Genomic DNA, 57671 nt, shown 5'->3' with positions numbered 1-57671 from the left:
GAGGACGTGACCGACTCCGGGGCGAAGATCACCGGGGTGCCCTCGCTCACCGACGAGGCCGTGATCCTCCCGAAGCTGTTCCGCCGCACGCTGGACTACCTCCGTCTCGACATGCCTCTGACGTGTTATCCGGCGTTCCTCGCCGGCGTGCAGGACCGCTATTCCGTCCTGTCGACCGGGGAGCGGAGGGCCGGCCTGCACCACATCGTGGAGGTCAGGGACGGCAACACGCTGCGGATGACGCAGCTGCCGGAGGACCTGGTCTTCGAAGACGCCTGACGTGACGACGCGAGACGTCTGACGTGACGACACCTGGAGCGTGATCTCTCCTCGACACCCGCTCGCACCCGCACCCGCACCCGCACCCACACCCGCTGTCCGACCCGCCGGCAGACGACTCGGTGCCGAACCCCGAGCCCGTGTGCCGGGCCGGGCCGGACACTCCCCCGGCGTGACCGCCGGCCCCTCCAGCAGGGAGTCTTCCCATGGCCACCTTCATCTCCGGAGTCGGACCGCTGTTCGGCCCGAACTTCGTCATCGTGACGGTCAACGACGACACCGGGAGGCCGTTCCAGGTCCAGGTGTACCCCGACGCGCACAATCCGGAGCTGCGCGAGGCCGGACTGCCGACGCAGTACTACTTCCAGCCGGCGCAGGTGTTCCTCGCCAGGAAGCACGACTCCCCCCAGGACTTCGACTTCCAGATGACCCTGTTCAAAGGGCTGCTCTCGGAGGAGGCGAACGTCACGCCGGCCGAACTGGCGGGGAGTGAACTGGGCGGCGGATTCTGCTCGTTCTCGACGACGTTCGCGATTCCGCCGAGCGTGATCACGGGCGCGTTGCAGAAACTGAAGCAGCGGGAGCACGAGACCCCCGACCGCCTGGGGCCCTTCTTCAACTTCCGCGACGACGACCCGGAGCCGAGCCTCGGCATCGTCCCGATCACCGACAGCACCGTCGTCTGCTCCGTGCAGGACCCGGCGGTCACGGGCGGCAAGATCCTCATGACCGCGCAGCACAGCGGCAAGGGCAGCATCGAGGCACAGGGCATCTGCTCGTTCCTGGTCAGCTGCAACCTGCCCGCGGCCGGTCAGATCGCGAGCGCGCTGAAGCAAGGGGCGTCGCCGCCGTTCCTCGTCACCAACACGCTGCAGGAGAGCTTCTACGTCAACGGCGTCACGATCGTGGTGGACGTCGACATCGACAAGGTGTACGACTCCTTCTCCGCGGCGGTCTCCACCGGCGGGCTCTTCCGGATCAATTCCCTGGCCGCGGAGTTCGCGTACCAGAGGTGCCTGACCACGGGTGGCATCACCACCAAGATGACGCTGAACAACGGCGTGCCGCTCGATCCGTCCACGAAGAAGTGGGTGGACGATCACGTCGACCTGATGCGGAAGACGGCGATGGACCTGGTCAAGCGGGAGATCTTCGACTTCGACCCGGCCAAGAGCGACTCCAAGGCGTCCACCGACCGCGGATGGTTCAGCGAGCTGTTCGGCGGCTCGTCCGTGGCGCTGAAGTCCACCCACGCCCACAACGGCGTCCACGTCGACCAGCGGCTGGAACTCAACCAGACCGTGGCCGTCGGCCACACCGTCAGCGGCAACCTGAACGACCTGCTCCCCGCTGTGCGCGCCGACCTGAACAAGTACCTGTTCATCGTCGACATCGGCGAGTTCTTCAAGAAGGTGCAGGTCGCCGGTTTCTGCAAGGTCAACTTCACCGAGAAGCTGCCCGACGGCACCGAGCTGAAGGACCCGCTCCAGGCCGTCCAGCTGGAGGCCGGATACCCGGACTTCTCACGGCCCACCGAGGACGGTCACGTCAACCTGTCCATGCGGACCAGCGGGCAGCACTACGTGCCCGGGGAGACGCAGCCCAGCGGACCGGTCCGCCCCGCGGTGTGGGACGAGACGTCGGCGAAGGACTACGTCAACATCTCCTTCCTGCGCCTGGACACGCCGGTCGAGGGCTGGCCGTCGGACCAGGTGCGGCTGCGACGGAAGTGGATCTTCGACGGACAGGACCCCCGGGTCAACCTGTCCAGGGACATCGCGCCGGACGACCCGGCGGTCGCGGTGATGGAGGAGCTGACGGACGACCACGCGCCGGTGCTCACCGCGAGCGCCGTCGGATACGTCTTCGTGCGCTTCATGGTGTCGGCCGCCGCCCGGTTCCCGGCGAACGTCATCCTCCAGATCACCCCCTCGATCGGCCAGGACACCTTCCCGCCCCTGGTGATCACCAAGGAGAACGTGAGGAACGCGCTGTGGGAGGTGTACTCCGACAAGTACGTGCAGGCGACCGAGATCACCTACACGATGAACGTCGAGGTGACCGGCCCCGAGTTCTTCGACGAGTCGGTCTTCTACTCGACCCCGCAGCCGGTGAGGGTCGCCGTGCCGGCCGGGCGGATCAAGTACATCCCCCAGCTGTTCACCCCGCTGCCCACGCCGCCGGCGGACAAGCTCGACACCATCAAGCGGTACATCAAGGCTTTCGAGACCGCGGTGTGACCGCGGCTGGTACGGCCCCGGCCCCGGACGGCCGCCAAGGAGCGTGCGTGATGCCAGAAACCCTCCTCCCCGCAGGGCCGATCTTCGGCCCGGACCCGCTCGTGATCGACGTCGACGGAGGCGGGAGCGACGGAGCGCGCCTCCGGGTGCCCATCCGGCCCGACGCGCGCAACGTCGAGCTCGCGGCCGGCGGCCGGCCCGCCCGCTACTACTTCCAGCCTCCCCGAGTGACCGTCGCGCCTCGGCTCGGGGGTGACGACCTCGACTTCTCGGCCACGGTCATGGTCCAGGCCCCCGTCGGCCCCCACCCGGTCTACCTCGGCGGCTCGTGCACCTTCTCGTGCACCGCGGCTCTCCCGGGCGGTGCCGAGGCCCGCGTCGTCGAGGCGCTCACCCGCCGGGACCATGCCGAGCCACCGGCGCGGATCGCGCCCCTGTTCGTCCACGGGCCGGACGGCCCCGCCCCCGAACTGCTCATGGTGCCCGTCACCGGCAGCGCGGTGTCGTGCGTGATCGAGGAACCACCGGGCGGCGCGGCCCCGTTGGTGATGAGCGTGCAGGGCGGCCCTGGCGGCGGCATCGACGTCCAGGGGCGCAGCTCGTTCCTGGTGTCGTTCAGCCCCGAGGCGGCCGAGTCGGTCGTGACGAGCCTGCGGGACGCGGCCGCACCGCCGTTCGTCATCCGCGACGTGCTCACCGGGCAGTTCGACACCGGTGCGGTGAGCGTCAGGGCGACCGTCGACGTCGCCCTCGACGCACTGCACGCGGTCCTCGCGGGCGTGGCGCCGCCCGGCGAGCCGTGGCCCGGGGGCGACGCGGCCGCGACCGCCTACCGCGCCGCGATCGCCGCCGGGGCGGTCCGCGTCTCCCTGACCGGGACCGACACGGGGGCGCTCCTGGACCCGGCCGGCTCCGGCGACTCGCCGGGGGCGGCCGGTGCGCCCCACGTCTCCGGGCTCTCCGACCCCGCGGTCGTCGCCTGGCTCGCCGACACCGACGAGATCAGGAAAGCCGTGTTCTTCCTGGTCAAGGACCTTCTCTTCGAGAGCGGGGCGGGTACGGCACCGCCCGGAACTCCGCCGCCCGCCCTGGACTCCACTCCGTCGAGCGGCCCGGGGAAGGCCCCCTCGGCCCCGCCGTGGTGGACCGAGGTCTTCGGCGACGCGCTCATGTCGCTCAGGACCGCGCCGGTACCGGCCGGCATCAGGCTCCAGCAGACCCTCGTTCTGCACGGCCCGGTCACCGCAGAGCAGACGGTCGAAGGCGGTCTCGCGGAGGTGGCCGCGGCGGCCCGCACGCGGCTGGACACGTATCTGGCGGTCATCGCGATCTGAGGGCCCGGGGGTGGGCGAGTCCACACGGGAAGTTGAAGTGGCCGGTTCGGAAGTGGAGGTGGCCGGGCCGGGAAGGCGAGGCGGCCGGGTCAGACGCGTGCGGTCTGCGCCAGTGCGGTCAGGACGCGGCTGGTCTTGCTCAGAGGGTGGGGCGAGGGGGCCACCTCCCGGTTCACCAGGGCCTCTTCGAGCGCGCGCAGCCGCCGCTCGGCCCGTGCCGTGAACGCGTCCGGCTCCTCGTCGTCCTTGGACCTGACGCGGGTCGACGCCTCCAGGAACTCCGTGCCCGCGACCGACCAGACCTCCAGATCGACCTCCAGGTCGTCGAGCGGCACGTCGTCGGCCTTCGTCGCGACGATCGGGCCGAGCGGGACGAGGGAGCCGACGCGGACGTCGGGTGCGCAGGCGTGGAGGTACTGGTCCTGCACGGCGTCGATCGGGTCGGCGGGGTCGCCTCCCGCCGCGACGGCGGGGAGGAGGGTGCCGGGCGGGTGGGTGCGGGTCAGGGAGGCGGCCAGGACGCGCGCGTTCCTCGACCAGTCCTCCTCGATCTTGTACGCGAGGGGGCCCACGGCGAACGCGGCCGCGAATCGGCCGACGAGCTGCTCCTGGGCGCAGGGCCGTAGTGTGACGACGAGATCGTCGGGTCCGTCCCCGGACCGGAAGCGTACGATCACGCCGCCGTCCAGCAGCGGCACGCGTCCCCCGGTGACGCCGTCGCGGTCCTCGGCGAACCAGATCCGGCGCGTGGCCGACGGTCCGTGGGATCCGCCGAGGGCGGTCAGCGCCCGTGGCACGTCGTCCTCGACGGTGACCTTGATCTCGATCGGCAGCAGGTTCATGACGGCGCTCCCGCACAGACCTCAAAAGCAGGACATTCCTCTCATTGCAGGATATCCAGAACGTTGTTGGGATGCAGTCCCGCTCCGGCCGGGCCGTCGGCGACCGCTTCGACGCGGGTGGTGTTTGCCCCGTGGCGAGGTGGTGAGGCGAGGAGGACGACCACGTCCCACTCGTCGACTGGGGAGCCATGGAAAACGTAGTTCGACTCACGATCGTCCTCGGCGGTTCGGTGCTGCTGGCCCTTGCCGTCGGTCGTGCGGCGGACGTCCTCGCGCGCTACGCGGACGGGCGCCGCCCCGACACCCCACTGTGGGGGCTGCTGCGGCGTTGCCGTACCCCGCTCCACGTCGTGCTGCTGACCGCCGTGTTCCGGTGGTCGTACCGCGCGACAAAGTGGCCACCGCTGCTGGAGCACAGCCGAGTGGTGGACCACGCCCTGCTGTTGTGTCTGATCGGCGGGGGCGCGTGGCTGGCCGTACGGGTCACCTCGGCCGTCGTCGAGTCCTCGTACGCGCGGTACGCGGGGAGGTCGCGCGACGCGGCCCGGCTGCGCCGCGTCCGGACGCAGGTGACGCTCTTCAGCCGGGTGGTGTCGGCGACCGTGGGCGTGCTGGCGGTCGCGTTCGCCCTGGTCACGTTCCCCGCGTTCCGGGGGCTCGGCACGTCGCTGCTCGCCTCGGCCGGGATCATCGGCATCGTGGCCGGCGTGGCGGCGCAGTCGACGCTCGGCAACCTCTTCGCCGGCTTCCAGATCGCCTTCGGCGACATGGTGCGCATCGGTGACACGGTGGTCGTCGACGGGGAGTGGGGCACGGTGGAGGAGGTGACCCTCACCTTCCTCACAGTACGGACCTGGGACGAGCGCCGGGTCACGCTGCCCGTCTCGTACTTCACGTCCCGGCCCTTCGAGAACTGGTCGCGCGGCGGCAACGAGCTGACGGGCACGGTCTTCCTGCACTGCGACCACTCGGCTCCGGTGTCCCTGATGCGAACGCACCTGCGGAAGTTCCTCGACACCTGCTCCGGCTGGGACGGGCGGGCGTGGGACCTCGCCGTCACCGACACCTCGCCCACCGGCATCACCCTGCGCGCGCTGGTCACCGCGAAGGACGCCGACGACCTGTGGACCACCCGCTGCGCGGTGCGGGAGGAACTCGTCGACTGGCTCACGCGGGAGCACCCCGCCGCGCTCCCCCGGATCGTCACCGCGCAGGCGGCGGACGTGTCCGAGGTCGAGTGACGGCCCCGCCGGCCCCGGGCCTCCCCGAGCCGCTCCGCTACCGTGCTGCCGTCAGGACGACGACGGAGGGGGAGACGATGCGGAGCAGGGGGACGTGGGCCGCGGTGCTGGCGGTCGTGGCGGTGGCGACCGCCGCGGGGTGCGGTCAGGAGGAGCGTCCCGCGAAGGCGGCGCCCGAGGTGCGGCGGGACGAGGCGCCCATCACGTCCAGGCTGCCGCAGCTGGGCGACGTGGAGAGCGTCGAGTGGACGTACGAGCCGCTGGGCGTGGCGGACGAGCGGGTGCCCGGCCCCACCGACCGTGAGCTGCGCGGGTTCGCGCGGCTCACGGACTCCGACGTGCGGCGCCTGGTGGAGGAGTACCGCTGGGTCGACGCCTCCGGGAACCCGTCGCCGACGCCCTCGGGAAGCGCGGCGGGGACGCGGTGGCGGAGCAGCCGGGGGTTCGACGAGGCGGCTGGGAAGAAGGCGGAGGCCGTGGAGTTCCGGCTGGACAGCGCCGGCCGGGTGATGACCTTCCGGCTGCTCAACCCCAGCTGACTCCGGTCCGCCGGCCGCCGGAGGGAAGCGGCGGAGAGTTTTCTCGCGGAGGTGTCGAGAACGCGTGGCCGGCTCCGTCCCCGGTGTGAGAGCGACCAGAATGGGGCGCTCCGGCACGGAGGAGAAGACGATGGCCAAGTACCTGCTGCTGAAGCACTACCGGGGCGCGCCCGCGGCGGTCAACGACGTGCCGAGGGACCGGTGGACGCCGGAGGAGATCTCGGCGCACGTGCGGTACATGCGGGACTTCGCGGCACGGCTGGAGGAGACCGGCGAGTTCGTCGACGCTCAGGCGCTGGCGGCCGAGGGGACGTTCGTCCGGTACGACGGGGAGGGCAGGCCGCCGGTCACCGACGGGCCGTTCGCCGAGACGAAGGACCTCATCGCCGGGTGGATGGTGATCGACGTCGACAGCCACGAGCGGGCGGTCGAGCTGGCCGGGGAGCTCTCCGCAGCCCCCGGGGCCGGCGGGAGGCCGATCCACGAGTGGCTGGAGCTGCGCCCGTTCCTGACCGAGCCGCCGACCGTCACGGAGTGAACCGCCCCATGGACGAGGCGCTGCTCCGGAGTCTCACGCCGGGCGTCCTGACGATCCTGGTCCGCCGCGGAGCCGACTTCGCGGCGGACCAGGACGCCGTGCAGGACGCGCTGGTGGAGGCGGTCCGGGTCTGGCCCGGGGACCCTCCGCGGGACCCGAGGGGCTGGCTGGTCACGGTCGCCTGGCGCAAGTTCCTCGACGCGACCCGGGCGGACACGGCCCGCCGTCGGCGTGAGGAGCGGGTGGACGCGGAGCCGGAGCCCGGGACGGCGGCGTCGGTGGACGACACGCTCCGGCTCTTCTTCCTGTGCGCCCACCCCTCGCTGTCGCCGTCGTCGGCCGTCGCGCTCACGCTCCGCGCCGTCGGCGGACTCACCACCCGGCAGATCGCACGGGCCTACCTGGTGCCCGAGGCGACGATGGCGCAGCGCATCAGCCGGGCCAAGCGGACGGTCTCCGGCACTCGGCTGGACCGGCCGGGCGACGTCTCCACCGTGCTGCGGGTGCTGTACCTGGTGTTCAACGAGGGGTACTCCGGCGATGTGGACCTCGCCGCCGAGGCGATCAGGCTCACCCGGCAGCTGGCTGCCGCGATCGACCATCCGGAGGTGGCGGGGCTGCTCGCCCTGATGCTGCTGCACCACGCGCGGCGCGCCGCGCGGACCGCGCCGGACGGCGGTCTGGTGCCGCTCGCGCAGCAGGACCGCGCCCGGTGGGACACGGCCGCGATCGCCGAGGGCGTCGAGGTCCTTCAGGCGGCCCTCGCGCGCGACCGGCTGGGCGAGTTCCAGGCCCAGGCCGCCGTGGCGGCGCTGCACGCCGACGCGCGCACCGCCGAGGAGACGGACTGGGTGCAGATCGTCGAGTGGTACGACGAACTCGTCCGCCTGACCGACAGCCCGGTCGTCCGGCTGAACCGCGCGGTCGCGGTCGGGGAGGCCGACGGCCCGCGCGCCGGTCTGGCGGCGCTCGCCGCGCTGGACGACTCCCTCCCGCGTCACACGGCCGTGGCGGCCTACCTGCACGAGCGGGACGGCGATCGGGAGACGGCCGCCCGGTTGTACGCGGAGGCGGCGCTCAAGGCGCCGAACCTCGCCGAACGCGACCACCTGACCCGGCAGGCCGCCCGGCTCCACTCCCTCCGGGACCGCTGACGGCTCCGCCGCTCGGCGCTTTCGGACCCCTGCGGGGTCCGTCCTTGGCATGCTGGGGTTGAAGTTGCCCCTGCGGCAGCTTCTACCGTCCTGACCAGGGCCGGAAAGACCGGCCCGGTGACGACATCGTGGGGGTGGCGGCGTTGGACTGGCCGATCTCGGAGGTCGCCCGGATGTCGGGGGTGACCGCCCGGACCCTTCGGCACTACGACGAGATCGGGCTGCTGTCTCCGGCCCGGGTCGGCGGGGGCGGGCTCCGCTACTACGAGGGGCGCCAGCTCCTGCGCCTCCAGCAGATCCTCGTCCTGCGCGAGCTGGGTGTGGGTCTGCCCGAGATCGGCCGGATCCTGGCTTCCCAGGTCGACGAGACGGAGGCCCTGCGGGGCCATCACGCACGGCTGATCGCCGAGCGCGACCGGCTCGACGCCCTGGCCGGCTCCGTCGCCCGCACGATCGCCGCACGGGAACGTTCCGGAAAGGACGGCACGGAGATGATCGAGATCAACCGCCCGGAGAACCTCTTCAAGGGCGTACGGCCCTCGCTGTACGCGGAGGCCCTGCGCGACTTCCCCGAGCACGCCGAGGTGGTCACCCTCAGGGTCGCCTCCATGACCCGGCAGGACGTGGAGGCGGGGCAGCGCGAGCGGACGGCCTGGATGGTCCGGCTCGCCGAGCTCATGGCGGAGGGCCTGCCGGCCGACGCGGGGCCGGTCCAGGTGCAGGTCGACGCCCAGTACCGGGCCCTGTCGGAGCTGCGCGCCGTCTCGGCCGCGGAGTACGCCGCCTTCGGCCGTTCCTGTGTGGACAACGCGCAGTGGCGGGCGGCGTACGAGTCGATCGCGCCGGGCCTCGCGGAGTACCAGCGGGACGCCGTGGAGACGTACGCGGCGGCTCTGCCGCGCTGAGCCGCGGGCCCGCGCATCGGGAGCGGCGCGGGCGGCCCCGGGAGGGGTGCCGGGCCGCCGCCTGCGGGAGGATCCGCGGCGGCGGTCCGGCGCGGTCGCCGGGGGCACGTGCCGGTCGGCGGGGCGTCAGGTCCCGGCCGGCGGGGCGACGGGGAGGCCGGCCGCGTGGGCGGCCTCGGCGAGCAGGTCGCGGAGCATGCGCGGGGTGAGCCGTCCCGTGAAGACGTTGCGCTGGCTGACGTGGTAGCTGCCGAACAAGGCCGCTGGAGGGCCCGCGCCGTCCGTCGGGGTGAGGGTCGTACGGACGCCGTGGCCGAAGACGGGACGCGGCCGGGGCACGGTCCAGCCGGCTTGCTCCAGCGCCGGAAGCGCGGCGTGCCAGCCGAAGGCGCCGAGGACGACGACGGCGCGGGTGGTCGGGCGCAGCAGGCTCAGTTCGCGGGCCGGCCACGGGCGGCAGGTGTCCCGTTCCGCGGTCGTGGGGCGGTTGGCGGGCGGCGCGCAGTGGACCGGTGAGGTGACGCGGACGCCGTAGAGCTCCAGACCGTCGTCCCGGTGCGTGGCCGTGGCCTGGGAGGCGAGGCCCAGCTCGTGCAGCGTGGCGAAGAGGAGGTCGCCGGAGCGGTCGCCGGTGAACATGCGGCCGGTCCGGTTCGCGCCGTGCGCGGCGGGAGCCAGGCCCGTGATCGTCAGGGCTGCGTCGGCGGGCCCGAAACCGGGGACGGGCCGGGCCCAGTAGTCCCAGCCGCGGAAGGCCGGACGCCCGGCCCGGGCGGTCTCCTCGCGCCATGCGACGAGACGGGGGCAGGCCCGGCACGACACCAGGCGCGCGTCGAGGTCGTGGAGGGTGCGGGCCCCCGCGGCGGCCCGCACCGGGTAGTCCTCGGCAGCGGGCACGGTCCACCTGCTTTCTGTCGGGCCCTCGGCCGGGCTCCGGTCCTCCGCCCGATCCTGTCACCGCCGGGCCGGGCTCGCCGCCGTCGTCCCTGTCCCGTCCCGGGGTGTCGGCAGGGACGTGCGGCGGGGCGGTACGGATGCGCCGTCGCCGGGAACCGCGGCGGGGCCGAGTGCGGCGAGGAGGCGGCGCAGGGCGGTGCGGGCCTGCGGGGCGTCGAGCTGGGCTTCGAGCTGTGCCAGGGCGTGGCACGCCCGGTGGCGGGCGCGGCCGTGGTGGCCGGCGCGGTGGTCGGCGAAGGCGTGGGCGTAGTGGGCCAGGGCCGTGGCCCAGGCGTCACTCTGCCCGGTGCGCTGGGCGAGCGCCTGGCGGGCGGTCGTGGCGGCGACGGCAGGCGAGCGGTGGGCCTGGACCACGGAGAGGGCGGCGAGGCTGACGGTGGGAGGCGGTCCTCCGGGCGTGCCGGTGGGCACGGTGTCCGCGGCGAGGCGGTAGTGGGCGGCCGCGGCCTCCAGGTCCCGTCGCTGCCAGGCCAGGGTGCCGTGGACGTGGGCGATGCGGCCGACGAGGGCGTCGTCGCCGTCGAGGACGGCGACCGGCCATGCCAGATCCAGGAGGTCGCGTGCCTCCGGGGGGTCGGCGGCGGCGCCGAGCCAGGCCGCGAGCCACCGGCCGTGGGCCAGGACACCGCTGTCGGCGGGGAGGAGGGGCAGCAGGGCGCGCAGATGGGCCCTGCCTTCCGCGGCGTGGTCATGGACCGCCCACCAGAACCAGAGGTGGAGCATCGTCTCCACCGCGCTCTCGGCGAGGTCGGCCCGACCCGCCGCGTGTCGTAGGAGGGTGGTCAGGTCGTCGTGTTCGTCCTGGACGGTCTGCACGGCCTGGCGTTGGAGGCCGGTGTTCCAGAGGGTCTCGGCGACGGCCGCGACGCCTCGGAAGTGGACGGCGTGGCGGTCGCGGGTGACCTGGAGTTCGCCGGCCGCGCCGAGCCGCTCGCTTCCGAAGTCGCGGGCCGCGCGGGTCATGCGGTAGCGGGGCCGGTGCGGTCCGCCCGGGTCGCCGAGCGCCTGGAGGACGCCGACGGCGCTCAACAGCGCGAGGGCCGGGGCGACTTCGTGCGGCGCGAGGCCGGTGCCGGCACACACGAACGCCGCGGCCGACTCGGTGAACGGGCCTTCGAAGACACTGAGGCGGCGCCAGGTCCGTCGCGGTGCCGGCGGGCAGAGGGCGTGGACGGCCCCGACGGCGCTGCGCAGGGAGCGGTGCCGCCGCAGCGGCGGGGCGGGGTCGGCCAGCCGGCACTGGTCGGCGGCGACCTGGTCGGCCAGTTCCTCCATCGTCCACTCCTCAAGCCGGCCCGCGGCGAGTTCCAGGGCCAGCGGCACCCCTTCGAGCAGCCGGCACACGCGGGTGACGACCGCCGGGTCGGGGTCCTCGCCGCGCCATCCCCGCTCGCGCGCCCGGGCGAGGAGGAAGGCCGCGGCGGGAGAGGGGCCCGGTGCCGTCCCGGTCGTCTCCACGGGCAGGGGCCCGAGGCGCAGGACCTTCTCGTCCCCGAGTCCGAGGGGTCTGCGGGCGGTCACCAGGATGCGCAGCCGCGGCCGTGCCATCAGGAGGGCCTGGACGAGCCCGACGCACTCGTCGTGCACGGGGTCGACGTCGTCCAGGAGGAGCAGGAGGTCACCGGGCGGGAGGGCCTCGACGACGGCCGCGAGGTCCGTGCCGGCCCGGTCCGGCCCCGGGCCGGCGGCGCCCAGGGAGCGGAGGAGCCTCGCCGTCAGCGCGCGGCGCCCGACGGGGACTCCGTCGTGCCAGCGCACCCGTACGGTCGTCGGCCAGGGTGCTTGCCCGAGGACGGCGGCGGCCGCCTGGGCGAGCCGGCTCTTGCCGGTGCCCACCGCTCCCGTCAGGGTGACCAGGCGGTGCCCGGCGACGGCGTCCCGGAGCGCCGCGAGGTCGCGGTCGCGTCCGGCCGGGACGGGGCCGCCGGGGTGTCCCGCCGCGTGCCCGGCGTCGTACCGCTCGCCGTGGGTCCACTTCTCCGGCACTGCCCACTCTCCAGGTCTTCGCTCGTGCCCGGGGTCGCCGCCGCCCCGCCGGGGTCGACGGATCGGTGCGGAAACGCGCAGGTCCCGCTTGCAGAACCGTCACTGCACCGGGCGTCACGGCTACCCCAACGCGCCGCCCCGCGCCGGGGTGGCGCACCGCGCGACGGAACCACTCGCCACGACGAACGGCCGAACACCCGCCCGACCGGCACCGAGCCGACGGCGGGCGCCTCCGGGCCCGCCCGCGAGCCTTCCTCGGGCCGCCGCTCACGTCACGCTCCCTCGCTTCCCGTCCCCGGGGCCCGATGTCCGATGTCCGATGCATGCCGTAGGGTGCGCGCAGTTCACCGCCCAGGGAGATCGACGTGTCCGTCCGTGCCCGGCTCCGTGCCACCGTTCCCGCTCCGCTGTCCGCGTCCGGGACCGCTCCCCCGGAGATCACGGGACGGCCGGGGCACCGGATGGTCGTGCAAAGGAGCGACGAGGAGGTCGTCGCGCAGGCGCTCGACGACGACTTCCGCGTCCGTCCCGCGTCCCCGGTCCGCTTCCCGGCGCCGTGGCCCCGCCGCCGCGGCACCTTCGCGGTCGCGCCCGACGCGGGGCTCGCGGTGTTCGCCGGCGTCCACGCCGTGCGTGCGGTGGAGCCGTCGGGGGCGACCCGCTGGGAGGTGCGGCACAGCTGCTGGTCCGGCCCGTGCGAGGAGACGCACGGGGCGTACGAGGAGTACGCCGACCAGCCCGGCCACCGCCACCCCGACAGCGGCTCGGCGGGTTTCTCCGCCGACGGCACGCTCGTCTGGACCCATGTGCGCGGGCCCCTGGCCGGCGGCGCGCCGATGCCGGAGGCCGTCGACGAGTGGCTGCTGCTCGACGCCGTCGACGGGCGGGTCCTCGCGCGCGCCGACGCCCGGGCCGCGGCGGCCGGCAGCTTCCACCTCGCCCACCCGACCGACCCCGGCCAGATGGGACTCGGCATCGGAGAGGGGCAGGACGGGGCGCCGCTGCGCTGGGGCCGGTGGGACGGACGGGCGCTGGAGGTCGTGTACCTGGAGGACGACCTCTGCCCGATGGGCGTGAGCCCCTGCGGCGACCGGCTCATGACCGTCTCCCACGACCAGGACTCCCTCGCCGTGCGGGACACGCGGGGAGGGCTGCCGGAGGTCGTTGGGTGGGAGGCCGCGTCGGCCGTCCCCCGGCACCCCGGGGCGCCGGCGCCGTCCGGCGACGAGGACGAGGACGACGAGGCGCCCGTCTACTGGGACTGGGCCGGCGGCTTCGTCGACGAGACGCACCTGATCGCCTCGACCGTGGAGAGCGACGAGGACTGGGGCCGGCACCGTCACTGGTTCGTCGACACCACCAGGCCGGACGCCGTGCTGCCGGTCGACTACCCCGTGCCGGCCGTCGGGGAGCCCATGGCGCTCGGGGACGGCTGCTGGTCGACCCTGTCCGAGTCCCGGGACGCCGTACGGGTGTGGGACGCGCCGGCGCCACGGAGCTGAGCGGCGCACCCGCCGCCTCGCCCGTCCCGTTCCGGGCCTCCCGCCCCGGACCCGGACGGCCCGTTTCCGGAGGCCGTCGCACACGTCCCGGCCTAGGCTGGGGGTCAGCCTCAGGGCCGTAGGGGACGTCCGGCCCGGTCGGCGGGACACCCCCCAGGGCAGCACGCGGGACAGGTGGGACGGTGAAAGGACCTGGGATCGACTATCGGGCGGCCTTCCAGGCCACCCCGAGCGCGGTGGCCCTGCTGACGCCGGACCTCGTCTACGTGGACGTGAACGAGGAGTACCTGTCCATCTCCGGCCGCACCCGGGAGCAGGTCATCGGCCACTACCTCTTCGACGTGTTCCCCGACAATCCGGGGGACTCGACGGCGAACGGGATGCGCCACCTCAGGTCGTCGCTGGAGCGCGTCGTCTCCACCGGGGTGCGCGACAGCATGGCGCTGCAGCGCTACGACGTCGAGAGCCAGGAGCGGCCGGGCGAGTGGCGGGAGCGGTACTGGAGTCCGGTGAACTCACCCGTGCTGGCGTCCGACGGGTCCGTGGCGCTGCTGGTGCACCGGGTCGAGGAGGTCACCGAGCTCATCCGGGCCAGGGGCGACGACGGGGACGGCGGCCGGGCGCAGGTCCTCGAATCGGAGCTGTACAGCCGTGCCCGGGAGCTGCAGGAGGTCAACGAGCGGCTGCGGCGCGCGCACGCCCGGGAGCGGGAGGTGGCCCTCCACCTCCAGGAGGCGATGCTGCCCACGCCACGGCCGCTGGGACGGCACCACGCGGCGGTGCGCTACCGGCCCGCGACCGGCGCGCTGAACGTCTGTGGCGACTGGTACGACCTGGTGGACCTGCCCGGGCGGACGGCGGTCGCCGTCGGCGACGTCGTCGGGCACGGGCTGCGGGCCGCGGGGGTGATGGGGCAGCTGCGCAGCGCCCTGTCGGCCGCGTCGCGGGCGGCCGGCGGTCCCGCGCAGGCGCTGGACGTGCTGGACCTGTACGCCCGCGACACCTCGGGCGCGGAGTCCACGACGGCCGTGTCCGTCTTCATCGACTGGAGCGGCCGCACGCTCACGTACAGCAGTGCCGGGCATCCCCCGCCGGTCCTGTGCCATCCCGACGGCACGGTGGTCCTGCTCGACGGGGCGACCGACCCGCCGCTCGGCGCCCGGCCCGAGCACGCGGCACGGCCCCAGGCCCGTACCGGCTTCTCGGACGGCTCGGTGCTCGTGCTCTACTCCGACGGTCTCGTCGAGCGCCGTCACGAGGACATCGACACCGGTCTCGCCCGGCTCACCGGCGCCCTCGCGCGGCACCACACCGCCTCCCCCGACGCGCTGGCCGACCTCCTCCTCGGCAGTCTGCTGCCGCCGGCCGGCAGCACGGACGACACCGCGCTCGTCGTCCTCCGACTCCGGCCCCCGCCGGGTGCGGGCGGGGCGTCCGGTCCGTGACGCGCCCGGGTCCGGGGCGGTGTCCTCGCCCGGTCCGGGCATGCCGACGGCGCCCGCACGGGGTGCGGGCGCCGTCGGAAAAAGGTGTGACCCGAGCTCAGCCGCGGACGATGTTCTCGGCCTGCGGGCCCTTCTGGCCCTGCGTGATGTCGAAGGTGACGGCCTCGCCCTCCGTCAGCTCGCGGTAGCCGTTGCCCGAGATGTTGGAGTAGTGGGCGAAGACGTCCGGGCCGCCGCCGTCCTGGGCGATGAAACCGAACCCCTTCTCGGAGTTGAACCACTTCACAGTGCCGCTGGCCATGCTCGTTCCTCTGGTCAATTCAGCAGCGGCCCGGTGTCGGGCCCCCGGGGCGCTCCTTCACGGGCGCCCACACGCGTCTTCCCCCATCTCACCCGTCCCTACACCCATCAATCCGATCTTCTTACAAAGATTGTCGCCGTCATGCGTCCCCCCGGGGCGGGGCCTTCGCCCGACCGGGTGCGCGCGCCGCGGTTCCGGCGGCGCGGAAGCCTGGACTTTCGCGGCACTTGTTGGATCTTCGTGGCGGCTTCTTGAGCGCGGGCCACGGCGTCGGCAGGGTGGTCGCCATGACGTTCGCGACCCCTCTGATGGACCGCCGGAACTGGACCGTGGCCCCTGCCGCCCTCGCCGTCGACGCCGATGTGCTGACGGTGGAGGCGCACGCGGGCACCGACGTCTTCACCGACCCGATGACCGGCGACGTCCGGGACGACGCGGCGCGCGCCCTCCTCACCCCGCCACCCGGCGACTGGCAGTTCTCGGCCCGCCTCCGGGTCGGGTTCCGGGCGCCGTGGGACGCGGGCGGCCTCCTGGTCCGTTCCGCGCCGGACGTGTGGGCGAAGCTCACCTTCGAGCAGGCGCCGGAAGGCCGGCCCGCGGTGTACTCGGTCGTGACCCGGGGCCTCTCGGACGACGCGGTGGGGCAGCCGCTCGATCCGGCGGCGGCCTGGCTGCGGATCAGCCGCGTCGGCGACGGCTTCGCCTTCCACTCCTCCTCGGACGGCCGTTCCTGGCGCCTGGTCCGCCAGTTCGGCCTGGGGCCCGCTCCCGACCTGCGGGTGGGCCTCACGGTCCAGTCCCCGGTCGGTGACGGCTGCGTCGTCACGTTCGACCACGTGACGCTGACGCCGACGCGTCCGTCCGACCTCTTCGACGGCAGCTGACCCACGGGCCGGGCGACGGGCGGTACGCCTCGGGGCACACCCGCCTACACGGGTCCCGCGCGGTGGGCGCGGGACCGGGTGACGCCGTCAGTCCGTGCCGGCGAAGAGGAGCTCGGCGGCGACGGTGGTCCCGTCGGTGCGGAGGGTGGGCGCCACCTCCTCGGCGCGGGCCCTGACGCCGGAGGCCAGCGGTGCGCACACCCGTGCCTCCGCGCCGAGTTCCCGCAGTCGCGCAGCGAGGGCCGCCATCGGTTCGGCGCTCCCCCGCGACCCGTACGTCGTCAGCACCACACGCAGGTCGTTGCTCCCCGTCTCCGTCCTGGTGATGTCGGGGGCGAGTCTGCTGCACGCGCCGGGGCGGGTGCGACGGGGCCCCGCCCCCCGGGTGCGGGGAGCGGGGCCTCGTGGTGTGGGACGGACTCGGTTCCGCGGGTGTCAGGGAGCGGAGGGTCCGCGCCGGCGCCGCATCCACCAGGTCAGCGCGCCGCCGACGGCCGCGAGGGCGGCGGCGACGGTGACGAGGAGACCGACGGGGGTGTCGGAACCGGTGTCGGCGAGCCCGCCGTCCGGGTCGTGGGCCGGTGGGGTGGTGGGGACGGTACCCGGGGTGGACGGGGACGGTCCCGGAGTGGTCGGGGTGTCGGTCGGCTGCGGCGTGGTGGGGCGGGGCGTCGGTGTGGGCGTCGGGTCGTCGTCGCCGCCCGAGGTGTCGCCGGACGCGTCGCCGCCCGCGTAGGAGATGTCGGTGTCGCGGTAGGAGGTGTCGTCCGACTGCAGGGACGTCCGGGTGGTGGTGTCCAGCGTGCGGTTCTCGACCTGGAAGCGGGTGCGGGAGATGTTCTGCTTCGGCGCCTTGGTGAAGTCCACGCCGCCGATCATGTAGACGGCCACCTCATTGCCGTACTTGAGCTCGTACCTGAAGTCGCCCTCCTTGAAGGACTTCACCATCTCGTCGAAGACGGTCTTCTTGTCCCAGTCGGCGTTGGGCGCGCGCAGCGGCCAGCGGGAGACGTCGTTGCTGTCGATGAGGGGGCGGAAGTCGGACGCCTTGCGGGCGTCCTGCTGCCGGATCCACTCGGCGGCGACGCGGGAGGTGTAGACGCGGCGCAGGTCGGCGTATTTCGGCGACTCGTTGACGAGCTTCTTCACGATCGGGGTCAGCAGGGTGTCGATGCTTGCCTGCCCCTGCTTGATCTCGGCCTCGGTGAGGTCGCAGCCCTCGCCGCCGGGGCCGGGGGTGTCGTAGTCCTGGGGGACGGACTTCACGTCGAGCGGGGCGTCGAGGATGTAGAGGCCGCCGTCCTGCTCGCGGACCTGGGCGGGCTCGGGCTCGATCCAGTACCGGCCGGAGTGCAGGCACGGGAAGCCGTTCCTGCGCGGGAGGGAGTCCCAGAAGCGGTCGCCGACATCCGTCCGGGGATCCATGGCGCGGCCGTAGTCACGCTTCATCTCCATGTCGGCCTGGAGCAGGACGCGGCCGGCGTCGGTCTTGGCGAACTCCTTGTCCATGATGGTCTCCGGCTGGTCCGGGTTGAGGTTGACCCACATCCGGTCGGGGGTCAGCGCCAGCCAGGTGAACAGCGCGTCGGAGGCCATGGTCATCTTCGCCTCGCCGCCGAAGCCCGGGGTCTCGTCCGGGTCGGGCATGAGGTCGGCCTTCATCGAGTAGGCCATCCCCTTGCCCTTCTCCAGGCCCCCGACGAAGCGCAGTTCGAGGGTGGTGAAGTCGATCCCGCCCGGGCCGCCCCGGGGAAGCGTGCCGCGGGTGTCGAAGCGGCGCGCCTCGGCCTGGATGCGCCGGGCCTCGTCGAGGGTGCGGCCGGAGCCCTTGATCCGGTCGTTGGCCGGGCCGCGGGTGCCGCAGGAACTCGCGGCAGCCGCCTGGGCGGTCGCTCCGGCGCAGCCGGGGGCGAACCACTTGTCGTACTGCGAGTAGCCGCGGATGGGCTTGGTCTGCGGGATGGCGTTGTACTGGCGCTGGAAGCCGCGCACCTGGTTGGGCTTGCCGCGCGACTGCTCCAGTTCGCGGTTGAAGCGGTCGATCTTCGCGCGCTCCGTGGGGGTGAAGGTCTTGCCGCCGTTGAAGCGGAAGGTGTGGTCCTTCTTGACCTCGGCGATCATCCGGTCGACCCGGAGCTGGTCGTTGCGGAGCTTGGAGTTCGACTTGAACTCGTTGAACTCCTTGGTCTTCTGGTTGTAGGCGTCGTATCGCCGTTCGGCGATCTTCCTGCCGTTCTCGTCGAAGACCTCGACCTTGACCTCGCACAGCCAGTCGGGGCCGACGAGCCGGAAGTCCTGGACGAGGCGCCGCTCGAACGCCGAGCCCTTGTGGTTGTTGGTCTCGTTGCGGATGTACCGCTTGTCGAACCAGTGCCTGAAGGAGAGACCCTCCTTGTTGGCGAGGTAGCGGGCGTAGATCTCCATCGCCTTGTCGGAGGGTTTGCCCGAAGCGGCGGCGATCTTCGCCCACTTGTCGTAGTTCTTCTTCGGGTCCGGGTCCTGGGAGCGGGCCCGGGTCTTCTGCGCCTCGGTGGGCGCGCCGAGGCCGTCGTACGCCTGGCCCGGCAGGGCGAAGTTGTAGTTCTTCGGGTCTCCTGCCCACGTGGCGAAGTTGCCGGTGGGGTCGTCGGGGAAACCGGAGTTGCGCGGCGTGGTGGTGTACGGGCGGCCGAGGTGCTTGGTGTCGCACCGCTGCCCGCCGATCTTGACACTGGTGGGCGCGGCGCTCGCGGAGTCGAGGCCGGAGCCGGGCAGGCCGGTCAGGGTCATCGCCCCGGCGAGGCCGCAGGCCGCCGCCAGGCGGCCGATCAGCCGCCATCCGCGCGAGGCGGGTATGGATCCGTTCAAGGTGCTGGTCTTCCCTCGTCGGCATGGGGGCGCAGAGGGGGTGTGGGGCGGCGCTTGAGGCCCCCGTGACGTAAGCGCCGCGTAAGCCTCCATCGTTGCGCGGCGCAGCGCGCGAACCCCGGCATTTGTTCGGGTGGGTCCGTGAACTTCCGTGAATCTTTTGTGGGTTGGGGGTCGGGACGGAGGACACTCCGCAGGTTCGGGGCGGCCGCCGACGGCTTCAGCCGTCGATGAACCAGAGCTCTTCCATCGTCAGTGTGTACGCCTCGGTGTGGCGCACCCGGAACACCGAGGTCTGCAGGTGGGGCCACGCCCACGGGTCGGCCTGCCCGAGTCCGAGGGCGACGAGGGCCTTCCACTCGACGTCCTCCGGTTCCTCGTCCAGGTCGAGGCCGAGGTCCTCCAGGACGCCGTCGGGGATGCCGAGCGCCTCGACGAGGGCGTGCGGGTCGCCGGTGAGCTTCCACGGGTCCATGGTGGGCCAGCCGGACGCGTGGAACAGCGGGCCGCCGGGGAGCCGGATGACGTCCTCGGTGTGGGCCTCCCCGCAGTCCACCTCGGCCCGGCCGACGATCCGGGCGTGCGGGTGGCGCCGCCGCAGCTCCTCCGTGAGCGCCAGGAGCGGTTCGTCGTTGCCGTTGTCCACGAAGGCGGGGTCGGAGACGGCGGTGACGTTCCCCCAGCAGCCGACCCGGATCAGCTCCAGGTCGGACCGCGTCTCCAGGTACGGCGACTCCGCCGCCGGCCGGCCCGGCAGCTCGCCCAGGACGGCGTCCACGGTAGGGAACTCCTCGGCGAAGCGGCGCGCCCGGACGGGGTCGTGCGGAGGGAGTTCGGTGGCGGTCACGTCGAAGGGCGGCTCCAGGACGGTGATCGTGAAGGTGCCGCTCCCCCGGACGGGGCGGTCCGGGGGCGACGTCCAGAACTCGGTGTGGGTCATGCCGCCACCGTAGCGACCCGCCTCGCTCCACCGGCCGTACGCCCCTTGCGTGTCACGGGAGTTGGCCTGGCGCTCTCCGTCGCACCGGCGGCGGTGTGCCGGAGGTCGGTGGCCCCGGGGCCACGCGCCGGGGGCGGAAGAAAACACGTGGACCCCGTGGGCAGCGGCACGGGAGAATCCGTTTGCTCACCTTTCGGTAAGACAACACTGGGTTGGGTATGGGATCACCTGAATCGCACGAAGGATTACCGAGCAAGGGTTCGGTCCTCCTCGCACTTCGCTCCTACACACGGGAACTGGTCCGCCTCCGGTGGCTGACGCTGCCGGCGATGCTGCTGCCGGCGCTGGGCAACATCGGGATCCACTACATCGCGCCGCTGGTCGTCGCCAAGCTCGTCGGCCGGATCGCCGGGGACGGCGGCGACGCCGACGCCCTCGGTGCGATGCTGCCCTACATCCTGCTGTTCGCCGGCGTGCTGCTCGCCGCGGAGGCGCTGTGGCGGCTCGGGCTGCACTGCCTGAACCGGGTCGACGCGCGCGGCATCGAGCACCTCTACGTGACGGGCATGGACGAGCTGTTCGCCAAGGACGCGGCCTTCTTCCACGACAACTTCGCCGGCTCGCTGACCAAGCGGGTGCTGAGCTACGCCTCCCGCTTCGAGGAGTTCGTCGACACGCTGACGTTCTCGGTGATGGGAAGCTTCCTGCCGCTGCTGTTCGCCTCGGTGGTGCTGTGGCAGTACGACCCCCTGCTCGTCGTCGGCCTCCTGACGATGATCGCGGTCACCGGACTCGTCGCGGCGCCGCTGATCCGCCGCCGTCAGGCCCTCGTCGCGCAGCGCGAACAGGCCATCGCCCGGGTGTCGGGGCACGTCGCCGACAGCCTGATGAACATGGACACGGTCCGGGCGTTCGCCGCCGAGGACCGGGAGGCCGCCGAGCACCGCTCCCGCGTGGCGGAGTCCCGGCGGCTCACCCTGCGCTCCTGGGACTACGGCAATCTCCGGATCGACACGCTGGTCGCGCCGATGTCGGTGCTCACCAACGTCCTCGGCCTGGTGCTCGCACTGGGGCTCGGCGGGGCGGACCACGGGGTGGAGGCGGTCATCGTGGCCTTCACCTACTACGCGAACGCCACCCGCATCATGTTCGAGTTCAACCAGATCTACCGCCGTCTGGAGAGCTCGATGACCGAGGCGGCGCAGTTCACCGAGCTGCTCGTCGACCCGCCGACGGTCCGCGACGCCGACCGCCCGGAGCCGCTCGTGGGGCGTCCGTCCGACGTCCGCTTCGACGGCGTGACCTTCGCCCACGGCGGTGCCAAGCCGCTGTTCGAGGGGCTCGACCTGGACGTGCCGAGCGGGGCGCGGATCGGGCTGGTCGGGCGGTCCGGCGGCGGCAAGACGACGCTGACACGGCTGCTGCTGCGGATGACGGACATCGAAGGCGGCCGGATCCTCGTCGGCGGACAGGACATCAGCAGGATGCGCCAGGCCGACCTCCGCGGCCTGATCGCCTACGTGCCCCAGGACCCGGTGATGTTCCACCGCACGCTGCGGGACAACATCGCGTTCGCCCGGCCGGACGCCACCGAGGCCGAGATCCGGCGGGCCGCGGAGGCCGCGCACGTCACGGAGTTCGCCGACGGGCTGCCGGACGGGTTCGCCACGATGGTCGGCGAGCGGGGGGTGAAGCTGTCCGGAGGCCAGCGGCAGCGGGTCGCCCTCGCCCGGGCCATCCTGCGGGACGCGCCGATCCTGCTCCTGGACGAGGCGACCAGCGCGCTGGACTCGGAGAGCGAGATCCTCGTCCAGGACGCGCTCTGGCGGCTGATGGAGGGACGGACGGCGCTGGTGGTGGCGCACCGGCTCAGCACCGTCGCGACGATGGACCGCCTCGTCGTCCTCGACCGGGGCCGGATCGTCGAGCAGGGCTCGCACCAGGAACTGCTGGACGCCAAGGGCGCGTACGCCAGGCTCTGGCAGCACCAGTCCGGCGGCTTCCTCGACGACGCGGAGGGCGACGTCCGCCCCTCGGAGGACGCCACCACGGCGGCGGACCTGCGCTGACGGGGCGCTTCTTCCCGGCCCCGCCCGCCGGGCCGGGGAGAAGCGCCCCGTCCGCCCGGGCCCCGCGTCGGACCGCGTCGGACCGCGTTCCGGCGTGGGGCACATCCGTGCGAGAGGTGGTGTGACGCGCCTGGTGAGAGCCGTGCACCCGCGAGGATGAGCCGCGGCGGCTCCCGGCTCGGCGTGCGGACTCCGGGGGCCGGCGCGTCGGAGAGTGGGCGCCGACGTCCGTCCTCTTCGAGCAGGGAGCCTGATGGGCACGCGCCCCCTTCTTCGTTGCCGCACGACCCTCGCCGTCGCGGTCCTCGCCGCCGTGACCGCGACCGCGCCCGGGGCTCTGCCCGCGCGCGGATCGTCGGCGTCCGCCGCCACGTCGGCCTTCGACACCACACCCGCCCGCGAGGCGCTGGAGCGCCTGCTGCCCTCCAGCGCGGAGCAGTTCACTCTGATCCCGGTCGAGGAGCCGCCCGAGGGGGCCTCCTTCTCCGTCTCCGGGGAGCCCGGCGCCGTCGAGGTGCGGGGCACGTCCCCGGCGACGCTGCTCGCCGGGGTGGGCTGGTACCTGGAGCGGGTCGCCGGTGTCGACATCGGGTGGCCCGGCGAGAGCGTGGCACGGCTGCCCGCCACGCTGCCGGGGGTGTCCGGCACCCTCACCCGGTCCGCGACCGTGCGCCACCGCTACGCCCTCAACGACACGGACGAGGGGTACTCCGGCGCCTACCGCGACTTCGACGCCTACCGGCACGACATCGACGTGATGGCGCTGCACGGCGTGAACGAGGTCTTCGTGCCGACCGGCGCGGAGTACCCGTACCACCAGGCGCTCCAGCAGTTCGGATACGACGCCGCGGAGCTGCGCCGCTGGATCCCCGCACCCGCCCACCAGGCGTGGTGGCTGCTGCAGAACCTGTCGGCGTTCCCGGAGCCGGTGTCCGAGCAGCTGATCGAGGCGCGCGCGGCCCTGGGGAGCCGGATCGCACGGCATCTGCGTGCGCTCGGCATGACGCCGGTGCTGCCGGGCTTCTTCGGCACGGTGCCGCCGGGGTTCGCGGCCCGCAACCCGGGCGCGGTGACGGTGCCGCAGGGCAAGTGGGTCGGGTTCGACCGGCCCGACTGGCTCGATCCGACCGGCCCGGTGTTCGCCCGGCTGGCGGCGGCGTACTACCGGGCCCAACGGCAGCGGTTCGGCGCGACCACCATGGTCAAGATGGACCTGCTGCACGAGGGCGGCAGCGCGGGGTCCGTCGACGTCGCCGCGGCCGCCGGCGCCGTCCAGCGGGCGCTGGACGCGGCGCACCCCGGGGCGGTGTGGGTGATGCTCGGCTGGCAGGACAACCCGGGCCCCACGCTGCTGAGCGGGGTGGACCGCAGCCGGGTGCTGATCGTCGACGGGCTCTCCGACCGGTACGACGGCCTCGACCGGGAGACGCAGTGGGGCGGCACGCCGTACGCCTTCGGGTCGATCGCGAACTTCGGCGGACACACCACGATCGGCGCCAACACGGGGGTGTGGACGAGCCGCTTCCACACGTGGCTGGCGAAGCCCGACAGCGCACTGGCCGGCATCGCCTGGCTGCCGGAGGCCACCGGCGGGAACCCCGCCGCGTTCGACCTGTTCTCCGAACTCGCCTGGCAGCCCGGCCCGGTCGACCGGCGTGAGTGGTTCGCCGCCTACGCCGCCCGGCGCTACGGCGGTGCCGACCCGCATGCGGCCGCCGCCTGGGAGCAGCTGCGGACCGGCCCGTACAGCGGGCTCTCCGGCACGTGGAGCGAGCCGCAGGACAGCCTCTTCACCGCGCGTCCGAGCCTGACGACCGCGCGGGCGGCGCGGTGGAGCCCGACGGCCATGCGCTACGACCCGGAGACCGTGGAGCGGGCGCTGTCCGAGCTGCTGCGCGTGGCGCCCGCGCTGCGGACCACCGACGCGTACCGCTTCGACGTGGTGGACGTGGCACGGCAGGCGCTCACCAACCGCGCCCGGGTCCTGCTGCCGCGGATCAGGAGCGCGTACGAGGCCGGGGAGCTGGAGACGTTCCGGTCGCTGGTGCGGGAGTGGGGCGCGGACGAGGACCTGCTCGGGCGGCTGGTCGGCTCCGACCGGCGCTTCCTGCTCGGCCCCTGGCTGGCCGGCGCGAGGTCGTGGGGCGGCGACCCCGCCGAGCGTGACCGGCTGGAGTACGACGCCCGCTCGATCCTCACCACCTGGGGCGGTCGGGTGCCGAGCGAGAACGGCGGGCTGCACGACTACGCCAACCGCGAGTGGGACGGACTGGTCCGGGACTTCTACGCGCCCCGCTGGGACGCCTACTTCGCAGGTCTCGACCGTGCCCTGGTGACGGGCACGGCGCCGGAGCCCGTCGACTGGTTCGCGAGGGAGGACGCCTGGGCCAGGAGCCACGGGACGTATCCGACGGAACCCACCGGCGACCCGGTGGCGCTGGCGGGCGAGGTGCACGCGGCGCTGCTCACGGCCACGTCCGCGCGGGCCGAGGGGGGCGCGCGGGTCATGTGCGCCGGGAGCCGTCCCGCCCGCGGGTCGGGGCCGTGCCCGGGCCGCTGAGGGGTCCGGACGCCCGGGGCGTGGTGGTGCGCGGCGGACCTGGAACGTGAGGGGCCGGCCGGCGGCGGACGGTGCGTCGTCCGCCCCGGGGTGGACCATGCACCGGGTCGGCGGCAGCGACGCGGGCCTGGTGACGGCCCGCGTGCCGGCGGGCGTCCTCGACGAGGTCGTCGGCGTGCGGGGGCCGGGGCGCAGGCCCCCCGGGTTCACTCGACCGTGCCCCACCAGGTCCCGCCCCGGGTGGCGTCCGCCGCGGGGTGGTCGGGGGCGCCGTCGGCGAGCGCGAGCCGGGTGACGACGCGGTAGCGGTCGCCGCGGTAGAGGGAGCGGACGTACTCGACGGGCCGGCCGGCGGTGTCGGAGGTGACGCGGTCGAAGAGCAGGGCGGGCGAGAGGACGGGCACGTCGAGGAGGGCGGCCTCCTCCTCGCTCAGCACGGTCGGTTCGATGGACTGGACGGCGTGGGCCGTGCGGACGCCGCACCGCTCGCGGAGGTGGGCGTAGAAGCCGCCCTCCATGTCGGCCGCGGTGAGGCCGGGGACGAGATCGGCGGGGACGTGCAGCTGCTCCAGGGCGATGGGCGCCCCGTCGACGTGCCGGAGGCGGGTCACGTGGACCAGCTCGGCCGCCGGGGAGAGGGCGAGTTTGCGGCCGATGCGGGCGCCGGCGCGGACGGTGCGGAGGTCGAGCACGGTGCTGGTCCAAGTGCCGGGGCTGCGGGGGACGCTCGCCGCGGGGTCGTCGGCGACCAGCTCCTGGGTGATCTTGGCGGGGGCGACGAACATGCCGCGGCCGTGCTCCCGCACCAGCAGGCCGGTGGCGACGAGTTCGTCGACCGCCGCCCGGAGCGTGGGGCGCGAGACGCCGAGCGAGGCGCAGAGGGTGCGCTCGGAGGGGATGGCGTCGCCGGGGCGCCGGCCGTCGATCACGGCGAGCAGATGCGCGCGCACCCGTTCCCGCTTCAGTTCCATCGTGCCCTCCCCGGTGCGCCGTCCGCCCGCGGGTCAGTATGCATCCCCTTCGGTCGACGAGGTCACGAGGCCGTCGCGGGTGAAGTCGAGACGGGAGACGATGCGGTAGCGGTCGCCGCGGTAGACCGAGTGGACGTACTCCACGGGGCGGCCGGCGGTGTCGAGGGTGAGGCGTTCGATCAGGAGCGCGGGCGAGAGGACCGGGACGTCGAGGAGGGCGGCCTCGGCCTCGCTGACGACGGTGGGTTCGATCGACTGGGTGGCCTCCTGGACGTGGACCCGGTGGTGCTCGCGCAGGTGGTCGTAGAGGTCGCCCGCCTCCAGTTCCTCCGGGCTGAGTGCCGCGCCCACCAGGTCGGCGGGGATGTGCAGGTGCTCGATGGCCATGGGCGCGCCGTCGACGAGGCGCAGGCGGGCGACGTAGAGCAGCTCCGCGGCGGGTGAGAGGCGCAGCCTGCGGCCGATGCGGGCGCCGGCGCGGATGGTGGCGGACTCCAGGACGGTGCTGGACCAGTCGCCGGAGGCGCGGGGGACGGCGAAGGCCGAGTCGTCCGGGGCGAGCCGCTGGGTGATCTTGGCGGGGGCGACGAACATGCCGCGGCCGTGTTCCCGCACCAGCAGGCCGGTGGCGACGAGTTCGTCGACCGCCGCCCGGAGCGTGGGGCGCGAGACGCCGAGCGAGGCACAGAGGGTGCGCTCGGAGGGGATGGCGTCGCCCGGTCCGAGCCCCTCGACGAGGCCCAGCAGGTGTTCCCGTACCCGCTCCCGTTTCAGCACTCCGCCGGCGGAGCCGTCCTTCATGCCACTCTCCCTGACTGGTCAACTGGTAAGAGCGATAGTAACCGGACCAGTTGGCCAGTGACCCGATGAACAGCACATGTTTTTCTGGGGATTGACGGCTCCCTCGGTCCATGCCACCTTCTGGTCACACACCTGACCACTTGACCAATTGGTCAACTACCTTTCGAGGTGCCCGTGAAGAGAAGACCCCTCGCCGGCTCCGTCGCCCTCGCGGCGGCCGTCGCCCTCACCGCCACCGCCTGTGGCGGCACGGACGATCCGTCGGCCTCCGGCGGACCGGAGAAGGTCACCGTCTGGATCATGAAGGACAGCGTCACCGACGCCTTCCTCACCCGCTTCCGCACCGGCTTCGAGGCCGAGCACAAGGACATCGACCTCGACATCCAGATCCAGGAGTGGGACGGCATCGGCGAGAAGGTCACGGCCGCCCTCGCCAGCAAGGACGCCCCGGACGTCATCGAGGTCGGCAACACCCAGGTCGCGCAGTACGCCGCGAGCGGCGGCGTCCGCGACCTCACCGACCGCACGGCCGAGCTGAACGGCGCGGACTGGCTGCCCGGTCTCGCCGAACCCGGCAAGGTCGACGGCAAGCAGTACGGCATCCCGTGGTACGCGGCCAACCGCGTCGTCATCTACCACAAGGACCTCTTCGCCCGGGCCGGCGTCACGGCGCCCCCGAAGACGCAGGACGAGTGGCTGGCCGTCACCGCGAAGCTCAACAAGGGTGCCACACAGGGCATCTACCTGCCCGGCCAGAACTGGTACACCCTCTCCGGCTTCGTCTGGGAGGCGGGCGGCGACCTCGCCGTCCAGGACGGTTCGGCCTGGAAGGGCGCGCTCGACACCCCGCAGGCACTGTCGGGCATGGACTTCTACCGCCGGCTCCAGGCGCTCGGCAAGGGCCCCAAGGACTCCGACGAGGCCAAGCCCCCGCAGGCCGAGGTCCTCGCCAAGGGCGACGTCGCCCAGATCATCGCCGTGCCCGGGGGAGCGAAGATCGTCGAGGAGATCAACCCCGCCCTCAAGGGCAAGCTCGGCTTCTTCCCCGTGCCCGGGCGGACCGCCGAGCGGCCCGGCGCGGTCTTCACCGGCGGCTCCGACCTCATCGTCCCCGAGGCGTCCACCCACCCCGCCGCCGCCTACCAGGTCGTCAAGGCGCTGGCCGGGGAGAAGTGGCAGACCGACATGGCGAAGACCATGAGCTACGTCCCCAACCGCACCTCCCTCGCGCGCGTCATCCAGGACGACGAGGGCACCGCCGCCATGGCCGCCGGCGCCGCACGCGGCCGGGCGACGCCGAACTCCCCCCAGTGGGCGGCCGTCGAGGCCACCAACCCGATCAAGCAGTACATGACCGCCGTGCTCACCGGCACCGACCCCGCCCGGGCCGCGGCGACCGCCTCCGCGAGCATCACCCGGACCCTCGGCTCGTGAGGCAGGCCCCACGGCTCGCGAGGAGGCTCCCCCGGCCCGCGGAAGCCCCCGACCGGCCCGCGGAACGGGGGACCGGGCCGGCGGGAGGGAGCCCCTCGACCGGGGCGTCCCGCCCCCGGCGCCCGAGACGCCCCGCCGGGTCGCTCCGCCCCTATCTCCTGGTCGCCCCCACCGTCCTCGGCGGCGCGCTCCTCCTCGGCTACCCCCTCGTCCGGAACCTGCTGATCTCCTTCCAGCAGTTCGGCATGGGCGAACTCATCCGCGGCGGCGCCGGTTTCGTGGGGCTGCGGAACTACCGGACGGTGCTGGCCGACCCCGAGTTCTGGGAGGTCGTCCGCCGCACCTTCTGGTGGACCCTGGTCAACGTCACACTGATCATGGTGATCGGTACGCTGGTCGCCCTGATGATGCAGCGCCTCGGCCGGCGGATGCGGATCCTGGTGACGAGCGGGCTCGTCCTCGCGTGGGCGAGCCCCGTGATCGCCACCACGACCGTCTTCCAGTGGCTCTTCGCCTCCCGGCTCGGCGTGGTCAACTGGGTGCTGGTCCACCTGGGGTTCACCTCCTTCGAGGGCTACTCCTGGCTCGCCGACGGCCCCGCCGCGTTCACGGTCCTGGTCCTGCTGGTCGTCTGGCAGTCGGTGCCGTTCGCCGCGATCACCCTCCACTCGGCGCTGCTGACCGTCCCCGCGGAGCTGTACGAGTCCGCCCGGCTCGACGGCGCCGACGGCCGCCGGATCTTTCGGTCGATCACCCTGCCGCTGCTGCGTCCGGTCTTCGGCCTCGTCCTCTGCCTCGAAGTCATCTGGGTCTTCCGCTGCTTCGCGCAGATCTGGGCCGTCACCAAGGGCGGCCCGGGAGAGGCGACGACCACCCTGCCCGTCTACGCCTACCGGGTCGCGCAGTCCCTCCACCGCTACGACCTCGGGGCGGCCGTCTCCACCCTCACCGTCCTCATCCTCATGGCCGTGCTCATCGCCTACTTCCGCCAGCTGCTCCGACAGGAGGCCGACCGGTGACACCGCGCGCCCTGCGCCGGCTCCCGCTGAACACCGCGGCGGCCCTCGTCTTCGCCGTCGCCGTCTTCCCGGTGTACTGGATGGTCCTGACGGCGTTCCGGCCGACCCGCGACATCCAGTCCGAGACCCCGCGCTTCCTGCCCACCTCCGTGACCCTCGACCACTTCCGGCACGCCGTCGCGGCCGACGGCTTCTGGACGTTCTGGACCAACAGCCTGCTCGTGACCGCCGGCTGCGTCCTCCTCGCCCTCGTCGTCGCCCTCGCCGCCGCCTTCGCCGTGGCCCGGCTGCGCTGGCGCGGCCGCCGCGGCTTCCTCCTCATGGTGTTCCTCGCCCAGATGGCGCCCTGGGAGGCGCTGCTGATCCCGATGTACGTCATCGCCCGGGACGCCGACCTGCTCGACCGGCTGGCGACGCTCAGCCTGATCTACTTCATGATCACCCTGCCCTTCACGATCGTCACGCTCCGCTCGTTCCTCGCGGGCGTGCCGGCGGAGCTGGAGGAGGCCGCGCAGGTCGACGGCTGCACCCGGGCCGGGGCCTTCCGGCGCGTCACCCTGCCGCTGCTCGCCCCGGGCCTCCTCGCCACCTCGCTCTTCGGCTTCATCACCGCCTGGAACGAGTTCGCCTTCGCCAACATGCTGATCATCAAGAACCAGGACGACCGCACGCTGCCGGTCTGGCTCTCCTCGTTCTCCAACGTCTTCGGCACCGACTGGGGCGCCACCATGGCCGCCTCCACGCTCTTCGCCCTGCCCGTCCTCGTCCTCTTCCTGGTCCTGCAGGGCCGGGTCGCCGCCGGAATGACCGGCGGAGCCGTGAAGGGATAACGCACCGCGATGCCGCTGCCCCGCCTCGTCCCCGAGCCCACCCACCTCTCCGTCCTCCCCGGCCGGTTCACCTTCGACGCCACGACCACCCTCAAGGTCTCCCCCGGCGCGGACGCCGCCGCCGACCTGCTGCGCACCCTGCTCGGGCCGGCCACCGGCCTGCCCCTGCCCGCCCGCTCCGACGGCTCCGTCGTCCTCGCCCTCGACCGCGCCCTCACCGGCCTCGGCGACGAGGGGTACGGGCTGACCGTGGGCACCGAGGGAATCCTGCTGCGGGCCGCCCGCCCGCAGGGCCTCCTCGCCGGGATCCAGACCCTCCGCCAGCTCCTGCCCGTCGAGGCCCTCCATCCGGAGCCGGTCCCCGGCGTGGCCTGGTCGGTGCCCTGTGCGCAGATCACCGACATCCCGCGCTTCCCCTGGCGCGGCTCCATGCTCGACGTCGCCCGTCGCTTCCGCCCCGTCTCCTACCTCCGGCGGTACGTCGACCTCCTCGCCCTCCACAAGCTCAACGTCCTCCACCTCCACCTCACCGACGACCAGGGCTGGCGGATGCCGGTCGCCGCCCTCCCCCGTCTCACCGAGGTCGGCGGCCACCCGCACGGCGGCGCGTACACCCGGGCCGAACTCACCGGCCTCGTCGCCTACGCGGCGGAGCGCGGCGTCACCGTGGTGCCCGAGATCGAGATGCCCGGTCACGTCCGGGCCGCCCTCGCCGCGTACCCCGAACTCGGCAACCACCCCGGCCGCACCTACGACGTGTGGGACCGGTGGGGCGTCTGCGACACCATCCTCGGTGTCCACGACGAGGCCCTCGCCTTCTGCCGCACGGTCCTGGACGAGGTGATGGACGTCTTCCCGTCCCCGTACGTCCACATCGGCGGCGAGGAGTGCCCCACCACCGAGTGGCACACCTCCCCGGCCGCCCTCCGCAGGGCCGCCGAGGAGGGACTGCCCGGTCCCGACGCCCTCCACGGCTGGTTCATGGAGCGGGTCGGCCGGCACCTCATCGACGCCGGCCGGCGGCCGCTGAGCTGGACCGAGAACGGCGCCGACCTCCCGTCGTACTTCACCGTCATGCCCTGGCGCGACGCCGACCACGGGCGCACCGCCGTCCGGCGCGGCCACGAGGTCGTCATGGCGCCCCACCGCACCACCTACCTCGACTACCCGCAGACCGCCAGCCCCGCCGAACCGCCCGGCCAGGCCGGTGAGGTCGTCGACCTGCGCGCCGTCCACGGCAACGACCCGGCGCCGGCGGACTGGAGCCCGGAGGAGGCCGCCCGGGTGCTCGGCTCCCAGGTCCAGCTGTGGACGGAGTACGTGCCCACCGCGGCCCACGCCGAGTACCTCACCTTCCCCCGGCTCTGCGCGCTCGCCGAGGTCGTCTGGACCGGCCGCCACGACTGGCCGGGCTTCCAGGAGCGCCTGCGCCACCACCGGACCCGGCTCGACGCCCTCGGGGTGCCGCGCCGGCTGTCCCCCGCGGCTCTGTGACCGCCCCCGTACCCCCGCTCCATCCCACCCCAGGAGAGGAATCCCCCATGAGCCACCCGTCGAGGAACAGGACGACGCGGATCCGTGCCGCACTCGTCGTCGCCGCAGTGACCGGGCTCGGCGCCACCGCGCTCACCGCCCTTCCCGCCGCCGCGGCCGGTGAGTCCGTCGCCGTCCAGTACCGGCAGAGCTCCACCGGCGGCGACCAGGTCGAGCCCTGGCTGAAGGTGGTCAACACCGGCACGTCGAGCATCCCGCTCAGCCAGGTGAAGGTCCGCTACTACTTCAAGGCCGACGCCGGCGCGTCCTACACCTACGCCTGCTCGTGGGCGGTCAAGGGCTGCGCCAACCTGACCGGCACCTTCGGCACGCTCGCGAACCCGACCGCGACCGCCGACCGCTACCTGGAGGTCGGCTTCACCGCCGGCGCCGGCTCCCTCGCCCCCGGCGCGGACACCGGCGACATGCAGCTGCGGTTCCACCGCTCCAACTGGCAGCAGCTCAACCAGAACGACGACTACTCCTTCGGCCCGGCCCAGACGGCGTACGCCAACTGGTCCAAGGTCACCGCGACCGTCGCCGGCGTCCCCGTCTGGGGCACCGCGCCGGCGGGCAACGACCCGACGCCGACCCCCACGCCGACCGGTCCGACCACCCCGCCGCCCACCGGGGCCGCCCTCTTCGACGACTTCGACTACACCGGGCACACCGACCCGGCGATCGACACCCACGGCTGGAGCGTCCGCTCCAACGCCGGCGGCCCGGGCGTGCCCGGCGCCACCTGGGCCCCCGAGAACGTGACCTTCGCCAAGGAGGGCACGAACTCGATCATGAACCTGCGGACCTCCACCGCGGGGACCGGCGAGTCCACCCGGCACACCGAGATCCTCACGCGGGCCAGCAAGTTCAGGAACGGCACCTACGCGGCCCGGGTGCGCTTCTCCGACGCCCCGGTCTCCGGCCCGGACGGCGACCGCCTCGTCCAGACGTTCTTCACCATCAACGACCTCAAGGCCCCCATGGCCGACGACTACGCCGAGTACGACTTCGAGTACCTGCCCAACGGCGGCTGGGGCGAGCCGGCCAACATCCTCTACACCACCTCCTGGGAGACCTACCGGCCCGACCCCTGGGAGGCCGTCAACCAGCACTCCGAGTCGCGCACCAGCTACGCCGGCTGGCACGACCTCGTCCTCACCATCGACGACAACACGATCGTCTACTACGTCGACGGCCAGGAGTTCGGCCGGCACGACGCCCGCTACCTGCCCGAGCGCCCGATGTCCATCAACTTCAACCAGTGGCTGATCGACCTCGCCGGCCAGACCTCCACCACCCCCCGGTCCTACGACCAGAAGGTCGACTACGTCCTGCACGTCAAGGACCAGGTCCTCACCCCCGCACAGGTCGCCGCCAAGGTCGGCGCCTACCGGTCCGCCGGGACCACCTTCGAGGACACCGTCCCCTCGGCGTCCTAGCACCACCGGCCCCGGCCGCCCCGCACCCGGCCCGCCCCCTCCTCCGAGGGGGCGGGCCCCGCGGCGTCACGGCCCGGGCAGGGGTCAGCCGCGGGGTGCACGGCCGGAGAAGCGGGGCGCCAGTACGTGGGCGAGGGCCAGGAGGCTGAGGGCGAACATCAGGACGCCCAGCGGGACATGGAGCTCGGGCCGGCGGGCGACGCCCAGGACCACCTGGACCGAGGCGAGGACCAGGAAGCCGGACGAGTAGAGGATGGGGCGGGGCGATCCGCCGCCCGGGCGCCAGGCGAGGATCGCGGCCAGGACGTACAGCATCGTCGCGCCGTACATCACCCGGGCGCCGACGCCGTGCAGCAACTCCCCGTGGGAGGAGGTCAGGAGCAGCCCCGCGGTGGCCGCCTGGAAGAACAGGGTGACGGTCTGCAGGGCGATCGAGACCTGGAGGAACGTGCGGCTGCTCGGTGCCGGCATCGTGTCGGTGGCCATGGTGCGGTCCCCTCTTCTGCCCGGTGGGCGGTGGCTCGGTACTGTCTCGATCATTCGACGAAGCAGCACCGCGGAATGTGAGGTCGTGCTCCGGCCCGATGGGCGGTGACGGTCCTCGCGGGGTCGAGTACGGGACGGAACCGGACGACGAGGGAGCGGCAGCGACCATGAACACCCCATCCGAGGCGGCGACCGGCCCGTACGGCCGGCAGCTGAGCGTGATCGTCGGCGAGCGGCGCCGGCTGACCGACCTCGCCTACCGGCTGCTGGGTTCGCTGTCCGAGGCCGAGGACGCGGTGCAGGAGACGTACACCCGCTGGTACGCCCTGTCACGGCGTCAGCAGGAGGCCGTCGCGTCGCCGGGAGCCTGGCTGACGACGGTCGCCGGGCGCGTCTGCCTGGACGTGCTCGGCTCCGCGCGGGCGCGGCGCGAACGGTACGTGGGCGCCTGGATACCGGAGCCGCTGCCGGACCGCGCCGAGTGGTCCCGCGGGCGGACGGGCGGCGGGGGCGCGGAGCCGGTGGACCCGGCCGACCGCGTCACCCTCGACGAGTCGGTGAACATGGCCTTCCTCGTGGTGCTGGAGTCCATGACGCCGGCCGAGCGCGTGGCGTTCGTCCTGCACGACGTGTTCCGCTACCCCTTCGCCGAGATCGCCGAGATCGTCGGGCGCTCGCCGGCGGCCTGTCGGCAACTGGCGTCCTCGGCCCGCCGGCGGATCCCCGACGAGGGGGCGCCGGCGGCTCCGGCGGCGGCGGGCCGGGCCGGTGTGGTGCGGAGCTTCAAGGAGGCGTGGGAGGCCCGGGACATCGAGGCCCTCGTGGGTCTCCTCGATCCCGACGCGACGATGACCGCGGACGGCGGGGGCTTCGTCGGAACGGTGCTGCGTCCGGTCGAGGGCGCTGCACGCATCGCCCAGTACCTGATCCACATCGCCGACAAGGCGCCCGGGCTCGTCCTCCTGGAACGGTCGGTCAACGGCCGTCCGGGGCTGGTGGCGCAGCACGCGGGCACGACGGTGACCGTCGCCGCCTTCGGCCTGTCCGACGGCCGGGTCAGCCGCATCTGGGCGGTCCGGAACCCGGAGAAGCTGCGCCCGTGGAACGAGGCCGGCCCCGCCGACGACGAGCGTGCGGGCGGTGACGACAGGCCCTAAGGATGGGGGACGACGACGATCTGGACCTCGTCCTCGTAGACGATCCGGCCGGGGTCGGCGGACCGGATCATCCGGCAGTCTACGCCGTGGGCGGCGAGGAGGGCGAGGTAGCCGGGGACCCGGTCGATGAGGTGGGTGGCCGTGGGCTTGAACCAGGCCGTGGCACCGGGGTTGACGGCGTCGTCGTAGACGGTGGGGTCGACGGTGGACGGGTCGGGGTAGGCGGCGTCGTACCAGCGGTTGTGGGCGCGCCGGAAGGACTCCTGCTCCTCGGTGAGGCGTCCCTGCCGGGCGAGGTTGTTGACCAGGCCGAAGACGCCGGTGAAGTGGCCCCGGCCGTTGCGGTGGGGCGACTGGAACCGTACGTACTCCACGACCGTGCCGTGCTCGTCGGTCATCCTCATGGGTCCTCTCGGTATGCGGGCGGGTGGTGGATACGCTGCCCGGCATGGAGACAGCCAAGACCGACGGCACGGCCCCGCGCGCGCCCCGCGTCCTCGACGCGGAGGAGCTCCTGGCCGACCCGGTGCTCGGGCCGGGGTTCGCCGCGGCGGCCCACCGCATCCTGGCGGAGCTGGTCCGCGGCGGTGCCGCGCTCGGCTGGATCGACCCGCCGACGGCCGGTGAGGTGGCGGCGCTCGTCGACGACGTCGTCGCCGCGGTACGGGCCGGCGACGGGGCCCTGCGCGCCGCGTACGCGGACGGCCGTCTGGCCGGCTTCGGCTACTGGCTCCGTCACGCGCGGCCGACGCACCGCCCGCACGCCGATCTGGAGAAGCTCGCGGTGGACGCCGCCGCCCAGGGACACGGGGTCGGCCGGGCCCTCACCGTCGCCCTGATCTCCGACGCGCGGCGGGCCGGCATCGAGGTCCTCACCCTGGACGCGCGGGGCGACAACACGGGCGCGCTCGGGCTCTACCGGTCGCTGGGCTTCTCGGAGTACGGCCGGCTGCCGGACTTCGTGGCCGTCGGGGCCCGCCGCTACGACAAGGTCCTCTGCCTGCTGGACCTCCGCGGTTCCCGTCCTCACGCGTCCGGCGCGTCGAGGACGGCGAGCTGAGCGGTGACGCGTTCCGAGGACCAGGTGGTCAGCCAGGCGGCGAAGTCCCCCGCGTAGGCACGGGGGGCGGACTCCACGCGCATGATCAGGGCGAGGTAGATCCGGTAGAGGGCCAGGCGGACGCGGGCGGTGCCGTCGAGGGCCGGGACGGGGGCCACCGAACGGTAGCCGGCCATCAGGTCGGGGTCGTCCTCGGCCGCGCCGAGCGGGTCGAGACCGACGAGTTCGGCCAGGGGGTCGCCGAAGAAGGCGCGCTCCCCGTCGATGAGTCCGACCGGCAGCCAGGTGTCGCCGGCGGCGCGGGTGAGGACGACGTTCCCCTCCCAGGCGTCGAAGTGGACGAGCGCGGGCCTGCGCACCAGGGCGAGCTGGCGGGCGAACCGCTCGGGGAGGCCGGCGAGGAGCGCCGCCGGGGCGGGCAGCGGGACGGCGAAGCGGGCCGCGTCGGCGAGGACGGCGTGGAGCATGGCGGTGAACGCGGAGGGCCAGTCGGGGCCGGTGAGGCCCAGGGCGGGCCGGGGGTAGCCGAACTCCGGTCCGGTGACCGTGGCGACGCGGGCCAGGCTCTCCCCCACGCCGTGGCGCAGGGCGGCACGGTCGGCGGGGGCGAGGGTCTCGCGGGACGCCTCCCAGGTGGTTCCGTCGAGGTAGGAGAGCAGCAGCCACTCGGCGGGCGTTCCGGGGCCCGCCGGCTCGTGGTGCACGACGGCGGGGACGCGGACCCCCGCGTCGGCGGCCAGGCGGTGGAAGAGCGCCTCGGTGCCGAGCAGGCCCTGTTCGTGGGTGAGGGCCGGTGCGGTCGCCGGTGGCGCCGTCTTGAGGATCAGCCGCCGTCCGTCGGCGAGTTCCAGCAGGCGGGCGGAGTTGTACAGGCCCCCGCTGAGGGCGGTGTCCCGCAGGACGGTGACGGGGCCGAGGGCGCGGCGGACGCGCGCGGCCGCGGAATCGGGCGCGGGATCGGGGCCCGGCGTGGGCGCGGCGGCGTCGGTGGCGGTCATGGAGCGCTCCTGAAGGGGAAGGCGGTGGAGGGGGGCCGGACGAGTCCACCCGGAGCGGCGCCCGTGTCGGGCCCCGGCCGGCTGCGCCCGCCACGTGCGACTCGACGCTTTGCTTTTGAGTCGATCCGTCGCACATTTACGCCGCTCAGTCGGCGTCTTTCTCTCGGCGGCCCCTCCGCCGGCACCCGGCTCAGCCGGCGGGCGGCGGCGCGGTCGAGCCCCGGACGACGAGCTCGGGCTCGAAGAGCAGCTCGCCGGGGTGGGTCTGGGTGCCCTGGATCTGGGCGCAGAGCAGTTCGACGACGGCCCGGCCCATGGCTTCGATGGGCTGGCGGACCGTGGACAGCGGCGGTTCGGTGCAGTTCATGAAGGCCGAGTCGTCGAAGCCGACGACCGAGACGTCCGTCGGGACCGAGAGGCCCCGCCGGCGCGCGGCCCGGATGGCCCCCAGGGCGAGGGGGTCGCTGGCGCAGACGATGCCGGTGACCCCCCGGTCGAGGAGCCGGCCGGTGGCGGCCTGGCCCCCTTCGAGGGAGAAGATCGAGCGCTCGACGAACGCGTCGGCCAGGTCCCTTCCGGCGCCCGCGGCGACCGCGCGGGCCGCTTCGAGCTTGCGGCGGGAGGGGACGTGGTCGGCCGGCCCGAGGACCAGGCCGATCCGCTCGTGGCCGAGGGAGGCGAGGTGCCGCCACGCCTGCTCGACGGCGACGGCGTCGTCGCAGGAGACGCAGGGGAAGTCGAGCCCCTCGATCGCCGCGTTGATCAGGACGACCGGGATGTTCCGCTCGGCCAGCTGGTGGTAGTGGTCGTGCGGCGCGGCGGCCTGGGCGAAGAGCCCGCCGGCGAAGACCACCCCGGAGACCTGCTGCTGGAGGAGGAGGTCCACGTAGTCGGCCTCGGAGACGCCGCCCTTGGTCTGCGTGCACAGCACGGGGGTGAGCCCCTGTTGGGCGAGCGCACCGCCGATGACCTCGGCGAACGCGGGGAAGATCGGGTTCTGGAGCTCCGGCAGGACGAGGCCGACGAGCCGGGCGCGCTCGCCCCGCAGCTGGGTGGGGCGCTCGTACCCGAGGACGTCGAGGGCGGTGAGCACGGACTGCCGGGTCGCTTCGGACACTCCGGGCTTGCCATTGAGGACACGGCTGACCGTCGCCTCGCTGACCCCCACCTTCTTCGCCACCTGAGCAAGTCGTCGCGTCATGGCCGCAAGGCTAGCGCAAGGGGCGCAAGCCGGTTGCGGGCCTGCGGGCCCCTTTTCCGACCGCGGGGCGGACGGTCCGGGGCCGCCCCCTGCGAGGCGCGAGGGGCGGCTCTCCGGTGACCGGACGGCTCGGCCGTCCCTTCCGAGGCGGCGGCCTAGGCCGTCGCCTCCCGGTGGGCGCGGACGATGTCGGCGTAACGGCGGCCGCTCGACTTCACGGTGCGCCGCTGCGTCGCGTAGTCGACGTGCACGAGGCCGAAGCGCTTGTCGTAGCCGTAGGCCCACTCGAAGTTGTCGAGCAGGGACCAGGCGTAGTAGCCGGCGAGCGGGGCTCCCTTGCGCACGGCGGCGGCGCAGGCGGCGATGTGCTGCTCCAGGTACCGGGTGCGGTCCGGGTCGTGGACCTGGCCGTCGGGGCCGACGGTGTCGGGGAAGGCCGAGCCGTTCTCCGTGACGTACAGCTTGCGGACGCCGTAGTCCTCGGTGAGCCGCAGCAGGAGGGCCTCCAGGCCGCCCGCGTCGATCTGCCAGTCCATGCCGGTGCGCGGCACGTCGGGGAGCCGGACCTCGGTGGCGTACGGGACCGGGCCGGCGGGGTCGTCGGCGACGGTGGCGGGGAAGTAGTAGTTGAGGCCGTGCCAGTCGAGGGGCGAGGCGATGGTCTCCAGGTCGCCGGGCCGCTCGGGGAGTTCGACCCCGTACAGCTCGCGCATGTCGGCCGGGAAGCCGCGGCCGTACACCGGGTCGAGCCACCAGCGGTTGGTGTGGCCGTCCATCCGGGTCGCGGCGGCGATGTCCTCGGGTCGGGTGGAGGCGGGGACGATGGTGGAGTGGTTGGTGACCAGGCCGATCTGCGCGCCGGGGGCGGCGGCGCGGACGGCCTGGGTGGCGAGGCCGTGCGCGAGCAGGAGGTGGTAGGAGGCGCGGACGGCGGCGGTCAGGTCGGTGAGGCCCGGGGCCATGCGGCCTTCCAGGTGGCCGATCCAGCCGGAGCAGAGGGGCTCGTTGAGGGTGGCCCACTGGGTGACGCGGTCGCCGAGGCGCTCGGCGACGACGGCGGCGTAGGAGGCGAGGTGTTCGGCGGTCTCGCGGACGGTCCAGCCGCCGCGGTCCTGGAGGGCCTGCGGCAGGTCCCAGTGGTAGAGGGTGACGGACGGCGCGATGCCGGCGTCGAGGAGGCCGTCGACGAGGCGGTCGTAGAAGTCGAGTCCGGCCGCGTTGACCGGTCCGTCGCCGCCGGGGACGATGCGGGGCCAGGCGACGGACAGCCGGTAGGCGTCGGTCCCGAGCTCCTTCATCAGGGCGATGTCCTCGGGCCAGCGGTGGTAGTGGTCGCAGGCGACGTCGCCGTGGTCGCCGTTGTCGATGGCTCCGGGGACGCGGGAGAAGGTGTCCCAGATGGAGGGGCCGCGGCCGTCCTCGGCGACGGCGCCCTCGATCTGGTACGCGGAGGTGGCCGTGCCCCAGGTGAAGGAGGACGGGAAGGCGGCGAGGTCGAGCGGTTCAGACACAGGAGTCCTTTCGGGGGCGGTGGCGCCGGTGGAGCGCGTCACTTGACCGCGCCGGCGGTGAGGCCGGTGACGAGGTAGCGCTGGAGGAGGAGGAAGCCGGCGACGACGGGGACGCTCACCACGAGGGAGGCGGCCATCACCTGGTTCCAGTAGACGTCGTTCTGGGTGGCGTAGCCCTGGAGTCCGACGGCGAGGGTGCGGGTGGTGTCGTTGGTCATGACGGAGGCGAAGAGGACCTCGCCCCAGGCCGTCATGAAGGCGTAGACGGCGACGGCGACGATGCCGGGGATGGCGGCGGGGACGATGACCCGGAAGAGGGCTCCGAGGGGTCCGCAGCCGTCGACCTTGGCGGCTTCGTCGAGGTCGCGCGGGACCGCGTCGAAGTAGCCGATGAGCATCCACACGGAGAACGGCAGCGAGAAGGTCAGATACGTGAGGATCAGACCGCCGCGCGAGCCGAACAGGGCGATGCCGGTGGCGTTGCCGATGTTGACGTAGATGAGGAACAGCGGCAGCAGGAAGAGGATGCCGGGGAACATCTGCGTGGACAGCACGGTGACCGTGAAGACGCGCTTGCCGCGGAAGTTGTACCGGCTGACCGCGTAGGCGGCGAAGACCGCGATGGTGACGGAGCAGACCGTCGCGGCCCCGGCGACCACCAGCGAGTTCACGAAGTAGTCCGCGAGCGGGACGGTCTCCCAGATGTCGAAGTACGGCCGGAGGGTGAGTCCGGAGGGGATCCACTGGAACTTCCCGGACACGTCCTCCAGCGGCTTGAGGGAGCTGGAGACCATCACGTACACCGGCAGCAGGACGAAGCCGGTGAGGAGGGTGAGGAAGATCCGGCGGCTCCAGAGGAAGGAGCGGGGGGCCGCCATGGGCGAGCGGGGCCGGCCGCGGCGGGCCGTCGGGGTGCGCGGGGGCGCGGTGCGGCTAGACATCGGTGGCCTTCCTTCCCCGGGTGGTGAGGAGCAGGTAGACGCCCGTGACGACCAGGAGGAAGAGCAGGAGGAGCACCGACATCGCGGAGCCGGTGCCGAAGTTCCAGGTCTGGAACGAGGACTGGTAGATGTGCAGGGAGATCAGGTCGGCGGATTCGGGGGCCGCCTTGCCGAACAGGACGAACGGGGTGTTGAAGTCGTTGAACGTCCAGAGGAAGAGGACGAGGACCAGCACCTGGTTGACCGGTCGCAGCGACGGGAGCGTGATGCGGCGGATCTGCTGCCAGACGCCCGCGCCGTCGAGGGCGGCGGCCTCGTAGATCTCCTTGGGGATGTTCTGGAGCCCCGCCATCATGATCAGGAAGGCGAAGGGCCAGCCCTTCCAGACGGAGACGACGAGCAGGGTGTAGAAGGCGTTGTCCCCGATGAGCCAGAAGGCGGGGCTGTCGCCGATGCCGAGCTGGTCGTGGAGGACGTGGTTCACGAGGCCGTTGTCCCGCTGGAACATGAACGCCCAGGTGATGACGGCCGCGTAGACCGGCAGGGCGTACGGGACGAGGAAGAGCGCCCGCAGGAAGCCCCGGCCCCGGAACGTCTCCTGCATGAAGATCGCCGCCGCGGTGCCGAGCAGCCAGCACAGGCCGACCGAACAGAGCGTGAAGAGGCAGGTGGTGAGGAACGAGCCGAGCAGGGCCTCGCCGACGGGGGCGTCGAAGTCGACGGAGACGGTGTAGTTGTCCAGACCGGCCCAGGGAGCGCTGGTCCAGTCGCGGATGAAGAACTGGGTGAGTTCCCGGAAGCTCATCACGATGCCGATGAACATCGGGATGAGGTGGACCAGGAGCTCCAGGAGCAGGGCCGGAAGGAGCAGCATGTACGGGAGGCCGAGGGCCCGGAGCCGCCCGGGGCGGCGCCTGCGCGGCGCCGTCCCGGGGGTGTTCCGCTGTTCGCTCCGTCCGCCGGTCTTCTCGATGGCGGTGGTGGTCATGGTGGTGTCCGGACTCACTTCTTGGGCATCTGCTGCTGGGCCTTTTCGAGCTTGGCCCGGACGGACTCGGTGGTGACGGCCCGGCCGGCGGCGGCGTCGGCGAAGAGCTCCTTGACCGCGGTGCCGACGACGGTCTCGAACTGCGACTCCTCGGGGACCTGCGGGAGCGCGGCGGCGCTGGTGGCGAGCGTGTCGCGCAGGACGGAGAGGGCGGGGCCGTTGAAGGCCGGGTCCTGCTGGGCGGTCTTGACCGGCGGGATGGAGCCGTAGGCCGTGTTGAGGATCTTCTGCTCCTCGTCGCCGGTCATGAAGTCGACGAACTTGAGGGCGCCGTCGAGGTTCTTGGTGTTCTTGAAGACGGCCATGTTGATGCCGGCGACCATGGAGTTGGTGGCCTTGCCCTGGCCCGGGGCGCCGGAGGCGACGGGCGCGGGGGCGACGCCCCACTCGTCGTCGGCCATGCCCTGGGCCTTGAAGGTGGCGGAGGCGGTCTGCCAGAGGACCATGGCGGTCTTGTTCTTGGCGAAGTCGCTCAGGGACTGGTTCTGGGCGTACTCGGCGTTGCCGGGGGCGACGATCTTGGCGGTGGCCATGAGGTCGACGTACTGCTTGACGGCGGCGACGGCGCCGTCGGAGGTGAAGTCGGCCTTGCCGTCGGGGGTGAAGAAGTCGGCGCCGTGCTGCTTGCCGAGGACGAAGACCTGGTGGATGTTGTTCGAGAGGTTGGAGCCCTCGACGCCGATGCCGGAGCCGCCGGCCTTGGTGATCTTCTGCCCGGTGGCGATCAGCTCGTCCCAGGTGGCCGGGGGCTTCTCCACGCCCGCGTCCTTGAACATCTTCTTGTTGTAGTAGAGCGCGTACGCCATGGAGTACAGCGGCACGGCCGCCGGGTCCTGGCCCTGGACGCCGGTGGAGCCGAGGGCGGAGTCGACGAAGCGGTCCTTGCCGCCGATCTTCTCGAAGTTCTTCGCGTCCCAGGGGAGCAGGGCGCCGCTGGCCTGGAGGGAGGCGCTCCAGGTGTTGCCGATGTTGAGGATGTCCGGGCCCTGCCCGGAGGTGGTGGCGGTGAGGATGCGGTTGAGGAGGTCGGACCAGGGGACGACCTCCAGCTTCACCTTGATGCCGGTCTTCTTCTCGAACTTGTCGAGCTCGGGCTGGAGGACCTTCTTGTCGACCTCCAGGCTCGCGCCCTGGTTGGAGGCCCAGTAGGTGAGGGTCTTGGGCTGGGAGTTGGAGCCGGCACCGTCCGTGGAGCCGCCTCCGCAGGCAGCCGCCGAGAGGACGAGGGAGAGGGTGACGGCACCGACGGCGGCGGCTCTGATTCTGCGCATGATCCCAGGGGCCTTTCTTGGGGTCGTGGAAGTCGGGGAGGAGGGAGCGCGACGTCCCGCGTTCAACCTCCGAAGCCCTCTCCCGACTTAATTTAGGATGTGAGTTAAACCTCAAGCGAAGGTGGCGTCAAGAGGTCTGCCAGGGGTATGTTTCGAATCCGAACCAAGGGAATGGGGTGCTCGGTGAGCGTACGCAGCGGCCGGACCGTGCGTGACCTGCGGCGGGAGAACCGCTCGGCGGTACTGCAACGGTTGTATTTCGACGGGCCGATGAGCCGCTTCTCGCTGGGCCCCGCGACCGGACTGAGCTCCGGCTCGGTCAGCAACGTGGTCGCCGAACTCGTCGCCGACGGCCTCGTCGAGGAGGCGGGCAGCGTGGACTCGGCCGGCGGCCGCCCCCGCACCCTCCTCCGCGTCCGCCAGACGAGCGCCTACATGATCGGGGTGGACGTCGGCGAGACCCGGGTCAGGGTCGAGCTGTTCGACATGGCGCTCACCGAACTCGCGCGCGTGGAAAGGCCGCTGGACCCCGAGGGACCGCGCCGCGTCGACCGGTACGAGGTCGGCGTCGTCGTCGGGCACGTCCGCGACGGCATCGAGGAGGTCGTCCGGCAGGCGGGCATCGGCCCCGAGCACCTGCTGGGCGTCGGCATCGGGGTGCCGGGCATCGTGGTGCGCGGCGCCGACGGCACCGCCGTCGTGCACGGCCAGACGATCGGCTGGGACGCCGTCCCGCTGGAACGGCTGCTGCGCGCCGCCGTCCCCCTGCCCGAATCGGTCCCGTACGTCATCGACAACGGCGCCAAGACGCTCGGCCAGGCGGAGATGTGGTTCGGCGCCGGCCGGGGCGTGCGCAACGCCGTGGTGGTCCTCTTCGGCTCCGGCGTCGGCGCCTCGGTCGTCTCGGACGACCTGCGGCCCGGCCGGGCCGTCGAGTGGGGACACCTGACCGTGCGGGTCCGGGGCCGGCGGTGCCGCTGCGGCGCCCGGGGCTGCCTGGAGGCGTACGCGGGCGCCGAGGCGCTCCTGGAACGCTGGCGCGAGGCCGGCGGGCTTCCCCCGGCCGGCGCCACCGAGGAGACCGCCCTGACCGCGATGCTCGCCGCCGCCTACCCGGCCGAACCCGACACGGCGCCCGACGCCACGGCGCTCGCGGTCCTGGAGGAGACCGCCGAGTACCTCGGCGCCGGCTTCGCCGACCTCGTCAACCTCTTCCAGCCCGAACGCATCCTCGTCGGCGGCTGGGCCGGCCTCCAGCTCGGCACCCGCTTCCTGGACCGGGTCAAGGGCTACGCCACGGAGTACGCCCTCACCTTCCCCGCCTCCCGCGTGCGCATCGCCCTCGGCACCCTGGGCCCCGACGCCGTCACCGTGGGCGCGGCCATCCTGCCGCTCGCGGACTTCTTCTCCCGCGGCGGCCGCCTCGCGCCGCCGGAGGCCGAGGAAGCGGCTCCCGCCTGGCAGGAGACGCTCCGCGAACGGGCCGCGCACTGAGACACACCCGGGTCTCCCGGACGGTCACGGGCGGGACCCCGGCCCGCCCCGTCCCCCTACTGGTCAAGTCCGGGCAGGGCGTCGGGGGCCGGACAGATCCTGGTGCCCTGGTGGTCGAAGACGTACAGCTGGGCGAGGTCGACGAGGAGCGGGACCTGGGCCCCCACCCGGACGCGGACGTGCGGGCCGGTGCGCAGCACGAGGTCGCTGCGGCCCGCCGCACGGCGTTCGTGGGCGGCGTGCGGGTCGCCGGACGTGAGCGGCACGCGCGCGGAGACCTCCGCCCTCGGCCCGTCCGCGGCCGCCCGGCCGCCGCCGAGGGCCGCCACGTGCGCCCTGATCCGGCTCATGCCGCGCTTGCGCCGGCCACCGGGGCGGCGGCCCGCGGGCCGGGTCCGCGGCGCTTCGAGCTCGGCGACGACGGCCGGCCGCGAGCCGGTGTCGAGGTGCACGAGCACCTCGTGGCCCTGGTACTCGACGTGCTCCACGATCCCGACGAGCGACGCCTCTCCGGGTCTGGCCTGGCTCGGCGGCGCGATGCGCACCGCCTCGGAGCGCAGTCCGACGATGATCGGCCGGCCCTGCTGGATCCGGAGCAGCTGGTGGTCGACGCTCAACGGCTGTGGGAGCCGCAGCCGTTGGCGCCCCAGCTCCAGGGACATCGGGCCGTCCAGCGGCGCGTGGACGACCGCGTCGAGCAGGTTGATGCGGGGGGTGCCGACGAACGCGGCGACGAAGACGTTGACCGGGCGGGCGTACAGCTCCTGCGGTGGGCTGACCTGCTGAAGGACGCCGTCGCGCATGACCGCCACCCGGTCGCCCAGCGACATGGCCTCGGACTGGTCGTGCGTCACATAGACGGTGGTGACGCCCAGTTCGGCGGTGAGCCGGGCGATCTCCGCCCGCAGGTGGCCGCGGAGCTTCGCGTCGAGACTGGACAGCGGCTCGTCGAGGAGGAAGACCGAGGGGCGGCGGGAGATCGCCCGGCCCATCGCGACCCGCTGGCGCTCGCCGCCGGACAGCTGCCCGGGCAGCCGGTCCAGCAGGTCCTCGATGGCGAGCATCCGGGCCGTCGACTCGACCTGCGGGTCGTGGTCGGCCGACGGGTCGCGCAGCTTCAGGGGGAAGCCGATGTTCTCCCGCGACGTCATGGACGGATAGAGGGCGAAGTTCTGGAACACCATGGCGATGTCGCGTTCGCGGGGAGGCACGTCGTTGGCGTGCTCGCCGTCGAGGTAGAGGTCGCCGTCGGTAATGTCCTCCAGGCCCGCGATCATGCGCAGGACCGTGGACTTGCCGCATCCGGAAGGGCCGAGCAGCACCAGGAACTCGCCCGGTTCGACGGTGAGGGAGACCCTCCGCACCACAGGGGAACCGCCGTATTTCTTGCTCACATCTCGCAGCACGATGGCGCGACTCATGGAAATCCGCCCGGAGTAGAAGGACCGCAGGGGGGTGTGTGGCCGAAAGTAGCTCATCACGAACCGCTGCGGAACAGTTTCGTACGTCTTTCGGAAAACCGAATTCGACGGCGGGCGAATGCCGAAGGGGCCGCCCGTCACCGGGCGTCGCGCGAACGGCTCAGGCCGATTCCCGTACGACCAGTTCGGGGGCGAACACCCGGTGCGCCGGGGTCTCCTGGGTGCCCTGGAGGCGGCCCAGGAGCAGCTCCGCCATCGCCGCGGCCATCCGCTCGACGGGCTGGCGCACCGTGGTCAGCGGCGGGCGGCAGGTCACGGCGACGCTGGAGTCGTCGAAGCCCACGACCGCCACGTCCCCGGGCACGCTGAGTCCGCGCTCGCGCAGCACCTCGCAGGCGCCCTGGGCCATCAGGTCGTTGGCCGCGAAGACCCCGTCGACCTCCGGGTGCTCCGCGAGGACACGGCGCATCGCGGCCGCACCGCTGTCGACCGTGAAGCCGCCCTCCACCACCGGCGGAGCGGCCCGGCCGGCACGCTCCAGGGCCTCGCGGAACCCGGCGAGCCGGGCCTCCCCGGCCGGCAGGTCCCGGGGCGCCCGGATCGTCGCGGGATGACGGCATCCCCTGGCCAGCAGGTGCGCGGCGGCGAGCCGGCCGCCCTCGTGGTGGTCGACGTCGACGTGGTCGAGCGGCGTTCCGTCCGGGGGCCGAGCGAACAGCACGAGCGGGACGCCCGCGGCGGAGAGCATCAGCGGCAGGGGGTCGTCGGGCTGGATGGAGACGACGAGTGCGCCGTCCGCGTTGCCCCGGAGCAGGTGGTCCACCACCTGGCTCCGCGCCGCCCCGGACTCGGCGAACATCAGCACCGGGTGCGCCCCCCGGCCCCGCAGACACGTCACGGCACCGCTGACCACCCGCCCGAAGAAGGGGTCGGCGAACACCCGCGCGGCGAACTCGTCCCCGGCGCCGCAGATGACGAGCGCCACGGTCTCGGCCCGCGGTCCGCGGCTCGGCGGCCGTCCGGTGACCAGGGTCCTGGCGGCGCTGTTCGGGGTGTACCCGGTGCGCTCGATGGCCTGCCGCACGACGTCCTGGATCGCCGGGTCGACGTTGCGCACCCCGTTGACGACGCGCGAGACCGTCGCCCTGGAGACACCCGCCTCCCGCGCCACGTCCTCCAGCGTCGGTCCCCGCCTGATCACCTCCGTACTCTAACGTGCCGCTTTCCCTCCCCGGGCGGGCGGTCCACGGGAAGTGCGGCGCGCCGGGCAGGTGCGGCTCCCGCTATTCACCGGAGGGCTTTCCGCCTTCCCGCCCAGGGAATTGCTGCCCGGGAAGACGGAATTCGAGGGAGTGCCGACGGGACGGGCTCGGGATATTCTCCCGGGCCGCCCGGAATGCGGAACTCCCTGTCCGTTCCTCACGCATTCCCGTCCCCCGGTACGGCCCCCACGGTGACGGCGGACTCGTGCTCCACCGCGCCCGCCGAGCGGCCCACGAGGATCCGGTACGTCCCCGGCTCGACCCGCCAGCGGGCGTCCTCGGGCGACCAGTGGCGCAGCGCCGCCGGCTCCACGAGGACCTCGGCGACCGTCTCCTCGCCCGGATCGGCGTGGACCGCCGCGTGGCCGGCGTACCAGCGCACGGGCCGCTCCACGGCGGAGTCGGGGCGGGCGAGGTAGACCTGGACGACTTCCCGGCCGCGGCGCGCGCCGGTGTTGCGCACCGCCACCTGGACGGTGAAGGCGGAGTCCGCGTCGACGCGGCCGGGGGCGTCCATCCCCTCGTACCGCCAGGTCGTGTAGCCGAGGCCGTGGCCGAACCAGTAGGCCGGCTCCGTCCCGGCGCGCAGCCAGGCCCGGTGGCCGATGTGGAGGCCCTCCTCGTAGTCGAGGCGGCCGTCCACGGGGCGGGTGCGGGTGACGGGCGCCTCGGCGAGGGCTGCGGCCCAGGTCGTGGGCAGCCGGCCGCCCGGCTCGCTGCGGCCGAAGAGCACGTCGGCGAGGCCCGCCCCGGCCTCCTGGCCGGGGAACCAGGCGAGCAGCAGCGCCGCCACCTCCTCGCGCCAGGGCAGTTCGACCGGTCCGCCGCTGTTGACGACGGCGACGGTGCGGGGGTTGGCGGCGGCCACGGCGCGGACCAGTTCGTTCTGTGCGTCGCCGAGGGACAGGTGCGTGCGGTCGTGGCCCTCGGTCTCGTCGTGCTCGGTGGTGCCGACGACGACGATCACGGCATCGGCCTCGCGGGCCGCCGCGACGGCCTCGGCGACTGCCTGGTCCCGGTCGGGGCGCGGGGGCGCGGCGGCGACGAGCGTCGCCCTGCCGGAGCCGGGCACCAGCTCGCGCCGGGCGACGAGGTGGACGTGGCGGCCGCGTTCGACGTGGGCGCGCGCGGTGTGGACCGGCGGCGTCACGTGCACGATCGCCGGATCGTCGGTGTCGCAGGGGTGGGTGCCGTCCAGGATCACCTCGCCGTCGAGCTCGATCGTCAGCCGGCCGAAGCCGCCGACGCCGAAGGTCCACCGGCCGCTCGTCTCGGGCCGCAGCAGGGCGCGTACTTCCACGGTGCGGGTGCCGGGCGCGAGGTCCGGTTCGAGGAGGCGTCCCGACAGGCGCCGCTCCGCGCTGAGTTCGTTCCCCTCGGCGTCGAGGCAGCGGAGCAGGACTCCCGGTTCGCCCGAGCGCGGGTCGGTGCACCGGCCGGTGTCGAGGGGGTCCGGCGGGCCGTCGGTCGAGGGGCCGGCGGTGTAGGTGACGCGGCCGCGGCCGCGCAGGCAGGCGCGGATCCCGGCGAGCGGTGTGACGACCGCGGAGGGGAAGACGCCGGCGCTCCCGCCGCCCTGGACACGGGGGGAGGCGGCGTGCGCGCCGATCACGGCGACGGTGCCCAGGCCGGTGGGGTCGAGGGGCAGGACGCCGTCGTTGCGGAGCAGGACCGCACCGGCGGCGACCGCGCGGCGCAGCAGGCGGCGCGGGCCCTCGCCCGGGCGCGGGGGCCGGCGGCGGGGGGCGTCGCCGAGGGCGCCGACCCGGTGGGCGAGCCGGAGCAGCCGCCGCACCTTCTCGTCGACGGCGCTCTCGGGGACGCGTCCGTCGCGCACGGCCTGGGCCAGGTCCGTCGCCCAGGGGCTCGCCGGGCCGGGCATCGCGAGGTCGAGGGCGGCACGCGCCGGTGCGTCGGTGGTGCGCACGGCGGCCCAGTCGGAGACCGCGAGGCCGTCGAATCCCCACTCCCCCTTCAGGGGTTCGGCGAGCAGGGGGTGGGCGGTCATGGTCGTGCCGTCGACGCTGTTGTAGCCGGCCATGACCGCCCACACCCCGGCGTCGACGGCGGCTTCGAAGGGGGCCAGGTACACCTCGCGGAGGGCCCGTTCGGAGAGCCGGACGTCGACGCGGAGGCGGTCGGTCTCGGAGTCGTTGGCGACGTAGTGCTTGGCGGTGGCGGCCACTCCGTGTTCCTGGAGTCCGCGGATCAGGGCCGCGCCGGTGCGGGCGGTCAGCCCGGGGTCCTCGGAGAAGCACTCGAAGTGGCGGCCTCCGAGGGGGGTGCGGTGCAGGTTGAGGGTCGGTGCCAGGACGACGTCGACGCCCTTGCGGAGCGCCTCGGCGGCGAGGAGGCCGCCGAGCTGCCGCAGCAGCCGGTCGTCCCAGGTCGCGCCGAGTGCGGAGGCCGACGGCAGGAGGCAGGAGGTGCGGCGTTCGTCCCAGGTCTCGCCGCGTACGCCGGCGGGTCCGTCGGAGCAGACGATCTCGCGCAGCCCGATCGTCGCGTCGGCGGCGGTCCGCCAGGTCGTGGCGCCGGTCAGGAGCCGGACCTTGCGGTCCAGGTCGAGCTTGTCGACCAGCGGGTCGAGCATGTCGTCGGGCACGGTGCCCCGTTCGTCGCTCATCTCTCCCTTGTCGGTTCTCTCGTCGGGTCGCCCGGGGGCACCGGACGCCCCGGGGTGAGCGGGGGGTCCGGTGCCGTCATGGGGTGGGGATCGGTCAGGGCAGGCGGTACTGCGCGTTCAGCGCCGCGCCGCGCTCGGGGTGGTTCTGGTCGTAGCCCCGGGCGTCGCACTGGAGGCCGCCCACGATGCAGTGGTCGACCATGGCCTTGAGGGTGCGCTCCTCCCACGCGTTGAAGAAGTCGTAGTGGAAGGAGTAGCCGCGGCCGCTGGCCAGGCGGACCTGGCTCATGTCGCCGTTGACCGGGAAGGCCATCTTGAACTCGATCATCGGCAGCGCGACCGGGTGGGAGGCCGGACACATGTTGTCGTTGGTGCCGGGCTTGACGACCGGGTACGCCATGTGGCTCTGGTGGTCGGGGGTGTCCAGGTAGAGACCGTTCCAGCAACTGGGCGCCTGCATACGCAGGTTGAGCTGGACGTCGGGACGGTTCGGGCAGCTCGCGGGGAAGTCGACGTTGAAGAAGCTGTCACCGCACTCCCAGCCCTCGACGAAGCCCTTGTGCTCGCGGAACTGCTGGGCGGTCTGCATCGGGTTGCCGACCACGAACCGGAGGCCCTTGGGGAAGGGCCGCACGCTCGTGTAGTCGGTGACGCCGGTCTTGTAGTAGATGACCTGGGGGCCGACGGGAAGGATCTTCCGGTCCCCGTCGAAGAGCGTGGGCATCCAGTAGGCGGAGGCGTCGGCGGGCGCCTTGCAGGCGGTGGCGCCGCCGTAGAGCGTGGCGGTGACGCTGTTGGCGTTCGTGGAGGTGTTGCCCATGAACGTGTGGTCGTGGGACCGGCCCGGCTGTCCGGGGTAGACGATCGGGTCGTCGGGGGCGGTGTGGGTGACGCCGCAGTTGGCCTGGAACTCGTGGAAGTACCGGGCCGGCGGGGTCGCGGTCGACGGCGTCACGCCGGTGACCTGGGGGACGGCGGGGATGTAGCCGTCGCCGTCCGCGTCGTCGCCCGACGCCTGGAGCGACGCGGCCATCAGGTGCCCGGCGTGCGCGGCGGCCGGCGGAGGGGTGTCGGCCGAGGGGTCGGAGGCGGAGGCGAAGGTGCCGACGCCGAGGAGGGTGGCGACGAGCGCGGTGCCGAGGAGCAGTGCGGGGAGCCTCTTGGGACTCGCTCTCATGGGGATCTCCTGCCCGTGGGGGGGTCGGTGTGCGTTTTCCGGTCGGTGTGCGGTTCCTGGTCGGCGGTGCTTTCGGATCGGTGGTGCGGTTCGCGGGTGGTGGTGCGGTCCCCTGGCGGTGGTGCGGTTCCCGGGTGTTGGTGCGGTTCCCGGGCGGTGGTGCGGTTCCCGGGGGTTGGCCGCGGGGACCTGGTGCGCTCCGGTGGGCGGTGGTCAGCTGTAGACGCCGAACTCGTGGAGCGAGTAGCCCCATCCGGTGCCCCGGACCGTGAGCTGGAGCCGTACGTGGCGGCCGGTGGTGGCGAGGGCGATGGTGTCGACGTCCCCGTCCCCGGTGGTCGTGGTGTGGACCGTGCGCCAGGTGGTCCCGTCGTCCGAGACCTGGACCTCGTAGGACCTGGCGTACGCGGGGTCCCAGACGAGCTGCACGGTGCGGATGCTCTTGGTGGACCCCAGGTCGACCTGGATCCACTGGGGGTCGCTCCAGTCGCTGGCCCAGCGGGTGTCGGCGCGGCCGTCGGTGGCGCGGGCCGGCGGGCAGGGGCAGTCGCCGTAGGCGGTCTGGTAGGAGGAGGCGGTGGTGGGCCGGTCGAGGGCGAGGTTGGTGCCGGCGACCGGCGGGGCGACGACGCGGACGGACTTGGTCTCGATGCCGGCGTTGCCGTGGCCGTCCTCGGCTTGGATGTACACCTTCCAGACGCCGAGCTTCTCGGGGGCGGTGACCGCGAAGGAGCCGTCGCCGTTGGCGCGCCACCGCGCCTCGACGAGCCGCTTGTCGCCGTTGGCGTAGTTGCCGCTGAGGAAGATCTTGGGGGTGACCGGGTCGCCGTCGGGGTCGCGGATGTCGGCGCGGACGGTGAACTCCCGTCCGGCCGGGGCGGCGGTGGCCGGGGAGACGGTCATGCCGCTGATCACCGGCGGGGTGTTGTCGCCGGCGACGGAGCCGGTGTACGCCTTCTTGACGGCGTAGTAGGAGAGCCGCTTCAGGCCGTCGGGCACCAGGTTGAACCAGACGCCGCCGAAGTCGTGTTCGGTGCCGTAGTGGAACATGGTGGCGCCGAGGGCGACGCCGCCGTGGCCGGTGACGCAGTTCCAGACGGAGGTGTAACCGGCGGCCTTCTGCACGTCGGTCGGCTCGTCGGGGACGCCGTTTGCGTCGTTCGGGACCTCCCATTCGCCGGCCGGGCCCGTCTCGGTGATGAGGTAGGGCTTGGTGTAGCCGCCGTCGATCCAGTCCTGGCGCACCTTGCACAGGTTGTCGTACGAGTTCATCGAGTAGAGGTCGAGGTCCGGGGCGTTGCGCTTGTAGTACGGCCAGGCTCCGGTCCAGGCGTCGGTGGAGGTCACCGGGTGGTCGGGGTCGATCGTGTGGATCTTCCGGGCCACCTCGTTGACGAAGCCGGTGTAGGCGTTGCGCTGGTTCTCCAGCGCGGTCCCGCTGTAGCAGTTCTGGAGGCCGAGCACGGACTCGTTGCCGACGTTCCACATGAGGGTGGCGGGGTGGCTCTTGTACGCCTCCACCCACGTGGCGAACTCGTTCAGCATCGTGGTCTTGTACGCGGTGTCGGTGACGTAGTCGACGCAGCCGCCGGAGCCGGGGCCGCCGCCGGGCTGGAGCCAGAAGCCGTTGACGACCTTGAGGCCCTGGGCGGCCGCGGTGTCGAGGAGCGGCTTGGTGGAGCCGTCGGTGCCCCAGGTGCGGATGGTGTTGACGCCCATGGACTTGACGTCCGGCAGGTACTTGGGGGCGTCCGCGACCGAGGGGCCCCAGGTCAGGCCCTTGACGGTGTAGGGCCGGCCTCCGACGGTGAGCTGCCAGGCGCCCTGGGTCCCGGTGACGCGGACGGCGCCGGAGGGCGGCGGGGTGGTGCCGCCGGGCTCGCCGTAGACCTGGAACTCCCAGAGGGAGTAGCCGTATCCGGTGGCGCGGGTGACGCCGTGCATCCGCACGTAGCGGGCGGTGCCGGAGACGGCGAGGGTCTCGGTGCCGCCGGCGCCGTTCGCCGTGGTGTAGGCGGTGGTCCAGGTGGTGCCGTCGGTGGACACCTCGATCCGGTACGCCTTGGCGTACGCGGACTCCCAGCGGAGCACGACCTGGCTGAGCGCGGCGGGGGCGCCGAGGTCCACCTGGAGCCACTGGTCGTCGGAGGCGGCGCTCGACCAGCGCGTTCCGGTGTTCCCGTCGACGGCGTCGGCGGCCGGGGTGCCGTAGTGCTCCTGGCTGGAGGCGGTGACCGTCTTGCCCTGGGAGAGCAGTGCGGGTGCGGCCTGGGCCTGTGAGGCCGGCAGGAAGGCCAGCACCATCGAGGCCACCACGGTGGCCGTGGCCACGGGTATGCCGACTGAGGGCATGGGGGAATCTCCTTGAGGCGGGGCGGGGTTCGGGAGAGCGCTCTCCCGCACCTTGCCCGCGCTCTCCGAGCGTCGTCAATAACCGCACACGACTTTTCTTTTGGCTTGACTTAAGAGCTTGAGTTCACGGACCCGAAACCGGGGCGCCATCGGCCGCAATGGATGCCCCGCAACTGATGGACTCATTCACGTCGTACATCCATCAGCGATACGCAATTTCTGTACTAATCTCAGGAACCATGCCCCTGCCCTCCTCACGGCTCCGGCCGCTGCGCGCGAGCGCGCTCACCCGTTCCCGGCCGTCGGGCCCGCGCCTGATAGGGCTCGTCACCCCCGATCTGCAGAACGCCATCTTTCCCGCGATCACCGAGGCCGTCGGCTCCGAGCTGACCCGGCGCGGCTTCACGCCCGTCCTGTGCAGCCAGTCGCGGGGCGGCGGCTCCGAGCCCGCCTTCGTCGAGTTCCTCCTGAGCCGACGGTTCTCCGGGATCGTCTTCACCGGCGGGCACTACGCCTTCACGGACGCCCCGCACGCCCACTACCGCCAACTGGCCCGGCTCAGCGTGCCCGTGACCCTCTTCAACGCGGGGGTGGCCCACCTCCCCTTCCCGCGCGTGGTCTGCGACGACGCGTCGGCGACCGACCTGGGCTGGCGCCACCTCGCCTCCCTGGGGCACGAGCGCATCGGTCTCGTCCTCGGCCCCTACAGCCATCTGCCGTCCGAACGGAAGGCGGCCCGCGCCCGTGAACTCGGTGTGGACCCGGCCCTCGTCGTCCGCACGTCGTTCTCCCTTGAGGCCGGCCAGGCCGTGGCCGGCGACCTCTTCTCCGCCGGGGTCACCGGGGTGCTCTGCGCGAGCGACCCGCTGGCGCTGGGCGTCATCCGGGCCGCGCGGCGACGCGGGCTCGACGTGCCCGGAGACGTGTCAGTCGTGGGCTACGACGACTCCGCCCTCATGCGCTGCACCAGCCCGCCCCTCACGACCGTCCGACAGCCGGTCGAGGCGATGGCCGCGGCCGCCGTGGACCTGCTCTGCGCCCAGATGGACGCCCCGGCGGCGTCGGCGCACGAGACGCCGCTCGAACCGGAGCTCATCGTGCGGGAGTCGACCGGCCGGCCCCGCGGGCGAGTGGATCCCCGCTGACGGCGCGCGGGACCGCCGCACGCCGCGCGCGGACCAGGCAAGGCGGTCACGGAGGCGGGCGGTGGCCGGCCCCGCTCCCGCGCAGGCTCACTGGTCGGCGAGGACCTGGTCGACCTGTGCCGCGGCGGTGGAGAGGAGCTGGTCGATGTCGGCGTCCTCGTCGGTGAGGATGCCCGACATGACGCCGTCCAGGACCTTGTAGACCTCCTGGGCCTTCGGCGGCTCTGCCTTGCCGGCCACAGGGTGGTCCATGAACGCCTTGAAGTTGCCCACCGGCATGGTGGCCTGGGCGAGGCGCGCCGCGTCGTCCTGCGTCTTCGACTGGTTCAGCCAGAAGTTGGGCTGCGGAACGCCGACGGGCAGGCCGTCGGACTTGATGCGGGCCCAGTCGAACTGCCCCTTGCCGACGGTGAGGTTGCGGAAGTTGAGCCAGGCGATCGCCGCCTTGACCTTGTTGCCGGAGAGGCCCTTCTTCACCATGTAGTTGTTGCCGCCCGCCAGGGTGTTCCTGCCGCCGGGCATCGGGCCCATGCCGAAGTTCTCGTACCGCGCGCCGAGTTGCTGCACCATGTACGCGATGTCGTCGGGCGCGGCCAGGAACATGCCGAGCTTGTCGGCGGCCATCTGCTTCTGCAGGTCGCCCCACTGGAGCAGCTGGGTCCTGCCCATGCTGTCGTCCTCCCAGCGCATCGCGTGGAGGTTCGCGGCGACCCGTCTGCCGAGGGCGTTGTCGAACGCGGCCTTCTCGCCGGCGTCGACGACGTCGCCGCCGAGGCTGTACATCTGCGCCGTGAAGTGCCAGCCGCCGGTGTTGCCCGCGCTGTACTCGCCGAAGCCCGCGATCCCCTTTCCGAGGCCCGCGATCTTCTTCGCGGCGGCCCGGACCTCCTCCCAGGTGCGCGGCGGGGCGTCGGGGTCCAGGCCGGCGTCCTCGAAGAGCTTGCGGTTGATCAGCAGGCCCATCGCGTAGTTGCTGGTGGGCAGTCCGTACAGCTTGTTCCGGTGCTTGAGCGAGTCCAGGACGTTCGGGTCGATGTCCTTCAGGAGCGGGACCGACCTCGGGGTGACGTAGTCGCTGATGTCCTCGGCGCCGTCCTCGGAGAGCACCTGGGGCAGGTCGGTGAAGTAGGTGTAGAAGACGTCCGGCTGCGACTTGGCCTTGAGCATTGCGGTGAAACGCGGCGGCTCCAGACACTGCCCGGGAGTGGAGCGACCCTCGATCGTGACGTTCGGGTACGTCCTGTTGAACTCCGCCACGTCCTCCTTCCACTCCCTCAGCTCGGCCGCCTTCGCCGCCGGGGGCATGCAGTCGATCGTGAGCGTGACCTTCGCCCCGGGGTCCAGGGGGATCGTCGGGTCGGAGGACCCGGCTCCGTCGGAGGCGTCGCCCGCGGTGCCGCAGGCGGCGAGCGCCGTCAGCGAGAGCACGCAGACGACGGCCGCGCCAGCGCGGCGGGTTCGACGGAGGCGGGCTCTTCTCATGGGCGGTCCCCTTCGGCCAGGCACGGCAGGTCGGCCCCGCCGTCGGTGCGTTGCGGGGCGCGGCACACTCAACCATCCTGAACAAGTGAACGCAAGATGTCGCGTCACCTTCGCAATTGCTTGACAATGAAGAGCAGATCCCGAAAACACGGAAGCGCTCCGTTCGGCCGGGGGAGGGCCGAACGGAGCGCTCGGGGAGTGCCGCGCCGGGGGTCGGCGGCGCGCACTCGGGGGTGTGGCCTCGTGCCTCAGCCGGCGAGCAGCTGCAGGGTGTCGATGACGCGGTTGGAGAAGCCCCACTCGTTGTCGTACCAGGCGACGACCTTGATGTGGCGGCCCTCGACGCGGGTGAGCGCGGAGTCGAAGATCGACGAGTGCGGGTTGCCGGTGATGTCGGCGGAGACCAGCGCGTCCTCCGAGTACTCCAGGACACCGGCGAGGGGGCCCTCGGCGGCGGCGCGGTACGCCTCCAGCACCTCGTCGCGTGTCACGTCGCGGGAGACGGTCGTGTTGAGCTCGACGATCGAACCGACCGGCACCGGGACGCGGATCGAGTCACCGGACAGCTTGCCGTCCAGGTTCGGGAGGACCAGGCCGATGGCCTTGGCGGCGCCCGTCGTGGTCGGCACGATGTTGACGGCGGCGGCGCGGGCGCGGCGCGCGTCGCGGTGCGGGCCGTCCAGCAGGTTCTGCTCCTGCGTGTAGGCGTGGACGGTCGTCATGAAGCCGTGCTCGATGCCCGCCAGGTCGTCGAGGACCGCGGCCAGCGGAGCCAGCGCGTTGGTGGTGCACGAGGCGTTCGACACGATGGTGTGGACGGCCGCGTCGTACGCGTCGGTGTTCACGCCGTAGGCGAGGGTGACGTCGGCGCCGTCGGCGGGCGCGCTGACGAGGACGCGCTTGGCGCCTGCCTCGATGTGCGCGCCGGCGGCCTTGGCGGAGGTGAAGCGGCCGGTCGCCTCCAGGACGATCTCGACGCCGAGCTCGGCCCAGGGGAGGTCGGCGGGCTCGCGCTCGGCCAGCACCTTGATGCGGCGGCCGTCGACGACCAGCGTGTCGCCGTCGACGCTCACCGGACGACCCAGGCGGCCCGAGGTCGTGTCGAAGGCGAGGAGGCGCGCGAGGGCCGCGGGCTCGGTGAGGTCGTTGACGGCGACGACCTCGAGGTCGCTCTCGCGCTCGAGCAGTGCGCGCAGCACGTTGCGTCCGATGCGGCCGAATCCGTTGATGGCGATGCGAGTCATGACTGTGTCCCTTCGGTCCCTTCGCGTTCGCCACCATGTTCGTCCGGTACGGACGGCCCTGACAGCGGCGGGATCGCCACGGTCCGCAAGTATCGCGCCAAGGGGTGGCGAGGGGGCCCGGCTCCCCCGCTACTCGCCCCGGGCGAACGTCCGCCGGTACTCGGTCGGGGTCGTGCCGAGGATCCGCTGGAAGTGGAGCCGCAGGTTGGCCCCGGTGCCGAGCCCGGTGTCGGCGGCGATCTGCTCGACGCTGCGCTCGGAGCGTTCGAGCAGCTCGCGAGCCATGTCGACGCGGGCACGCATCACCCACTGCATGGGGGTGTACCCGGTGTCCTCGGCGAACCGCCGGGAGAAGGTGCGGGCCGAGACGGCCGCGTGGCGGGCGAGGATCTCCAGCGTCAGCGGCTCGCCGAGCCGGTGCAGCGCCCACTCCCGGGTCGCCGCGAACCGCTCGCCGAGCGGTTCGGGAACGCTCCGTGGGACGTACTGCGCCTGTCCGCCGCTGCGGTAGGGGGCGGCGACGAGCCGGCGGGCCGCGTGGTTCGACGCGGCGACGCCGAACTCGGCCCGCAGGATGTGCAGACACAGGTCGATGCCCGAGGCGGCCCCGGCGGAGGTGAGGACACTGCCCTCGTCGACGAAGAGGACGTTCTCGTCGACCCGGACCAGCGGGCGCTTCGCCGCCAGCGCCCGGGTGTAGTGCCAGTGGGTCGTGGCGCGCTTGCCGTCGAGCAGTCCGGTCGCGGCCAGCGCGAAGGCGCCCGTCGAGATCGCCGCGAGCCGCGCCCCGCGCGCGTGGGCGGCGATCAGCGCCTCGACGACGGCCGCCGGCGGGTCCTCCCGGTCGGGGAACCGGTATCCCGGGACGAAGACGATGTCGGCCCAGGCGAGGGCGTCCAGGCCGTGGGCGACCTGGTACGCCAGCCCGTCGCCCCCGGCCACCACACCCGGTTCCGCGCCGCAGACCCGCACCTCGCACGGCATGCTGGCGCGGGTCGTGAAGACCTGCGCGGGAATGCCCACGTCGAGCGGCTTCGCGCCCTCCAGGACGAGAACGGCGACACGGAGCAGTCGGGAGGCAGACACGGTCAAGAGCCTACGCACCCGGGACCGGGGGGGGGGGGGGGGGGGGGGGGGGGGGGGGGGGGGGGGGGGGGGCGTTGGGAGGAAAGGGGGGGCCTCGGGGGGTGGGGCAGCAATGGCGA

Annotated in this window: 47 protein-coding genes (1 of these 47 running past the window's edge); 22 read left to right on the top strand and 25 right to left on the bottom strand. The window is 73.0% G+C overall.

All coding sequences use genetic code 11. The features are described from left to right. The 3 genes from ACZ60W_RS24150 to ACZ60W_RS24140 all read left to right on the top strand — a co-directional run. Positions 1–279 carry the 3' end of a nuclease gene (locus ACZ60W_RS24150; RefSeq protein ID WP_469757435.1) on the top strand. Its footprint begins 582 nt before the window's first position, so the window shows 279 of its 861 coding nt (coding positions 583–861); its start codon lies beyond the left edge, outside the window; its stop codon occupies positions 277–279. Between the two features lie 206 nt (positions 280–485). Continuing rightward, on the top strand, positions 486–2519 hold the full coding sequence (locus ACZ60W_RS24145; RefSeq protein ID WP_469757434.1) for a hypothetical protein: 2034 nt from the start codon (positions 486–488) through the stop codon (positions 2517–2519). 50 nt (positions 2520–2569) lie between these two features. Further along, positions 2570–3853 carry a hypothetical protein gene (locus ACZ60W_RS24140; RefSeq protein ID WP_469757433.1) on the top strand — a complete coding sequence of 428 codons (1284 nt, stop codon included), beginning with the start codon at positions 2570–2572 and terminating at the stop codon, positions 3851–3853. 89 nt (positions 3854–3942) lie between these two features. On the opposite strand, the gene ACZ60W_RS24135 is transcribed toward ACZ60W_RS24140, so the two are convergent. After that, positions 3943–4695, bottom strand: a complete 753-nt coding sequence (locus ACZ60W_RS24135) for a hypothetical protein (protein ID WP_469757432.1) — start codon at positions 4693–4695, stop codon at positions 3943–3945. A gap of 188 nt (positions 4696–4883) precedes the next feature. Here ACZ60W_RS24135 and ACZ60W_RS24130 point away from each other — a divergent pair, with 188 nt between their 5' ends. The 5 genes from ACZ60W_RS24130 (at position 4884) to ACZ60W_RS24110 (ending at position 9072) form a co-directional block, all read left to right on the top strand. Further along, positions 4884–5936 carry a mechanosensitive ion channel family protein gene (locus tag ACZ60W_RS24130; RefSeq protein WP_469757431.1) on the top strand — a complete coding sequence of 351 codons (1053 nt, stop codon included), beginning with the start codon at positions 4884–4886 and terminating at the stop codon, positions 5934–5936. A 77-nt stretch (positions 5937–6013) separates the two neighbouring features. After that, complete coding sequence (locus tag ACZ60W_RS24125; protein WP_469757430.1) at positions 6014–6475, top strand: hypothetical protein; 462 nt, start codon at positions 6014–6016, stop codon at positions 6473–6475. Between the two features lie 130 nt (positions 6476–6605). Beyond that, entirely contained in the window at positions 6606–7013 is a 408-nt protein-coding gene (locus ACZ60W_RS24120) for a YciI family protein (RefSeq protein WP_469757456.1), read from the top strand. An 8-nt stretch (positions 7014–7021) separates the two neighbouring features. Next, on the top strand, positions 7022–8167 hold the full coding sequence (locus ACZ60W_RS24115) for an RNA polymerase sigma factor (protein ID WP_469757455.1): 1146 nt from the start codon (positions 7022–7024) through the stop codon (positions 8165–8167). A 143-nt stretch (positions 8168–8310) separates the two neighbouring features. Further along, complete coding sequence (locus ACZ60W_RS24110; RefSeq protein WP_469757429.1) at positions 8311–9072, top strand: MerR family transcriptional regulator; 762 nt, start codon at positions 8311–8313, stop codon at positions 9070–9072. Positions 9073–9198: 126 nt separating this feature from the next. On the opposite strand, the gene ACZ60W_RS24105 is transcribed toward ACZ60W_RS24110, so the two are convergent. Both ACZ60W_RS24105 and ACZ60W_RS24100 read right to left on the bottom strand, forming a co-directional pair. Further along, positions 9199–9969: a uracil-DNA glycosylase gene (locus ACZ60W_RS24105; protein ID WP_469757428.1), complete on the bottom strand. Its 771-nt coding sequence runs from the start codon at positions 9967–9969 to the stop codon at positions 9199–9201. A 57-nt stretch (positions 9970–10026) separates the two neighbouring features. Then, positions 10027–12015: an ATP-binding protein gene (locus ACZ60W_RS24100; protein ID WP_469757427.1), complete on the bottom strand. Its 1989-nt coding sequence runs from the start codon at positions 12013–12015 to the stop codon at positions 10027–10029. 365 nt (positions 12016–12380) lie between these two features. On the opposite strand from ACZ60W_RS24100, the gene ACZ60W_RS24095 reads away from it, so the two are divergent. Together ACZ60W_RS24095 and ACZ60W_RS24090 are read left to right on the top strand one after the other, a co-directional pair. Then, positions 12381–13517, top strand: coding sequence for a hypothetical protein (locus ACZ60W_RS24095; protein WP_469757426.1), 1137 nt, complete (start codon positions 12381–12383; stop codon positions 13515–13517). A 182-nt stretch (positions 13518–13699) separates the two neighbouring features. Next, a complete protein-coding gene (locus ACZ60W_RS24090) occupies positions 13700–14962 on the top strand; it encodes a PP2C family protein-serine/threonine phosphatase (RefSeq protein WP_469757425.1) in 1263 nt (420 codons plus the stop codon). A gap of 97 nt (positions 14963–15059) precedes the next feature. Here ACZ60W_RS24090 and ACZ60W_RS24085 read toward each other — a convergent pair whose 3' ends face one another. Continuing rightward, a complete protein-coding gene (locus ACZ60W_RS24085; RefSeq protein ID WP_030213732.1) occupies positions 15060–15263 on the bottom strand; it encodes a cold-shock protein in 204 nt (67 codons plus the stop codon). Positions 15264–15550: 287 nt separating this feature from the next. On the opposite strand from ACZ60W_RS24085, the gene ACZ60W_RS24080 reads away from it, so the two are divergent. Next, positions 15551–16147 (top strand): DUF1349 domain-containing protein, encoded by a 597-nt coding sequence (locus tag ACZ60W_RS24080; protein ID WP_469757424.1) that lies wholly within the window; start codon positions 15551–15553, stop codon positions 16145–16147. A gap of 87 nt (positions 16148–16234) precedes the next feature. On the opposite strand, the gene ACZ60W_RS24075 is transcribed toward ACZ60W_RS24080, so the two are convergent. The 3 genes from ACZ60W_RS24075 to ACZ60W_RS24065 form a co-directional block, all read right to left on the bottom strand. Then, complete coding sequence (locus ACZ60W_RS24075; protein WP_469757423.1) at positions 16235–16396, bottom strand: hypothetical protein; 162 nt, start codon at positions 16394–16396, stop codon at positions 16235–16237. A gap of 186 nt (positions 16397–16582) precedes the next feature. Next, positions 16583–18994, bottom strand: coding sequence for a hypothetical protein (locus tag ACZ60W_RS24070; RefSeq protein WP_469757422.1), 2412 nt, complete (start codon positions 18992–18994; stop codon positions 16583–16585). A 220-nt stretch (positions 18995–19214) separates the two neighbouring features. Next, positions 19215–19934 (bottom strand): DUF6333 family protein, encoded by a 720-nt coding sequence (locus tag ACZ60W_RS24065; protein WP_469757421.1) that lies wholly within the window; start codon positions 19932–19934, stop codon positions 19215–19217. A gap of 218 nt (positions 19935–20152) precedes the next feature. Between ACZ60W_RS24065 and ACZ60W_RS24060 the strand changes: the two genes are divergently transcribed. Both ACZ60W_RS24060 and ACZ60W_RS24055 read left to right on the top strand, forming a co-directional pair. Further along, the gene (locus tag ACZ60W_RS24060; RefSeq protein WP_469757420.1) at positions 20153–22003 is read left to right on the top strand and encodes an ABC transporter ATP-binding protein; all 1851 of its coding nucleotides are present in this window, start codon (positions 20153–20155) and stop codon (positions 22001–22003) included. Positions 22004–22256: 253 nt separating this feature from the next. Beyond that, entirely contained in the window at positions 22257–24563 is a 2307-nt protein-coding gene (locus ACZ60W_RS24055; RefSeq protein WP_469757419.1) for an alpha-N-acetylglucosaminidase, read from the top strand. A 206-nt stretch (positions 24564–24769) separates the two neighbouring features. Here ACZ60W_RS24055 and ACZ60W_RS24050 read toward each other — a convergent pair whose 3' ends face one another. Next, a complete protein-coding gene (locus tag ACZ60W_RS24050; protein ID WP_469757418.1) occupies positions 24770–25534 on the bottom strand; it encodes a GntR family transcriptional regulator in 765 nt (254 codons plus the stop codon). Positions 25535–25567: 33 nt separating this feature from the next. Continuing rightward, positions 25568–26335, bottom strand: coding sequence for a GntR family transcriptional regulator (locus ACZ60W_RS24045; RefSeq protein ID WP_469757417.1), 768 nt, complete (start codon positions 26333–26335; stop codon positions 25568–25570). Between the two features lie 174 nt (positions 26336–26509). On the opposite strand from ACZ60W_RS24045, the gene ACZ60W_RS24040 reads away from it, so the two are divergent. Genes ACZ60W_RS24040 through ACZ60W_RS24020 form a run of 5 tightly spaced genes read left to right on the top strand, consistent with a single transcriptional unit; the run spans position 26510 to position 32590 of the window. After that, positions 26510–27769: an extracellular solute-binding protein gene (locus ACZ60W_RS24040; protein ID WP_469757416.1), complete on the top strand. Its 1260-nt coding sequence runs from the start codon at positions 26510–26512 to the stop codon at positions 27767–27769. Beyond that, on the top strand, positions 27766–28788 hold the full coding sequence (locus ACZ60W_RS24035) for a carbohydrate ABC transporter permease (protein WP_469757415.1): 1023 nt from the start codon (positions 27766–27768) through the stop codon (positions 28786–28788). The genes ACZ60W_RS24040 and ACZ60W_RS24035 overlap by 4 nt, the downstream gene beginning before the upstream one ends. Further along, positions 28785–29618, top strand: coding sequence for a carbohydrate ABC transporter permease (locus ACZ60W_RS24030; protein WP_469757414.1), 834 nt, complete (start codon positions 28785–28787; stop codon positions 29616–29618). The genes ACZ60W_RS24035 and ACZ60W_RS24030 overlap by 4 nt, the downstream gene beginning before the upstream one ends. A gap of 9 nt (positions 29619–29627) precedes the next feature. Then, on the top strand, positions 29628–31112 hold the full coding sequence (locus tag ACZ60W_RS24025) for a beta-N-acetylhexosaminidase (protein ID WP_469757413.1): 1485 nt from the start codon (positions 29628–29630) through the stop codon (positions 31110–31112). 47 nt (positions 31113–31159) lie between these two features. Beyond that, positions 31160–32590 carry a cellulose binding domain-containing protein gene (locus tag ACZ60W_RS24020; RefSeq protein ID WP_469757412.1) on the top strand — a complete coding sequence of 477 codons (1431 nt, stop codon included), beginning with the start codon at positions 31160–31162 and terminating at the stop codon, positions 32588–32590. 84 nt (positions 32591–32674) lie between these two features. Here ACZ60W_RS24020 and ACZ60W_RS24015 read toward each other — a convergent pair whose 3' ends face one another. Beyond that, entirely contained in the window at positions 32675–33076 is a 402-nt protein-coding gene (locus ACZ60W_RS24015; RefSeq protein WP_469757411.1) for a hypothetical protein, read from the bottom strand. A gap of 167 nt (positions 33077–33243) precedes the next feature. Between ACZ60W_RS24015 and sigJ the strand changes: the two genes are divergently transcribed. After that, positions 33244–34233 (top strand): RNA polymerase sigma factor SigJ, encoded by a 990-nt coding sequence (gene sigJ / locus ACZ60W_RS24010; RefSeq protein ID WP_469757410.1) that lies wholly within the window; start codon positions 33244–33246, stop codon positions 34231–34233. On the opposite strand, the gene ACZ60W_RS24005 is transcribed toward sigJ, so the two are convergent. Further along, positions 34230–34631 carry a hypothetical protein gene (locus ACZ60W_RS24005; RefSeq protein ID WP_469757409.1) on the bottom strand — a complete coding sequence of 134 codons (402 nt, stop codon included), beginning with the start codon at positions 34629–34631 and terminating at the stop codon, positions 34230–34232. The two genes, sigJ and ACZ60W_RS24005, sit on opposite strands and share 4 nt — an antisense overlap. 50 nt (positions 34632–34681) lie before the next feature. Here ACZ60W_RS24005 and ACZ60W_RS24000 point away from each other — a divergent pair, with 50 nt between their 5' ends. Next, the gene (locus tag ACZ60W_RS24000; protein ID WP_469757408.1) at positions 34682–35293 is read left to right on the top strand and encodes a GNAT family N-acetyltransferase; all 612 of its coding nucleotides are present in this window, start codon (positions 34682–34684) and stop codon (positions 35291–35293) included. Here the strand turns inward: ACZ60W_RS24000 and ACZ60W_RS23995 are convergent. From ACZ60W_RS23995 to ACZ60W_RS23970, 6 genes are all read right to left on the bottom strand, one after another. Beyond that, entirely contained in the window at positions 35260–36291 is a 1032-nt protein-coding gene (locus ACZ60W_RS23995; protein ID WP_469757407.1) for a phosphotransferase family protein, read from the bottom strand. The two genes, ACZ60W_RS24000 and ACZ60W_RS23995, sit on opposite strands and share 34 nt — an antisense overlap. A 190-nt stretch (positions 36292–36481) precedes the next feature. Continuing rightward, complete coding sequence (locus ACZ60W_RS23990; protein WP_469757406.1) at positions 36482–37492, bottom strand: LacI family DNA-binding transcriptional regulator; 1011 nt, start codon at positions 37490–37492, stop codon at positions 36482–36484. 155 nt (positions 37493–37647) lie between these two features. After that, on the bottom strand, positions 37648–39003 hold the full coding sequence (locus tag ACZ60W_RS23985) for a GH1 family beta-glucosidase (protein ID WP_469757405.1): 1356 nt from the start codon (positions 39001–39003) through the stop codon (positions 37648–37650). A gap of 38 nt (positions 39004–39041) precedes the next feature. After that, on the bottom strand, positions 39042–39881 hold the full coding sequence (locus tag ACZ60W_RS23980) for a carbohydrate ABC transporter permease (RefSeq protein ID WP_366301858.1): 840 nt from the start codon (positions 39879–39881) through the stop codon (positions 39042–39044). 55 nt (positions 39882–39936) lie between these two features. Next, positions 39937–40932, bottom strand: coding sequence for a carbohydrate ABC transporter permease (locus tag ACZ60W_RS23975; RefSeq protein ID WP_469757404.1), 996 nt, complete (start codon positions 40930–40932; stop codon positions 39937–39939). Between the two features lie 14 nt (positions 40933–40946). Continuing rightward, entirely contained in the window at positions 40947–42263 is a 1317-nt protein-coding gene (locus ACZ60W_RS23970) for an ABC transporter substrate-binding protein (protein WP_469757403.1), read from the bottom strand. Positions 42264–42446: 183 nt separating this feature from the next. On the opposite strand from ACZ60W_RS23970, the gene ACZ60W_RS23965 reads away from it, so the two are divergent. Continuing rightward, positions 42447–43757 (top strand): ROK family protein, encoded by a 1311-nt coding sequence (locus ACZ60W_RS23965; RefSeq protein ID WP_469757402.1) that lies wholly within the window; start codon positions 42447–42449, stop codon positions 43755–43757. 56 nt (positions 43758–43813) lie between these two features. Here ACZ60W_RS23965 and ACZ60W_RS23960 read toward each other — a convergent pair whose 3' ends face one another. The 5 genes from ACZ60W_RS23960 to ACZ60W_RS23940 form a co-directional block, all read right to left on the bottom strand. Further along, entirely contained in the window at positions 43814–45178 is a 1365-nt protein-coding gene (locus tag ACZ60W_RS23960; RefSeq protein ID WP_469757401.1) for an ABC transporter ATP-binding protein, read from the bottom strand. A 160-nt stretch (positions 45179–45338) separates the two neighbouring features. Then, a complete protein-coding gene (locus ACZ60W_RS23955; protein ID WP_469757400.1) occupies positions 45339–46379 on the bottom strand; it encodes a LacI family DNA-binding transcriptional regulator in 1041 nt (346 codons plus the stop codon). A 218-nt stretch (positions 46380–46597) separates the two neighbouring features. Then, a complete protein-coding gene (locus ACZ60W_RS23950; protein ID WP_469757399.1) occupies positions 46598–49066 on the bottom strand; it encodes a beta-glucosidase in 2469 nt (822 codons plus the stop codon). 94 nt (positions 49067–49160) lie between these two features. Further along, entirely contained in the window at positions 49161–50243 is a 1083-nt protein-coding gene (locus ACZ60W_RS23945; RefSeq protein ID WP_469757398.1) for a DUF1996 domain-containing protein, read from the bottom strand. 213 nt (positions 50244–50456) lie between these two features. After that, positions 50457–52547 (bottom strand): discoidin domain-containing protein, encoded by a 2091-nt coding sequence (locus ACZ60W_RS23940; protein ID WP_469757454.1) that lies wholly within the window; start codon positions 52545–52547, stop codon positions 50457–50459. Between the two features lie 287 nt (positions 52548–52834). Between ACZ60W_RS23940 and ACZ60W_RS23935 the strand changes: the two genes are divergently transcribed. Beyond that, positions 52835–53740, top strand: coding sequence for a substrate-binding domain-containing protein (locus ACZ60W_RS23935; RefSeq protein ID WP_469757397.1), 906 nt, complete (start codon positions 52835–52837; stop codon positions 53738–53740). Positions 53741–53827: 87 nt separating this feature from the next. On the opposite strand, the gene ACZ60W_RS23930 is transcribed toward ACZ60W_RS23935, so the two are convergent. The 3 genes from ACZ60W_RS23930 to ACZ60W_RS23920 all read right to left on the bottom strand — a co-directional run bounded on the left by ACZ60W_RS23930 (position 53828) and on the right by ACZ60W_RS23920 (position 57552). Then, positions 53828–55222: an ABC transporter substrate-binding protein gene (locus ACZ60W_RS23930; protein ID WP_469757396.1), complete on the bottom strand. Its 1395-nt coding sequence runs from the start codon at positions 55220–55222 to the stop codon at positions 53828–53830. 248 nt (positions 55223–55470) lie between these two features. Beyond that, positions 55471–56466 (bottom strand): type I glyceraldehyde-3-phosphate dehydrogenase, encoded by a 996-nt coding sequence (gene gap / locus ACZ60W_RS23925; protein ID WP_469757395.1) that lies wholly within the window; start codon positions 56464–56466, stop codon positions 55471–55473. 129 nt (positions 56467–56595) lie between these two features. After that, positions 56596–57552 (bottom strand): GlxA family transcriptional regulator, encoded by a 957-nt coding sequence (locus tag ACZ60W_RS23920; RefSeq protein ID WP_469757394.1) that lies wholly within the window; start codon positions 57550–57552, stop codon positions 56596–56598. Positions 57553–57671 lie beyond the last annotated feature (119 nt).

It is taken from the genome of Streptomyces sp. NPDC104202, from assembly GCF_055584185.1.
The sequence above is the reverse complement of the archived record's forward strand: the minus strand, read 5'-3'. Positions and strand labels throughout refer to the sequence as shown.

Excerpts from the sequence above, each read along its gene's own strand:
- ACZ60W_RS24145 (WP_469757434.1), top strand. The coding sequence starts at position 486 with ATGGCCACCTTCATCTCCGGAGTCGGACCGCTGTTCGGCCCGAACTTC.
- ACZ60W_RS24140 (WP_469757433.1), top strand. The coding sequence starts at position 2,570 with ATGCCAGAAACCCTCCTCCCCGCAGGGCCGATCTTCGGCCCGGACCCG.
- ACZ60W_RS24135 (WP_469757432.1), bottom strand. The coding sequence starts at position 4,695 with ATGAACCTGCTGCCGATCGAGATCAAGGTCACCGTCGAGGACGACGTG.
- ACZ60W_RS24130 (WP_469757431.1), top strand. The coding sequence starts at position 4,884 with ATGGAAAACGTAGTTCGACTCACGATCGTCCTCGGCGGTTCGGTGCTG.
- ACZ60W_RS24125 (WP_469757430.1), top strand. The coding sequence starts at position 6,014 with ATGCGGAGCAGGGGGACGTGGGCCGCGGTGCTGGCGGTCGTGGCGGTG.
- ACZ60W_RS24120 (WP_469757456.1), top strand. The coding sequence starts at position 6,606 with ATGGCCAAGTACCTGCTGCTGAAGCACTACCGGGGCGCGCCCGCGGCG.
- ACZ60W_RS24115 (WP_469757455.1), top strand. The coding sequence starts at position 7,022 with ATGGACGAGGCGCTGCTCCGGAGTCTCACGCCGGGCGTCCTGACGATC.
- ACZ60W_RS24085 (WP_030213732.1), bottom strand. The coding sequence starts at position 15,263 with ATGGCCAGCGGCACTGTGAAGTGGTTCAACTCCGAGAAGGGGTTCGGT.
- ACZ60W_RS24080 (WP_469757424.1), top strand. The coding sequence starts at position 15,551 with ATGACGTTCGCGACCCCTCTGATGGACCGCCGGAACTGGACCGTGGCC.
- ACZ60W_RS24075 (WP_469757423.1), bottom strand. The coding sequence starts at position 16,396 with ATGGCGGCCCTCGCTGCGCGACTGCGGGAACTCGGCGCGGAGGCACGG.
- ACZ60W_RS24065 (WP_469757421.1), bottom strand. The coding sequence starts at position 19,934 with ATGACCCACACCGAGTTCTGGACGTCGCCCCCGGACCGCCCCGTCCGG.
- ACZ60W_RS24060 (WP_469757420.1), top strand. The coding sequence starts at position 20,153 with ATGGGATCACCTGAATCGCACGAAGGATTACCGAGCAAGGGTTCGGTC.
- ACZ60W_RS24055 (WP_469757419.1), top strand. The coding sequence starts at position 22,257 with ATGGGCACGCGCCCCCTTCTTCGTTGCCGCACGACCCTCGCCGTCGCG.
- ACZ60W_RS24050 (WP_469757418.1), bottom strand. The coding sequence starts at position 25,534 with ATGGAACTGAAGCGGGAACGGGTGCGCGCGCATCTGCTCGCCGTGATC.
- ACZ60W_RS24045 (WP_469757417.1), bottom strand. The coding sequence starts at position 26,335 with ATGAAGGACGGCTCCGCCGGCGGAGTGCTGAAACGGGAGCGGGTACGG.
- ACZ60W_RS24025 (WP_469757413.1), top strand. The coding sequence starts at position 29,628 with ATGCCGCTGCCCCGCCTCGTCCCCGAGCCCACCCACCTCTCCGTCCTC.
- ACZ60W_RS24020 (WP_469757412.1), top strand. The coding sequence starts at position 31,160 with ATGAGCCACCCGTCGAGGAACAGGACGACGCGGATCCGTGCCGCACTC.
- ACZ60W_RS24015 (WP_469757411.1), bottom strand. The coding sequence starts at position 33,076 with ATGGCCACCGACACGATGCCGGCACCGAGCAGCCGCACGTTCCTCCAG.
- sigJ (WP_469757410.1), top strand. The coding sequence starts at position 33,244 with ATGAACACCCCATCCGAGGCGGCGACCGGCCCGTACGGCCGGCAGCTG.
- ACZ60W_RS24005 (WP_469757409.1), bottom strand. The coding sequence starts at position 34,631 with ATGACCGACGAGCACGGCACGGTCGTGGAGTACGTACGGTTCCAGTCG.
- ACZ60W_RS24000 (WP_469757408.1), top strand. The coding sequence starts at position 34,682 with ATGGAGACAGCCAAGACCGACGGCACGGCCCCGCGCGCGCCCCGCGTC.
- ACZ60W_RS23995 (WP_469757407.1), bottom strand. The coding sequence starts at position 36,291 with ATGACCGCCACCGACGCCGCCGCGCCCACGCCGGGCCCCGATCCCGCG.
- ACZ60W_RS23990 (WP_469757406.1), bottom strand. The coding sequence starts at position 37,492 with ATGACGCGACGACTTGCTCAGGTGGCGAAGAAGGTGGGGGTCAGCGAG.
- ACZ60W_RS23980 (WP_366301858.1), bottom strand. The coding sequence starts at position 39,881 with ATGGCGGCCCCCCGCTCCTTCCTCTGGAGCCGCCGGATCTTCCTCACC.
- ACZ60W_RS23975 (WP_469757404.1), bottom strand. The coding sequence starts at position 40,932 with ATGACCACCACCGCCATCGAGAAGACCGGCGGACGGAGCGAACAGCGG.
- ACZ60W_RS23970 (WP_469757403.1), bottom strand. The coding sequence starts at position 42,263 with ATGCGCAGAATCAGAGCCGCCGCCGTCGGTGCCGTCACCCTCTCCCTC.
- ACZ60W_RS23960 (WP_469757401.1), bottom strand. The coding sequence starts at position 45,178 with ATGAGTCGCGCCATCGTGCTGCGAGATGTGAGCAAGAAATACGGCGGT.
- ACZ60W_RS23950 (WP_469757399.1), bottom strand. The coding sequence starts at position 49,066 with ATGAGCGACGAACGGGGCACCGTGCCCGACGACATGCTCGACCCGCTG.
- ACZ60W_RS23945 (WP_469757398.1), bottom strand. The coding sequence starts at position 50,243 with ATGAGAGCGAGTCCCAAGAGGCTCCCCGCACTGCTCCTCGGCACCGCG.
- ACZ60W_RS23940 (WP_469757454.1), bottom strand. The coding sequence starts at position 52,547 with ATGGTGCTGGCCTTCCTGCCGGCCTCACAGGCCCAGGCCGCACCCGCA.
- ACZ60W_RS23935 (WP_469757397.1), top strand. The coding sequence starts at position 52,835 with ATGCCCCTGCCCTCCTCACGGCTCCGGCCGCTGCGCGCGAGCGCGCTC.
- ACZ60W_RS23930 (WP_469757396.1), bottom strand. The coding sequence starts at position 55,222 with ATGAGAAGAGCCCGCCTCCGTCGAACCCGCCGCGCTGGCGCGGCCGTC.
- gap (WP_469757395.1), bottom strand. The coding sequence starts at position 56,466 with ATGACTCGCATCGCCATCAACGGATTCGGCCGCATCGGACGCAACGTG.